Below are 57,671 nucleotides of genomic sequence, written 5' to 3'. Positions count from 1 at the left end.
AGGATTATAATTCCCCTGTTTAATATCTTTTTCAATATCATTAAAAGCATCTAATACGTAAATAAAGCGTCCTAAATTATACCCAAGCCATCTTAAAACTCTTATCGTCTTATCATTATTTATAAATGGAAAAGCTGCTATCTCTTCCATTAGCTTACCAAAAACGTCAGCACTCTCGTCAATAATATCACACTTTTCTTTTTCTAATTTTGCTAACTTATCCAAATTATTTTTAACAGCAAAATATTTATCTTTAAAAACGCATTTTGCTTTATTTTTGGGAAAAATAAAAGGTATCATACCCATTAAAGAAAGTAATTTTCTTTCATCTTTCCAATCATCTAACAATTTATAATAAACCAAAATAACACTAATATAAGCACTATAACTAAGATATTTATTTTTCACTACAATAGGCTTTTTCTTAAATGGATTGGCAATACAGCCTTCATATTTTATCTTGTCTTTCTTTTCGTCTAAAGATGATAATAAAAGACCTAAAAAAGTAAAATCATAATTTAGCCCAAATCTAACCACTTGATTAAATTCACTTCCAAGAGTCTTACATAATCCACAATAATATGCTTTAAATATGTTGTATTCTCTAACTTTTAATTCGTCTTTATATGGTGTTATATAGCCAAACAATTTATCCACTCTCTCTGTTTTTTTATCGCTTAATTAATATTTTAAAGTATGAAATAAGAAATAACAATATCTTGTCGAAAAATCTCCAATTATTTAAGAAATTGATTATAGTTTACTATTAGATGGCAATAATAGAATTGAAATTAAAATCGGAGGTAAGTTTATGAGAATACCAAAACATATTGGAATAATTCCTGATGGAAATAGAAGATGGGCCGTAAAAAAAGGCCTTTCAAAGGAAATGGGCTATGAAAAAGGTCTTGACCCCGGTATTAGAGTATTTGAATTATGTTCAAAAATTGGAGTTGGAGAACTTACATTTTATGGTTTTACTATGGATAATACCAAAAGACCTTCAATACAAACTAAAGCATTTACTAAAGCATGTATAAGAGCTGTAAAATTACTTGCAAATAAAGATGCTTCTTTATTAGTAGTTGGTAATACTGATTCTCCTATGTTCCCTAAAGAATTGCTGCCTTATACTAATAATAGAAAAACATTTGGCAAGGGAGGTATAAAAGTTAATTTCTTAGTTAACTATGGTTGGCAATGGGATATAAGAAATTTAATAAATCAGAAAAACATCTCCAATAATGTAATAGATTTATTACATTCAAAAGATATTTCAAGAATAGACCTTGTCATACGCTGGGGATGTAGAAAAAGATTAAGTGGTTTTTTACCTTTGCAAACAGTTTATTCAGACTTCTATTTCATTGATGATTACTGGCCCGATTTTAAAGAAGAGCACTTTTACCAAGCTCTTGAATGGTACGATAAACAGGACATAACATTAGGAGGATAAAATATAAGGCTTAACGAGATGTTAAGCCTATATTTTAACTTATTTATGGTTAATATCATTTACAGGAGTTAATGGTTTTTCATTGTTTAATACAGCTATTATGTTTTTTGCAGCTATTTTCGCCATATTATCTCTTGTATTAATAGTTGCACTACCTATATGTGGTACTAAAACGACGTTATCCATTTTCTTTAAATCTTCCTCTACTTCTGGTTCTTTTTCATAAACATCCAATCCCGCTCCCCAAATTTCTTTTTCTTTTAAAGCCTTCACTAGTGCTTTTTCGTCTACCACAGGCCCTCTAGCTGTATTTATTAGAATTGCTGTTTCTTTCATTAATTTAAATTCACGTTCTCCAATCATATGATAAGTTTCTTTTGTAAGTGGAACATGAAGAGAAATAAAGTCCGATTCTTTTAACAAAGTATCTTTATCAACCCACTTAGCATTAAACATTTTTTCCATTTCCTCATCTCTTTTTCTATTATGATACAAAATCTTCATCTCAAATCCAATACTCCTCTTAGCTAGCGTCTTGCCTATTCTACCAGCGCCAATTATACCTAAAGTCTTTCCAACCAAATCTTGCCCTAAAAAAAGAGTTGGAGACCAACATTTAAACTTTCCAGCTCTCGTATATTTATCAGCTTCAACTATTCTTCTTGCAACACTTAATAAAAGAGTCCAAGCTAAGTCAGCAGTCACATCTGATAGCACACCAGGAGTATTTGTAATAATAATACCTCTCTTTGTAGCCTCATCAACATCTATATTATTAAATCCTACTGCATAATTTGCAAATATTTTGACTCTTTTAGCTCTATCATATACTTCCTTATCAATCAAATCTGTCAATTGACATAATACAGCATCTTTATCTTCAATATTGGTTATTAATTCTTCTTTAGTTAAAGGTCTATCTTCCATATTGATTTCAACTTCAAAATACTGCTTTAGAAGATTAATTCCTATATCAGGTATTTTTCGTGTTATATAAACTTTTTTTCTTTCCACAAAACTTCCCCCTCTTACTTTTAATAGTTATAATTGCTTTACTTGATGTTCTTTTAATAACAAACTAAATATCTATTGCACTTTACTTAAATTATATTTCTCTATCTTCTTATATAATCCAACTCTACTAATCCCTAGAATTTTAGCAACTTTATTTTTATTCCAGTTATTCTCTTCTAAACATTCGAGAATAATTTCTTTCTCTATTTCTTCTATTATATTTTTTAAGCTCTTTTCTTCATAAAAATATTTCTTTGATCTATTTTTAGTTATTTTTTCTGGCAAATGTTCAGGCTTTATAATCAAATCTGAATCTAATAAATTTACTGCTCTTTCAATAACATTTTCTAACTCTCTAATATTTCCAGGCCAATCATAACTTTCAAGACATTTTATTGCATCATTTGAAATACCTTCTACATACTTTCCAAGTCTACTAGATACTTTTGCAAGAAGTTTTCTCGCAAGAATACCGATATCTTCTTTTCTTTCTCTTAAAGAAGGTATTTTAATAGACATCACATTAAGTCTAAAATAAAGGTCTTCTCTAAATAATCCCTGTTTTACAAGCATCTCCAAATCCTTATTTGTAGACGCTATTATTCTAACATCTATATTTCTTACAATATTTCCTCCTAATCTTTCAATCTCCTTTTCTTGAAGTACTCTTAAAAGTTTAGCCTGCATTTTGATAGACATATCGCCTATCTCATCAAGTAGAATTGTCCCCCCATTAGCTAATTCAAATTTCCCTTTCTTTCCACCTTTTTTAGCACCAGTAAACGCACCTTCTTCATATCCAAATAGTTCAGATTCAAGTAGTTCCTCTGGTATTGCAGCACAATTTATTCTAATAAACGGACCTAAATATCTTTTGCTAGCATTATGGATAGCGTGTGCAAAAAGCTCTTTTCCTGTGCCACTTTCTCCCGTAATCAAAACATTCGAATCTGTTTTTGCTACTTTCATAGCTAATTCTTTTACTGCTTGAATACTAGCACTACTGCCTATTATGTCTTTAAATGAATATTTTGCAGTTCTTTCTTTGTTTAATTCACTTTTATAATATTCTAATTCTTGTTCTAATCTGTTGACTTTATTACTCAAAGCAACTAAATCACTCACATCTTTAAACATAACTTTCCCAACAGCACCAATTACTTTCCCATTCTTTTTTATCGGAATACGCATAGCTACCATTTTATTACCTTGTACTTCTTGAATCTCGCCAATTTCCATTACTCCTGTTTTTAAAATAATATGCATTCTTGTATTTTCTATAACTTCAGTAACATGCTTACCTTCAGGGTTAGGATTACCAATAAATTCTTTATATGCTTTACTCATCATAGTAATTATTCCTTTTTCATCTACTACAACAACTCTTTCATTTAGTACATCTAAAATTGTATTAAGTATTTCTAAATGTACTTTATCTTCTTCAATTATTTTTATTAATTTACTATAATCTGTTACTTCACTAAATAAAGCTATTGCCCCTTCAATTTTTTTATCTTTAAACACAGGTATTTTGCTTAAAACAAATTTTCTTTCATTATATGTAAAATCATTCTCTAATTCTTTCTTTCCAGTTTCTAATACCCTATTGAGTTTAATACTTGATATAAAATCTTCTACTTCTTTCTTTTTTATAGTTTCAAACCCGAATATCCTTTTTGCAGCTTCATTAATTATAACAACATTGCCTAATTTATCTATTCCTATTACCGCATCAGTCATATTTTGAAAAATTTCTTTAATATAACTGTTTGCAAATTCCATTTTATCCTCACCTTTTTTATATGAATATAAAGCTTTGTTAAATTATATCATACTAGGCAATGTTATAACAAAACATTAGTATAACTTTATACTAAATTCACTACAGTAATTTTGCATTCTAAGGAACATTTATTACTGCTGACATTGGTAACATTTTATTTTCCCCTTCCTTTTCAACGTATAGAGTATTATTATTGTTAGTAAAGAAATAAAACTAATTAACATGCCAAAACATATAATACTTAATTTTAAAGATACTTTGCTGTTCATATAAGAAAACAGATATAAGCATAATGATACTAGCAATGTAGATAATAAATTAGAATAAGATAAATAAGTAACTCTTTTTTTTGAATTTATAGGAATGTAGTAATTTTTTTGAATTAAAAAAAATGGACCGTGCAACCCTCTTACTATCTGTTGTAAAGCTATAAAAAGCAAAACTAAAAATACACTATTTGATATGAAAATTCCTATAAAAGAAATTGTAATAAAAGTAGTTAATACTAACAAAGTAGTTAACTCATTTGAAGTCATTTTTAAAAATTTAGGGGCTGCATATGATGATAAAGAACATGTGATGTTAAAGAAAGCAAAAATCATGCCGAAATATTGAATATCAATATTTAGATTTTTAAATAAAGGTTGATAAGCAGTATATGAAACTCTTAAAGCTGCAAAAAATAAAGCACTTAATAAAAAAATTGGTGTTACATTAATTAATCCTTTTATGTTATTATGATTATATACAAACTTACCAATTTTATCTTTAGCAGCACTCATTTCTTGATTTGATAAATAAGTTTTATCATCATGTAATAGGAAAAATGTCGCTATAGAAATAACTATAAGTAATATTATATCAATTAAAACTGGTAAAGCTAAGTTTATTTTTGCTATAAAACCTGAAATTATTGAAGTAATAGTTAACATAACAAATGATATTGAATTTGATTTTGAATATATTTTTTGTAGTTTTTTTTCTTCATTTAGCTTTTTAAAACTTTCAAAGTATATTGCTTTTTCATTACCAGAACCTAATGGTATAAATACTCCAGAGATAATAATGCTAATTAATGCACCGATATATGAAGGAAAAAGTATTAATATAATCATTGATAATATTGTAAATACACGAGAAATTAATAAGGTTCTTTTTCTTCCAAATCTATCAGATAAATATCCACTTGGAACTTCAAATATTGCAACTAATAAAAATAAAATACTATCCAAAAATATAAATTGACTAAAAGACACACCAACATATTTTAAATAAAATATTACTAAAATTGGACTCATAAAATATTGAAAGCCTAATAAAGCTGATAAAAATATTAATTTAGAATGATCTTGTATTATTTTATTCATATCTATTCTCTCCTTAAAATAAAACTCCCTATCTTTTCATATTGCTTCAAAAGCTCATAAATTTTTATCAAATGATGCTCTTTAAACTCTATTATATATCTTTTACACATATTACTAAAATTCCTTTTTAATATATGAAAAAAGCCAATAGTTATAAAATTTAACTATTGGCTTTCCTTACACTACTATTCTTTTGATTTTTTTACAGCCTCTATTTCTTCAATTAATGCTGGAATTACCTTATTTACATCTCCAACAATACCAATATCAGCAACTTCAAATATAGGAGCTTCAGGATCTTTATTTATAGCAATAATAAAGTCTGATTCTTCCATTCCAGCTAAATGTTGAATAGCTCCTGAAATACCACATGCTATATATAAATCAGGTCTAACTGTCTTTCCAGTTTGTCCTACTTGATGCTCTCTATCAATCCATCCAGCATCAACTACTGCACGTGAAGCTGCAACTAATCCACCAAGCTTATCAGCAAGTTTTTTAAGTAATTCAAACTTCTCTGGGTTTCCAATACCTCTTCCACCTGCAACTAATACATTTGCTTCTTCAATTTTTATTTTCTGCTTTTTCTCTTTTACTATTTCCAATATTTCAACATTTACATCCTCTTTAGAAAAATTAACTTTAAATTCTTCAATCTTTCCAACTCTATTTTCATCTTTTTCAAACAATGGCATTACTCCAGGTCTTACTGTAGACATTTGAGGTCTATGGTCTGGGCAAACAATTGTAGCCATTAAATTCCCACCAAAAGCTGGTCTTGTCATTAAAAGATTTCTAGTTCCTTCTTCTATATCTAAAGAAGTACAGTCTGCTGTAAGTCCTGTATGTATTCTAGCTGAAACTCTAGGTGCTAAATCTCTACCTATTGCCGTAGCACCAATTAAAAATATTTCTGGCTTCCTTGATTTTATTACTTCTGTTAAAGCTTTAGTATAAGGTTCAGTCATATAAACATCTAATATTTCATCATCTATATAAATAACCTCATCAGCTCCATAATGAATTAAAGTATCTACTTTGTCTTTTATATTGTATCCAAGTATAACAGCCGTAACAGACTCACCTATTTTTTCTGCAAGCTCTCTACCCTTTCCAATCAACTCCAATGAAACTCTCTGAATTTCACCCTCTCTCTGCTCAACAAAAACATACACACCTCTAAATTCTTTAATATTCAAGGTACTCCCTCCTTAATCTATACCAAATTTAGATAAAAAACTTCTCCTTTAACTTTTCCACTATTATTTGTGCAGCCTCTTTTGGATCTACATCATATACTTTACCAGCTGTTTTTGCTCCCTTCGTAAAAGATTTCTTAACCTTTGTCGGAGAACCTTTTAAACCAATATTTGAAGGATCAACATCTATATCTTTTAAAGTCCATTTTATTATTTCTTTTTCTCTAAAAGCATCAAATACTCCACCTACAGACATATATCTAGGAGTATTCATCTCACTTAAAGTAGTTATTAAACAAGGCATTTTTACTCTAATTAAATGGTATCCATCTTCAAACATTCTCTTTAAAATTAATCTATCATTATCATTATCCAATTTTAAATCTGCTACATAACTGACTTGAGGAAGCCCTAGATGTTCTGCTATTTGAGGGCCAACTTGGGCAGTATCGCCGTCTATAGCCTGTCTTCCAGTAATTATCAAGTCATAATCCAACTTTCTTATAGCTGCTGCAAGTGTCGAGGATGTAGCCCAAGTATCTGCACCTGCAAACGCTCTATCACTTAATAATATTGCTCTATCTGCTCCCATTGCTAAAGCTTCCCTCAATGCTTTTTCTGCTTGTGGTGGCCCCATAGTCAATACTGTTACCTCGGCACCGATTTCATCTTTTAACCTCAAAGCTGCTTCTAATCCACTTTTATCATCTGGATTTATTATACTAGGTATACCTTCCCTTATTAATGTTCCTGTTATTGGGTCTAGTCTTACTTCAGTAGTATCAGGAACCTGTTTAATACAAACTATTATTTTCACCTTGAAACCCTCCTATCTTAACATACTAGCAGCAATAACCATTCTTTGAACTTCTGAAGTACCTTCATATATCTCAGTTATCTTTGCATCTCTCATCATTCTCTCAACTGGATATTCTCTTGTATATCCATAACCTCCATGCAACTGAACAGCTTTTGTCGTAACTTCCATTGCTGTTTCCGCTGCAAAGAGCTTAGCCATAGCTGCATATACACTATAGCTTTCATTATTGTCTTTAGCTTTCGCTGCTCTGTATACAAGTAATCTTGCTGCATCAGTTTTAGTCTGCATATCAGCCAAACTAAACTGTGTATTTTGAAATTTTGCCAAAGCTCTACCAAATTGTTTCCTTTCTTTTACATATTTAATAGTTTCATCAATCGCTCCCTGAGCAATACCCAAAGCTTGTGCTGCTATACCAATACGTCCACCGTCAAGTGTTTTCATAGCAATCTTAAATCCTTGTCCTTCTTTGCCAAGCAAATTTTCCTTAGGCACTCTACAATTTTCAAATATAAGCTCGCATGTAGAAGAACCTCTTATACCCATTTTCGCCTCTTTTTTTCCAACACTAAATCCTTCAAAACCTTTCTCTACAATAAAAGCTGATATTCCCTTAACCCCTTTATTCTTATCTGTCATTGCCATAACTATATATACATCTGCAAATCCAGCATTTGTTATGAAAATTTTTGAACCATTTAATATATAATAATCACCATCCAATACAGCTTTGGTCTGTTGTGCAGCTGCATCAGTACCTGCATTTGGCTCGGTTAATGCAAATGCCCCTAACTTTTCACCTTTAGCAAGTGGAACTAGATATTTTTGTTTCTGCTCCTCTGTCCCAAACTCAAATATAGGTGCTGCACATAAAGATGTATGTGCTGATATAATAACTCCAGTTGTAGCACATACTTTCGATATTTCTTCAACAGCCATAATGTAAGCTAAATTATCTCCACCTTGTCCACCATACTCTTTAGGAAATGGTATACCTAAAAAACCATACCTTGCTAATTTTTTTACTGTCTCTACTGGAAACATCTCTTTTTCGTCAACTTCTTCTGCAAGAGGTTTCACTTCTTTCTCAGCAAACTCTCTATACATTTCTCGTAACATTTCATGCTCTCTTGGAATACGAAAATCCATTCTTTACCCTCCTTTATATAATCGGACTAAATTTTGTTCTATTGTTAATATTTTAACTTAGTTAACTAAAAAAATTATCCGTTATTTGGAATAGCAATTTCTATGCCAATTTTCAAAAAAAATTTTAACACCTTAAAATCGAATATAAATTCCCTTATCTGCTAATAAACTAATATTTTAAAAGTTATTCTTTGAAAAAAATTTTTACACTTTATTCCCTTAATCTTATCAAACATAGATACTAAAACATTTTTCAAAAGTGTATATAAAGTTTACATGTAAACTTTATATACTGTTTTTCTATTCCCTTAGAAAAAAATAACCGTCTACCTCTAGTTAAAACTTAAGAGGTAGACGGCCAATTTTAAACTTTCAACCACATAAATTGATAAGGTTTAAGTGTAATTTCTATTATTCCATTAACTACATTAACATTTTCATTAGATATAAGGTCTCTTAAAACATTTACTTTCTCTAATCCATATTCTTTTAGCTCTATTTTAACTTTCTGCTCTTTATTTGATACGTTATTTAATACTATTATAGCTTCTTCATTATCTAAAGAAGTACGTACAAATGAAAATACAGATTCATTTGCAAAAATTACTTTTTGTTTTGCATTCGGATGGAATGCTTTCTCTGCTTTTCTTATTTTGATTAACTCCACATATTTGTTAAAAATCTTATTTCTTAACGTATTTTTGTCATTTAGTTCTTTTTCTAGATTTTCTAATAATAATTTCTCTCTATTGATTCTTCTATATATACCACTTTCTTTTACACCTTCATTGTAATTTCTTGAGCCTAATAAACTGTGTATATAAATTGCTGGTACTCCCATTAGCGATAGAAGTATAGCTTGTGAACCCATGAATCTTTTTATTTTAATGTCTTCTTCATCATCTGGATGTGAAAGTGCATCAAAATAATTTATATTGAGCTCATACGGACTCTTTGTTCCGTCTCCATTATCTTTATATGAAACATAACCACCATACTCTTTTGCTCTCTCTACCATTTCGTTTATTTCTTCTTCAGTTAAAATTCCTTTAGCTGGCATTACTCCTATGCCGTCATGTGATGCTAAGAAATTAAAAAATGTAGTTCTGTCAGATATTTGTTCTAACGAATCAGCCCATTTTAATAAATGGCTAGCATTACCTGTTTGATATGCATTTAATACTAATGGTGGCAGTGGAAACTGATAAACCATTTGAGCTTCATTATATCCATCACCAAAATAGCTTATATTATCTTTATGAGGTACATTTGTTTCTGTTATTAATATGGTTTCTGGTGCTACTATATCAAGTATGTCTCTAAATAATTGTATTACTTTATGAGTCTGCTCCAGATGAATGCAGTTTGTACCAATTTCCTTCCATAGGTATCCTATAGCATCCAATCTAAGCGTTTTAGCTCCTTTAGATACATAAAATAATATTAACTCAATTATTTTTAATAATACTTTTTCATTTTTAAAGTTTAAATCTATTTGGTCTTCACTAAAGGTTGTCCAGATATATTTCTCGCCTTCTGAAGTTTCAAACTTAGTAAGTAAAGGTAAGGCTCTTGGTCTAGTAACTTTTGAAAGTTCTGGACAAGGCTCTGTTTCTATAAAAAAGTTTTTGTATTCTTCTTCTCCTTTTAAATATCCTTGGAACCATTCACTTTTTGCTGAAATATGATTTATAACCGCATCAAACATTAAGTTAAAATCTTTAGACATACTTTCTATATCATCCCAATTGCCTAACTCAGGATTTACTTTAAAATAGTCAATAACTGAAAATCCGTCATCTGATGAATATGGATAAAAAGGAAGTATATGCACATTTGTTATTATTCCTTTTAAATACTTATTTAAAAACTCATGTAATGTTTTAAGAGCAACTTTTCCTTCTTCTTTTATGTTATCTCCGTAGGTAATTAAGAAAACATCTTTCTCATCAACCCACTCTTTATCTGAATCATTGCAGATATTATTTTGATATCTTTCAATTAACTCCATTATATTTTCAAAAATCTTGTTGCTTTTCTCTTTGCCGTATAAAAATATAAGTTTATCCAATGTACTCTTCTTTTTTTCTTCTATAATATTATTTTTCATATAATTTCACCTCATTTTACTGGATTAAGTGTTATATCTTGCTTGCTTAAACAATCAAAAAAGTCTTGAAAGTATTTTTTCTAAACTCTTATATGAAAAATATTCCTTACCTAGTTCAAAATTTTCTTCACCAAACTTACTTCTATACTCACCATTTGTAAGTAATTCTATACATTCCTTAGCTGCTTTTTTAATGATATTTTCATCAATACTTACAAGTCCATTATCTTCTACAACATGTGTATCGCCTAGAGATACAATATTAAACCCTTTTTCTTTTATATCTGTTTTGTAAACTGGATATTCATATACAAGCATAGGTACTTTTGCAAATAACCCTTCTAAAAATTGGTTGCCCCAGCCTTCTAAAATACTTGGATAAGTTATAAGATCTGCAAATACATATGCATCCCACAACGAATAACATTTCTTTCCGTCTATTTCGCATCTTGAATGCTCTATAACATCATTAATAAATAGAAGTTCTACATTTTTCTTATATGCTCTTTCCTTAAGCAATTCAACATATTTACCTTCTGATTCAGGAAGCCCTGCTAGCACAAGTACGATTCTGTTTTCTTCATCAAATTTTCTTCCATCAAACAAACCTTTCTTAAATAATTCCTTTAAATTTTCTTCCTTCTTAAGCTCACTAACAACATCTATCGCAAGTTCTATAGCCTTTCTTTCAGTTATTCGTGTAGCCTGTAAAACTAATATATCATTATCTTTCAAACCAATACTCTTTCTAAAATCTTTATTATACTCATCAACTTTCCAAGAAGGAACATCAAAATCGAATACATTTGGTACTATTGTTACATCTAATCCCTTTCTCTTTTTAATCTCTTCTTTTGCAATTTCATTAATGACAACATGTTTTATTAAATTATGCTTAGGAGGAAAATATTCCTCTAAAATTTCCTCTACAAATTTGCAAGTAGGTTTAGAATATCTCTCTCTTTCCCAATAAAAATCATGATGGTGCGCTACACATTTTACACCCATTTCTTTTACAACATTATTTATCGCAATTGCTGCTGGTATACCCCAGCCTAGTGACCAAATATTATTAGGAACTAAAACATCTATTTTATATTCTTCAATAAATTTCTTTAAACCATCCTCAATTTTTTTAGCGAATTCCATAATCTCTTTTTTTAAATCTTCCTCATCTTTATAGTCCACAAGACTATCGTAAGCATTTCTTACAAATTTATCATTTAATTCGTGTTTATAATGCAGTTCTGGGATTACATAACCTTCAGTTGTTCCTAGACTTCCAGCTAATAAATAAACATTATGACCCATTTTTTCTAAAACTTTTTTCCACTTCTCCATCTCTAATGAAACTCCATCTGTTTCCCCAACCCTGAAATGACATAATGCTATATTCAAAGTAATACCTCCTCAAAAATTAACCTTTTACTGAACCTGACATAATACCTTTAACAAAATACTTCTGCAACAATAAGAAAATTATAACTACTGGTAATATAGTTAAAACATTAGCTGCCATTATTTGAGACCAAGGTATTGCAACAGTTTCTTTTGACAGCATACCAAGTCTCAACGGTAATGTATATTTTTCTGGACTCTTTAACAAAACTAATGGCATTGTAAATGAGTTCCAGTTGTTAACAAACTCAATTATTGCTAATGAAGTTATAGCAGGTTTTAATAAAGGCAAAATTATTGTAAAGAAAATTTTAAATTCACCACAACCATCTATCCTTGCGGCTTCAATTAGTGCATCCGGTATATCTTCAATATATTGTTTCATAAAGAAAATTCCAAACACCGTTACTCCAAATGGAAATATCAAGCTAATAAGTTTGTCATACATTCCTAACTTAGTTATTATAAAAAATAATGGTAATAGTAAAACTGTAGCTGGTATAGTCATTGTTCCAATTAGTACTGTCATAAGGAACTTTCTACCTATAAACTTCTTCTTTGCAAATGCATAACCAGCCATAGTTGAAAAAATAACTATTAATACAGTAGTTGATATTGAAACTATTATCGAATTTAAGAATGTCCTTGTAAAATGCAGATACTTCCACACATAAGGAAAGTTTTTTAAATTTATTTGATGCGGCCAAAATGTCGGTGGAAACATTGTAATCTCCGCATCTGTTTTTAAGCTTGATACAATAAGCCAATATAGAGGTACTAAAAATATTATTGTTAATATATAAAGAGAAACTTTAGCATAAAATTCCTTTTTCCTTTTCATAGTAACACCTCTAATAATCTAGTTTTTTTGAATTAATTTTATTTTGAGTTAAGCTTATAATTACTACTACAACAAACAATATATATGACATAGCTGAAGCCTTACCTATATGAAAATATTTAAATGCTTCGTTGTATATTAAAAAAGGTATCGTAATTGTTGAATCTGCAGGACCTCCACCTGTCATTACAAATATCTCTTGGAACACATTGAAACAGTTTATTAAAAGTAAAATAAATACAACCATTGTTATTCTTCTTAACAGTGGCCAAGTAATAGTACGAAATTGCTGAAAAGTCGATGCTCCGTCAATATCTGCTGCTTCATATAAGCTTTTAGGTATATTCTGAAGTCCTGCAAGGTATATAAGCATAAAATAACCTATTCTTCTCCAAGATGACATAATAGCAATTATTGGCATAGCTAATTTTGTATCTGATAACCAATTAGGACCTTTTATATTTAATAAATTTAATACACCATTCACTAAGCCTTTGTCCCCGTTAAACAACATCATAAAAATTAAACTGGCACTTATTATTGAAATAACATATGGTATAAAAAATACTGTTCTTATAAAATTAATTCCCTTAATTTTTCTATCAAGTAAAACTGCTAAAGCTACTGAACAAAACATAGTTAATGGAATAAAAATAATACTAAAATATAATGTATTGACAACACTCTTTAAGAAAAGATGATCTTTAAATGTTAGCAAATAATTTTTAAATCCTATCCATTTCCCCGGTACTTCAAACAGCCCACTATTTCTTAGCATCAATGGCTTTACATCTTTAAAACTTGAAACTAGCGACCAAATAGCAGGATATAAAATAAACATTGTAACTATTATCATTGCAGGAAGAATAAAAAGATAAGCTGACCAATCATTTTTCTTCAATTTCCATTTTAAAGTTTCTAATTTAAATGCTTTCTTCATAATCTCACCTTCCTTATTTGAAAAACCAATAAGCAAATCAAAAGAGACACATATGTGTCTCTTTTATTGATTTTTAAGAATTTCATTACCTAATTTTTCGATATTTTTCAATGCTTCTTCAACGCTAACTTCTCCAATTACAGCTTTGTTTAACTGGCTTCTATATACTTCTTCTTCAACTTTTACCCACTCTTTTATAGGTGTGGAAATACTTGGATATTTCAACCCTTCAATAAATACTAAAAATTCAGGATGTTTCTTGAAGTAGTCTGTATCTTCCATATCTTTTCTAACTGGTACTCTAAATGGATAGTAATTTCCATCATCTGCTTTTTCACCTTTCATTAACATTTCTTGACCTTTTTTACTTCCTAAAAACTCTATCAACTTCTTACTAGCTTCTAATTTTTCACCTTCAACTCCAACAGGTATTGTTAACATATAAGGTCCTATATCAGCTGCTCTTCCAGCTGGCCCAGCAGGTACTGGTGCTGCTGACACTTCAAATGGCTTTCCATTTTTCCAAATATCTGTTATTCCCCAAGGGCCTTGGAATTCCATAGCAATTACTTGATTTCTAAAGTCAGCCATAACATCTCCACCTGCTTTATTACCTGTATCTGGTGGAGCACATTCTTTTATAAGTTTAATATAATATTCTAGCGCTTTCTTGCCCTCTGGTGAATTAATAGCTACCTTATACTCGCCATTTTCTTCTTTAACTAATTTCGCTCCAGCTTGATGAGCAAACATATTAAACAACCATGTAATATCATGATGTTGTTTACCTACTAGACCTATACCATATTGGTCAATTTTACCATCACCATCTTTGTCAATTGTTAATTTCTTCGCGTATTCATAAAGTTCTTCCCAAGTTTCAGGTGCTTTTGTTAATCCAGCTTTTTCAAATAATGTTTTGTTATAAACTAATTGAATAGTATGACCCATCCAAGGATAACCAAATAATTTACCATCAACTTCAGCTAAATTCCATAATTGTTCATAAAAGTTATCTTTATTCTTTGAAAAATCTTCTGTTAAATCAACAAAGGCACCTTGACTACCTAAAGCCTGCACATATCTGTATGGCACTTGAATTACTTCTGGAGCCTCTCCACTTAAAATCATAGTTAAAAGTTTTTGTTCCTCTTGGCTTCCTCCAAGAAGTTTTACTTTTATTCCAGGATTTTCTTTTTCAAATTCATCTAGTATTTCTCTTATTGCCATACCTCTTCCTGAATCTTCAGCCCAAACTATCTGCATTTTAATCTCTACAGGCTCATTAGCTTTAACATCTTGATTTTTAACATCATCAGCTGTCTTTTGACCTGAACATGCAGTTAAAGTGAAAATCATAGTTAAAACTAATAATAATGATAGTATTCTTTTCATAACCTTTCTCCTCTCTTTTTATTTTATAGCCAATTATAATTGGCTTAATTAACTTTGTCTATCGTTGTCATGATTAAAAAAAAGAACTAAGTCGAATTTCTAAGCACTAACCTCGGTTCTATAAGTACTCTTTTTGTGATCTTACACTTCTTATTTATTAACTCAAGCAAAATATTAATAGCTTGACTACCAAATTCTTCTTTCGGTTGATCTATTGATGATAGAGCTGGATAAACATATTCACATAACTGAATATTATCAATCCCTAATACTGCAATTTCATCTGGAATTGACAACCCACTCTCCTTTATTGCCTTATAAACTCCTAATGCTCGTTCATCCCCTGATACGAAGAATGCATCAGGTTTATTTTTTCTTAATATCTTGACTGTTTCTTTATATGCAATATCTAAACTACTTATATTAAATAATACAGACTGCTTAATATTAGTATTCCCTTTACAAGCATCTAAAAAACCTTTACTTCTTTCTTTATTAACGATAAAGTTTTCATCTCCTAGAAAAAAAACTATATTTTTATATCCTTTATCTATTAAATACTTTCCACCTATATATCCAGCTTTGTAATTATTTAAATCAACATAACAAGTATCTGAATAAGTAATATCTTTACCAATAATTACAAATGGGATTTCATTCTCTCTCAAATAATCAATTCTAATATCGTTTTTAATATTATCAAAAATAATCGCCCCATCTGCCATTCTGCTTTTCAATAGATAAAAACCATCTGTGTCATCGTCTAAACATCCTTCTGCAGAAGAAGGCGAAATAACTATTTTATATCCTCTCTGTTTTGACTGTTTAATTAACTCTTGTACAATCTCATTATGCCATATACTCCAATACCCACCACTATGCTTGTCTATAAAAACTATTATAGTTTTAGTTTCTTTCTGTCTAAGTCCTCTTGCAAGGATATTTACCTGATATCCTTGTTCTTTTATTACCTTTAATACTTTTTGTCTAGTTTCTTCTTTAACATTTTTACTGTTGTTTATCACTCTAGATACTGTCTTTACTGATACACCTGCAAGTTTTGCTATATCAGACATAGTAACATTTCTCATGTTTATTCCTCCAAATGACAACGTTGTCATTGTTAATTATAATACAGTCAATTAAATTTTGCAATAGTTTTTTAATTACTACAGATAAAAATGAGGGATAGACATCCCTCATTATAGCTTGTTGACAAAGTTAACCTTTTAAAAAATACATGAAAATAAAAGCTAATGCTTGAAAGAATTTAGTTTAAAAAACTTGGTGAAAATTTTTGAGAAAATCCGTAGGCTTAGCAGGACGCTAAGCCAGCATCCTACAAGACAGGACGTCTTGATTAGGTGCGTTAGGATTTTCTAAAAATTTAAGCCTTTAGTTTTTTCTAAATTCTTTCGCATGAGCGTTATTTTCATAAATATTTTATTTTGCCTACAGTCTAAAATGAGGGATAGACATCCCTCATCATAAGAATTGCTATCATTTCAATTTAATAACTATGTTAGACTTACTTGTTTCAATTTTGATAGCTCCACCTTACTTCCTTTATGCCATATTACTATATCATCACCGTAAAGTAATTTGTAAGTAATCAAATTTTCTTCAACCTTAACACTTATCTGTCTGTTCTTGTATTTTATCTTAAACTCATAGCTTTCCCATTTATCAGGTAAATATGGATTAAAATGTAACACACCATCGTATACCCTCATTCCAGCAAATCCATTTACAACACTTGCCCATGTTCCAGCCATACAAGCAGTGTGAATTCCTTCATGAGCATTATTATTATAATCATCTAAATCCATTCTAGCTGTTTGCATAAAATAATTATATGCTTGTTCTTTATATCCAATCTCTGAAGCAATAATACTAAATACACATGCTGAAAGTGATGAGTCATGTGTAGTTTTTGGTTCATAAAAATCATAATTTCTCCTTTTTAACTCAATATCAAATTCGTTTCCAAGCAAGAACATTAATAAAATAACGTCAGCCTGTTTACATATTTGATATCTCATAATATTTAGTTGATGCCAGTTTGTAACAAGCGGCGTTTCCTCAACAGGAATTGAATCTACATCATATGGTTCTTTATAAAGAAAACTATCATCTTGAGGATTTATTCCTAATCTTTCATCATAAGGTAAGTACATATTATCTGCCGCCTTCTTCCACTCTACAAGTTCTTCTTCTTTGAGATTAATCTTTTCCTTTAATTCCTCATATTTTTGTGGATATTTAGCCTTCAACAGTTCAGCTACATATACCCCATAATTCAAATTAAAACGTGCCATATAGTTAGTATAGCAATTATTATTAACACAAGGCTTATATTCATCTGGTCCTGTAACTTCATTAATACAGAATTTATTATCCCTAAGAGGTATATATCCTCCCCTATCAGCCCACATTCTTGCTGTTTCAAACACGATTTCTGCTCCATAATTTATTAGAAAGTCAATATCATCAGTTGCTTCAACATATTTATAGATAGCATAGGTTATATCAGCATCAATATGATATTGTGCAGTAGATGCTGGGAAGTATGAAGAAGCTTCTTCACCATTAATTGTTCTCCAAGGGAATAATGCCCCTTTACTTCTCATCTCTCTTGCTCTTTCACGTGCCTTATCTAATGTATTATATCTATACATTAGTAATGCTTTAGAAATTTCCGGTTTGCTGTATAAGAAAAATGGTAGTATATATATCTCTGAATCCCAGAAATAGTGACCTTCATATCCTTCACCCGTTAGACCTTTTGCCCCTATATTAGTAATACCATCTCTTCCAACAGATTGTAATAATTGAAAACTGTTAAATCTTATCCCTTGTTGTAAGGCTATATCTCCCTTTATCTTAATGTCAGCATCTTCCCAGAATCTAAGCAGATATTCTCTATGTTCATTATATAGATTGTCATACCCTATAGCCTTAGCCTTTAGAACCCCTTCTTTAGCATAATTCATGATTTCATTTTCAACTACATCTCTAGAAGTGTAGAAGTTTACATATTTGTCTAGAACATATGTCTGATTTCTTTTAGCTTTAAAAACTATTTTATTTCCAATCTTTTTGTCTTCCTCTATTTTTTCTAACGAATATTCTATATCTTCGCCTTTACAATAAAAATCATTATACATTGAACATCCTATAGTAAATTTTGTTCTATTAGTTTTCTGCTGAATGTATCCTAGTTTTCCATCTATCCACTTATCTATAACTATTAATGCTTGTTCTCTCAAGTTTTTATTTCTCACATCTCCATCTAATTCGGAAACAAAGGTAATCTCACCATCAAAATTTAATGGTTTTATCATAAATCTTATTGCAGCTAGATGTTTATTTGTAAGTGACACAAATCTTTCAATATTTACATATACTTCCTTACCTTTAGGACTTCTCCAAATAAGCTCCCTTGTAAGTTTTCCATTCCTCATATCAAGAGTACGACTGTAATCCTTAATTGAACCCTTTAACATATCGAATTTTTCATCATCAATCCAAAAGCTGATAAGTCTCCAATCAGTAACATTTATCATTGTTTGTCCCCAAAGAGGATACCCATAGTGGTACTCTCCATACATAATTGGCTCTGATTCATAAATTCCATTAATATAAGTACCCACTAGACTAGTTTTAGGGTCACCAGAATAACCTTCTTCTAAATTACCTCTTATACCTAAATAACCATTTCCTAATGAAAAAATAGTTTCACTTCTTTGATTTGTTTTCTCACTAAATTCTTTTTCTATGATTTTCCATTCATCGTATTCGTATATTGCTATTTTATTTTTATGAAACTCCCTCATAATTTGCCTCCTCTCCTAGATATTGAAGCTAATTCAATATTAATAATGCAACTTTGTCAACGTGTAATCGTTTACATATATTGGCAATAAAATAGAGCTATGGGCATATCTCAAGATATGCCCTCTTGTTACTTCTTAGCATCGGCTATAACTTTAGCATATTTATCAAGTGTTGCTTTTACATCTTTACCTTCAATTACAATTTCTCTAAACGCATCATTTAAAGCTTTATCAACTGTATCCCAATATGTTACATTTGGTCTAGGCTGTGAAACCTTAAGAGCTTCTTTAACTGCTTCAAAATAAGGTTTTTGCCACTCTTCAACTTTACCATACGCATCAGTTCTACATGAAGGCCAACCCATTTCTGTAACCAATATCTCTTGAGTTTCTTTACTCATTAAGAACTGCATAAATTTAACAGCTAATTCTTTATTAGGTGATCCTACTGGTATACCTATTACTTCCCCACCAAGAACTTTTGATTTCTTAACAGGTCCTGCAAACCCATCATGCGCTTTTATTTCCTTCTTGCCACCATCTCTTACAATTACATTAACTCCAAATGGCCAGTTAGCACCATAATATACAGACTCTGTTGCTAAGTATTTGTTCATAGTATTCCAATCTGCCTTTTTGCTGTCTGGCGACAAGTATGGCCATAATTCTTTTAAGAAAGTATATGCCTTAATTGAACCTTCATCGTTTAATACTAGTGGATCTCCACCAGCTTGTCTTATGAATTCAAACAATTGTACAGTTGTATTTCCATCTAATGTTCCTTTTATAGCCACTCTACCAATGCCTTCTTTTTCTTTTAAAGTTTTTGCAACCTCTAATAGTTCATCCCAATTAGTTGGTGGCTTAATTCCATATTCATTAAATTTCTTTTCATTGTAGAAGTTAATTTCTACATTTGGTCTATATGGCATGAAATATAACTTTCCATTAAATTCTCCAACTGGTATTAACGCTTTAATAACATTTTCAGGTATCATGTTTCTGTATTCACTTAAATCTTCTACTAATCCTTTCTCTACAAGTTGTGCTAATTGCATATTGTCTTGAGTAATAATATCAATTTCCATCTTACCAGCTTTGTGCATAGCTTCTAGCTTAGTAATAAGGTCTGCAGCTTCAATTTGTACAGCTTCAATTTTAACATTGTTTTCTTTTTCAAATATTGGGAATACCTTATTTTTCATTACTTCCCACTCTGACTCTCCTAGAGCCATACTTACTCTAAGTACTTTCTGTTCTTCATTCGCTTTCTCTGTGCCTGCACATCCAGCTAATGTTATAAAAGCAAGCACAGTAATAATGAGTAATGCTAACATTTTTCTAGCCTTCATAAAAAATCCTCCCCTTACTTTATTTTTATTTGATTGCTCCTCCAAGGTAATCTGATCTTAGATACCTTTGAAGAGCATAAGTGATAACAGCTACAGGAATGGTTAGTATTGTTGCATATGTTGCAGTTTGAAAGAAACCACCTCTATTAACATAATAGTAAACTTGTAAAGGTAAAGTATTTTCAGACAGCGATAAATATAATGCATAAGTAAATTCATTCCATGAATTTAGCCATACAAATAAAGTCGCTACTGCAATTCCAGGAGCTGCGTTTGGTATTACTATACTCATAAGAGCTCTCAATCTTGAGGCTCCATCTATCATTGCACTTTTTTCTAAATCGACAGGTATAACCTCAAAGGTACCTACAAGTATCCATGTAATAAAGGGTAATTGTTCAATCAAGTGAGCCAACACAAGACCAATATAGGTATCCATAAGATTCCATTTTAAGAACTTTACAGCTATCGGTAAAGCTATACCCACATTTGGAAACATCCTAGTGAAAAAAAGCCCTAATATTACAATGTACTTAACTTTTTTAGGCAATCTTGAAATTACATATGAAGCAGGTGTTGCTATGATTATTGCAAATATCGCAGTTATTGTTGCTACCGTAAAACTTTTTCTAAAAGCTGGCCATAATTTACCAGAGGTTAGCACCTTTATCCAATGATCCCAAGTAAAATTCCTAATTAAAAATGTTGGATGTTGTGTAAGTACATCTACTGGCTCACTAATTGATACTTTGACCAAGATATATACAGGTATTAACATTATCAATGAAAAAAATATAAGAAGGGGGAAAAAAGATATATCAATAAATTTTCCAAATCTATCTTTTTTAACTGAACTCATCATGCTAATCCCTCACCTTTATCGACAAATTTTAGATATAATAATACAAATATCAATATAATAACAAGTAAAATAGTAGAAACAGCTCCAGACACATTAGGATTATTATAAACTCTATATTCTTCAAACGCATATGTTGCTAATACAGGAACTGTTTTTCCTGCTAATATCATTGGAAGCTCAAAAATTCTAAACAAGTCAACGGACCTTAGGATTACAGCCATTGTAATAGATGGTTTAAGTAAAGGTAGTGTTATATTTTTAAATGTTTGCCATTTGGAAGCTCCATCTATTTGCGCTGCCTCATATACATTTAAAGGTATCGATTCTAATCCAGCCAGTAATAATAAAGTTACTATAGGGGTTACCTTCCACATATCGCCAAATGCTATCATGAGTATTGTTCTTATACCACCACTTGCCCAATCAATAGGTACAAACCTGTACGTCTCAGCAATTAATCCAATATATTTCAAGCCTTCAGTAATCCTGTATAATAACTCATTAAAATAACCTTGAGTATCAAATATATATAGTAAAGCTACACCCGAAACTAAAGTAGGTACCCCCATAGGTGTCAAGATTATTGCTCTAAATATTCCTTTGGTTTTGAACTCTTTTTTAAGCATAAGTGCAAGTATTAAACCAGCTGTAAGCTGCATTATAAGCCCCAAAATAGATATCACAAAAGTGTTAACAAAAGCCTTCCTAAAGTCTTCTCTCTCAAATAAATATTTGTAATTTTCTAAACTTAAGCTGCCAGTTATTGGATTTGTAAAACCCATCTTAATAGTTTGTAATACTGGTATTAACGTGAAATAAAAGATATATAAAGCAAGAGGTAGAATTAACAGTATTTCTAGATGATATTTTTTAATGAACCTTTTCACCACATAACCTCCTTTATGTAATCGTTTACATACGCTTTAAAAAAATTTCAGCAGCTTTCTCTAACTATAAGTTTATGTTCCAAAATTATTTTATAAGAATCAATCTTCTCCTTATTTAAAATCTTAGTTAAAAGTCTCATCCCTATTGCACCCATATCATATAAAGGCTGTGCAATAGTAGTAAGTGAAGGAAATGTCATTTCTGATATATTTATATCATCAAAACCTACTACACCTAAATCTTCTGGTACTCTTATTTTCATCTCAAATGCAGCTCTTATAACACCTAAAGCCATTTCATCACTAGCCGCAAAAATCGCATCAGGTCTATCAGGCAATTTTAATAATTTTTTTGCTTCCTTGTAGCCTGATTTGAATCTATAATCGCCTTCACATACATACTCTCTATTAAGGGATAATCCTCCTTCTGTAAGAGCTTTTACAAACCCATTAAATCTTGGCAGACCAGCATTTGGGTCGTCCATCGGTCCACCTATGAAGGCTATTTTTTTATATCCCTTTTTAATAATATATTTGACAGCATCTTCTGAAGCTTTCATATTATTTATAGTTACTGATGGCATGTCCTCATAATCAGTAGAAATTAAAACAACATCTATTCCCGTTTTTTTGATTTTTTCAGCTAAAGTATCAGTAATTGTATTACTCATAAATATTATTCCATCAGTCTGTTTCTCTGCTAGTACATCTAGATATTTTTCTTCTTTATCTCTATCTAAATCGGTATTGCAAAGTATTATGTTGTAGTTATAAAGATTTGCAATATCCTCTATCCCTCTTACAACTTCAGGAAAAAAATGACTTGATATATCTGGTATCATTATTCCTATAGTCCTAGTATTTTTAACTTTTAAGCTCCTTGCAATTGCATTTGGTTTATAACCTGTCCTCTCTATTGCTTCCATGACCTTTTTTTTAGTTTCTTCACTCACATATCCACTTTTATTTAAAACTCTTGAAACAGTTGCCACAGAAACACCTGATAATTTCGCTACATCTTTTATACTCACACTCATTTCCATCACCTTATGTAATCGTTTACAGTTTTACATAAGTTATTTTATCAACAAATCTATTTGGTGTCAATATTATTCTGAAAATTTCTTATTACATTATAAAACTCTAGTCACAATGAACACGACTAGAGTTAATTTAGCTTTTCATCCCTATTGTTGAAATACCTTTTAGAACAAAATCTTCGATTTAAATAAATTAAGGAAGATTTTGCCCATATCAATAAACGGAAATTATATTTAAAATTATCCATAATTTAATAAGGTATATAATTTCCTATGGATTATAAAAAAATATACATATTATCTTCTATATATCAACTCCTTATTTTTGTTAACTTTCAATTTCTCATCATAAATTCTAATAACAAAATCTTTTGTACTTGTCACTCTAACTTCAGTTTGCGTAACAACAACTTTCACTTTAGATTCATGCCAAACAATGTTAAAAGTTAATTTATCCCAATGTTCTGGTATCCATGGGTTCAAGCAAAGGCACTGTTCTTTGTCTACATGTAATCCTCCAAATCCAAACACCACACTTTGCCATGAACCACCAGTAGATGCAGCATGTAGTCCAAATCCTGCATTACCTTGATTATCTTCTAAATCTGTTAATATAGTTTTCATAAAATATTTATAGGCATTGTGTGTATCCCCAACTGTAAGTCCCATTATTGAGTACATTGATGGACTTAATGAAGACTTATGCATTGTTCTTTTTTCGTAGTATTCATAGTTGATTCTTTTTGTTTCTTTATCAAATTCGTTCCCCAACAACAACATCAACATAACAACATCAGGCTGCTTAATTAATTGGGTTTGTCCTAGTTTATACCCTTGTAAATCAGGCCATAAAGGCATGCCATTTTCATCATATTGTGTAATTTCAATATCTTTTAAGTCAAAATACCCTTCAAACTGCTCAATTAGTTTGCCATCTTCTGAATATGGTATATAAATCTTATCCTTTACTACTTTCCATTCTTTAAAATCTTCTTCCTTAATATCTAATTTATTAAGTAAATCTTCATAGACCTTAATATCTTCTCTTTTTAACCATTCAACAAGTTCTAGTGTTTTTTCAATATTCCATTTAGCTAAGTAATTTGTGTAAAAATTATTATTTACGTGTTCATGAAATTCGTCTGGACCTATTACTCTATTTATTTCATATCGGTCCATATCCACGTTATATTCTACTCTACTTATCCAGAACTTTGCTGTTTCAAGAAGAATTTCCATACCATAATTAATTAAAAAGTCTTTGTCTTTTGTAGCTCTATAGTATTCCCAAATACCAAACGCGATATCTGAGTTAATATGGAACTCCTCATCACCAGTCCAAATTCTTACAGGGTTCCCATCATAATCTACTCCCCACTTAGGAGTTACTTCTAAACCATCATCAGCTGACTCCCATGGAAATTGAGCACCTTCGTAACCGTTAAGTTTTGCATTTTTTCTAGCTCCATCTAAAGTATTATATCTATACATTAATAAGTTTCTTGCAATTTCTGGTTGAGTATATATGAAGAATGGAAGCATGAAAATCTCAGTATCCCAGAAAATATGACCTTTATAACCCTCACCATGCAGTGCCTTAGCCGCAATACTTACTCTATCATCTTGGTCATATGCTGATGAAGATAACTGAAATATGTTAAATCTAATCCCTAATTGAGCTTGGTCATCTCCTTTTATTTCAATATCGATCTTATCCCAAATCTCTTGCCAAGCTTTAACATGAGCTTTTATTTCATTTTCCAACCCCTGCTCATAAAAGTTTTTTATTTCATTTGTCAAAATATTTATCAAATTATCATCTGTATCTCTTGATGTATAAGTTGTACCAAATTTTTGTAGTGTATATTCTTTCCCTTTTTCTACTCTTAACTCCAAAAGTTCTCTTACTTTTTCACCAAAAACTCCATACTTTCTATTCTTTAAAATTGTATCATCTAGTACCTTAATAACTGTTCCCTCTATTATTTCTATACCTTGGTCCATTGTACGTGTTTCTAATGCTATACCAGGATTAAGATCATATCTTTCTTTAACCATAATGTGTTTAACTTTATCAACTGGATGATAATTACCATTAGTTACAGTACCATCAATTACATTTTCAACGTAAATTTTACCTGAATAATTAATAGGTGTTATTTTATATTCAACACCCCATCTGTGAACATTTTTTTTGCTTACAAATCTTTTTGCACATATTTTTGTAATTTTTCCTTTCGAAGTCTTTATTTCAACATCAGTATAAAGAATACCATCCTTCATATCTAAATATCTTTTAAAATTTAGAATTTCGCATCTGCCAATATCCAGCAACTCATCGTCAACATATAAATTAAAGACTAGAGGATTCTGGCTGTTAACAATTTCAATAACCTGAGCATCAGATTTATCAAAAACTCCTGCAATAAAATTACCACAAAAACCATAGTTAGAAAACTCTAACCAACCTCTAAGCCCTCTGTACCCATTAGCTAATGTAAATATAGTTTCGTACTTTGGGCTATCTTTTACATCATAATCATTCTGTTCGATGAACCACAGTTTTTTCTCCATACCATACCTCCGGAAATAATTTTCGTAAACGTTTTTGGTTGTTTTATTATATAACAAACATTCCTGTTTGACAACAACAAAAATAATTTTCTTATAAACTAGATCTGTACCTAAATTTCACAAAAGTACACATAACTCTTTAATATCAAAATCGTTTCTGATATAATAAGATAAGATTTTATAAAAAGGAGGAATTTTTATGGTTAAAATTAAGGCTTGTATATTCGATTTAGATGGTGTAATTGTTGATACTGCAAAATATCACTACTTAGCTTGGAAAAGACTTGCTAACGAGCTTGGCTTTGATTTCACTGAAAAAGATAATGAGAAATTAAAAGGCGTTAGCAGGATGGAATCGCTTGAGATACTTCTTAATATAGGTAATATCAAAGTTGATGATGAAATGAAATTAAAGTTGGCTGAAAAGAAAAATAACTGGTACAGAGAATTAATATCAAAAATGGATGAATCAGAAATACTACCAGGAGTTAAAGAGTTTATTAATGAACTAAAAAATTCAAATATCAAGGTTGCAATAGGATCTTCAAGTAAAAATACTATGACTATCTTAAATAGTATCAAAATGGTTGATTACTTTGATGCTATCATCGATGGTAATAAAATAACTAAAGCAAAACCAGACCCTGAAGTATTCCTTTTAGGTGCAGAAGCTTTAGATGTTAAGCCTAATGAATGTGTTGTATTCGAAGATGCAAAAGCAGGTATTGAAGCAGCTAAAAAAGCAGGAATGTATGCTATAGGAATTGGTTCTGAGGAAGTTCTAAAAGAAGCAGATAAAGTTATACCTGACACTAATAGTTTAACAATCGATATTATCAATTTTTAAAGAACTAAAGCCCTTTGAGACTCATCATATGTCAAAGGGCTTTAAACATTCTTATTTCTAGTAGATTCCCTTAAAACTAGTTCTGGTTCTATCACTATCTGGTTTATTTGCTGTCCATTTATTATATTAATTAGAAGTGTAGCAGCTGAAGCTCCTAGCTTATAAGTATCTTGCCTTATTGTTGAAAGCTTAGGACTTATATAAGAACTTAGTTCAATATCATCAAAACCAATAACTTCAACTTCTTCTGGTATTTTTTTACCCATCTCTTTCAATTCAGAAATTGCACCTATTGCCATAAGGTCACTAGCAGCAAAAACAGCTGTTATATCATCATGTTCATTAAACAGCTTTCTAATCCCTTCTCTACCACTTTTTTCAGTAAAATCACCAAAATAAATCAATGTCTTATCTATAGGAATTTCATTCTTCATTAAAGATAAATAATATCCATCCAATCTTTGAAGACTTACATATGCGTTTTCATGACCATTAATAAACGCAATTTTTCTATGTCCATTACGAATAAAATAACCCATTGCTAAGCTTGTTCCTTTAATATTGTCAGTTCCTACAAAACCTACTTTACCTTTGTTTATAGGAATATCAAATAAAACGCATGGTATATCACCTTTAAGAACTTGTTTATAAAATTCATCACTTAATTTAAGTCCCATCAGAAATATCCCATCTAAATGATTGTCTTTAACTATTTTAGGCAATTTATTTTTATTATTCTTTGTTAAATTAGGAAGAAAAACAACTTCATAACCTTGTTTAGAAGCATATTCCTTAAAACCCATAATTATTTTGTAAAGGAAAGAATAATTTGGTTTTTCTACATCATAATCTTCTATGCCAATAGCTATTCTTCTACTATTAGAAGTTCTTATTCCTCTAGCCAAAAGACTTGGACTATATCCTATCTCGTCAGCTATCTTCAATATCTTCTTTCTTGTTTCAGGTTTAATATCACTATAATCATTAAAGGCTCTAGATACTGTACTAATTGATACGCCTGCTTTTTTTGCAACATCTTTTATTGTTACATTTCTTACTTTTCCCATATAACCACATCCTTCTATCTTTAAAATAGATATAACTAATCTAAATCGATTTTGTATAATTTTACTATAATTTTTTCATCAATGCAAATTCATGCAAAAAAAGAGAGTTTTCACTCTCTTTCTTTCGGTTTACTTCCTGTAGCTCCTGCACTTATTAAATTTTTAGTTCCTGGTATAGTTTGCGATTTAATTTTTTCACTTCTAGACTCTTTAAGTTTAAATTTTAGCTCTGGAATATCTTCTACTGCACCTAGATCTGCAAATTTCCACTCAATTTGCTGTATATTATCCTTCCTTATCATATAACCACCTCATTGTTAGTATTTGATGCTGGAAAAATAATATACAGCGTAAGTATTAAATTAAAATTTGTTTGTAAGTAAATACATTTTTAATTTTATGAAATCTTTTTCATCTTATTTGAAAAATAATTGATCGCTCCAGCTGTAATTATAAGAAAAGCACCTATCAAACTAAAAATATCAGGTATTTCAAACCAAATTACAATTCCCAACAACATAGAAAAAACAATATTCATATAAGTATAAATTGAAAGCTCACCTGCAGGAGCAAATCTGTATGCATTAGTCATTAGAAATTGTGCAGTTGTAGCAAATACTCCTAATAAAATCAGTTTTATCATATCATTTAAAGTCGGTAAAACAAAATACCCTGAAGCCATAATAGGTATCATAGTTAATGTTGAAAATAATGTAAAATAAAAAACTATAATTTCCGGTGAATCTGTATGCCTCAAGTGCCTTATCGTTGTATAAGCAGCACCTGCAAAAAATGCAGATAAAAGCCCTATAAAAGCTGGTATAATAGTATAACTAAATTGTGGTTTAATAACAAAAGCAGCTCCAATTAAAGCAACTATCAAAGATATCATTTGCATTTTATTAAACTTTTCTTTTAGAAAAATCGCTGATAATATGATTACAAAAAAAGGTGACAATTTATTGAGTATTACTGCATCTGCTAAAGGAATTTTTGATAAAGCAAAAAAATAACAAGCTACACCTAATAATCCAAATATACTTCTTAAAAATAACAATTTCTTGTTATTTCCTGATACTTTCTTACCTTTCTTTAAAATAATATATGTTGAAACAATAATACCAAGTAAATTTCTAAAGAAAATTTTTTCTGCCACCGGAATATTATCTAATGATTTTACTGTAGCTGCCATTAATGCAAAAAATAATGATGATAATAGAATTAATATTATACCTATCTTTCTGCGTTCCATAAAAAACCTCCTTACTTAAACTAATCATATTTTATAATCTATTCATATATATTTCAACCAACCTATATAATTTATGAACAAAATCTTCAATTTAAATAAATTAAAAGGAAGATATTTCAGGCTCCTTGGCAACTACCTAGACTTTCACTAGTAAGCAAATTACAGCTTTGCTGGACACGCTCCTATAAATTAATGCAGTTTATAATTTCCTATGGATTATAAAAAATTAAATTTACTATGGCGTTTTGTGGATTTATATAATAAAATAGTATATATAACCAATTTAAGGGGGATTTCAATGTACGATAATTTTCTTGGCTACAGTAAAAAAAGTTTTAAACAAATTTTTTCAAAACCTATCCTATTTATTCCAATAATTATACAAATTACAATTACTATTTTTTTAGCTTTGTGGATTTTATCAATAAAAAATGTAATTATTAGTAACTCTAATTACATAATGGCAAAAACCACCATAGTAATAATATTGTTTGCTTTAATTAACTTATTTTTAGAAACAGGTAAAATGTACATGATTAAACAGTCACTAGTAAAAGGAGATACATCTATTAATGATATTTTAATTGGTGCAAGAAAATTCTTTGTAAGAGCATTTTTAGGCTCCTTAGCGATTTTCGCCTTAATCTTTGCCTTAGGTTTAATATTGATTATACCAATGATTATATTGATTACAACTGGATTAAAAATAATATCTGTTATAATAGCATCCATAGCAATAATTGTTTTTTTAATTTTCATAAGTATGTGGGAAGTTATTATGATATATGAAGATTGTAATATTTTTGATGCTCTAAACAAAAGTATGCATTTTGCAAAAAAACATTTTGGTATAATTTTACTCATTGAAATTTTGAAAAATATTTTTACTAGTAATAATAAAAACTTAAAATTTAGAAGCTCTGACAGATTTTCATTTAAAAATACTAAAACAATCAATCTTCCATACTTTTTCAACAGCACAAATATTAAACCTGCTATACTAATTTTAGGTATATTAATAACTACTATATTCGAATTATTTTTTGATGTACTTATGTTTGAATTATATATTGATCGCAGAGATAGTATCGAACAAATATAAAGAGTAGACGAATCGTCTACTCTTTTTAAAAAACTATCTATTTTTATCTCTCAGCCCATAATCTTTCAGCAGTTTTAGCCCATTTTTCTGCAATATCTTCACATTTTTTTGTTAATTCATCAACAGGTTCTTTATCTATAGGTTGTGTAGAATGTGCTTTAGAATTATGAACCATTTGTCTTAACTTTTCAGGATTATCAAGCAAAGGACATGGTCTTAGATGATTCTTATTAAAAGGTTGATTCTTCTTATATTCCATAAATATTGGTGATTTCAATGCTTCTAATAATGAAACATCTTTTATATTAACATTTGAATAATGTATAAAAGCACAAGGTTCAACATCTCCATTAGCATTTATGTGGAAGTAATTTCTTCCTCCAGCTATACATCCATTTACAAACTCTCCATCATTCCAGAAATCAAGTATAAATATCGGTTTTTTCTCTCGCATCTTACGTACAAATTGATACATATATTCTCTTTGATCTGGTCTAGCAACTAAATCTAATGCAGCATCTTTTCCAAGAGGCATATATGTAAAATACCATCCAAATGTACATCCTTTCTCAATCATTAAATCTAAATATTTTTCTGAACCAACAACATCTACATTTTTACTATGATAACAAGTTGAAAAGCCAAAAACTATTCCTTCTTCTTTTAATAAATCCATTGCTTTCATAACTTTTTTAAACGTACCTTTACCTCTTCTCATATCAGTTTCATCTTCAAAACCCTCAACGCTTATAGCCAAAGCAAAATTTCCTACTCTTGATAATTCTTTTACAAATTTTTCATCAACTAATGTTGCATTTGTAAAAGCTAAGAACATACAATCATTATGCTTTTCTGCTATTTCAATTAAATCATCTTTTCTGACTAATGGCTCTCCTCCAGAATATATATACATATATATACCTAATTCTTTGCCTTCTGTTATAATTCTATCTAGTAACTCATTTGATAATGAATCTTTTTTATTATAGTTAGAAGCCCAGCATCCTATACAATTTAAGTTACATTTCGCTGTTGGGTCCATTAAAATAGCCCAAGGAATATTAATATCTAGCTCCTTTCTAAAATTGTCTGCTATAGGTATACCTACTAATCCAGAATTAATAAAAAAGTTAATCAACGTCTTCTTTCTTACTTCAGGATTAATTTCGGTAAAAACTCTCCTTATTAGCATATTCCAGTTATTATCTGGATCCTCACATATTTTTCTTAAAGATTTTATACTTTGTTTATGATTTTCTTTTTTTGCTATTTTATCTGCCCAATCTAATATTTTTGATAAATTCTCCATAGGATTTTTTTCAATATAGTTCAATCCTTCTTTTAATACTACTGTGCTTAATAATTTTTTAGCCATCTTCACAAAGACCTCCCCCTTTTATTAATAGATTTTAAATATTTTTTAATTTAATACTAATCTATTATATTTTATATAAACATATGTGTTTATTTCGTCATATATGTCAATAATAGAGTAAAAAAAAATTATACCTTTAAGCCATCAATTAATATGTTTATAGAATTAAGATGGCTCTTTGGATTATAATCTTTTTCAAAAGCAATATGAAATAACGAAGATTCAACTAACCCATATAGTACTTTCGACATAGTATCCTTATCTACATTCTTTATCTCTTTTGATTCAATAGCTTCATGTAATATATTTCTAAATGTATTTCTTAGTTCTAGTGCATGTTCACGCACCTTTTCTAATATTTCACTATTTTCCCTTTCAAGAATAAGCCAAAAATCAACAAGTAGATACATATTTTTAGTATTGCTATGATATAACACAAGTTTTTCTATAATCTCTTTAAGCTTATCTATAAAACTAGAATCTTTTTTCTCCAAAGTTTTTCTTATATCACTCTTTATTGTATCAACAATACTCTTAATCACATAATGGAATATTTCTTCTTTATTGCTAAAATACTGATATAATGTAGTTCTACCCATTCCACATCGACTAGCTATCTCTGAAAGATTAGTATTGTAGTATCCTTTCATAATAAAAACACTTATAGCCTTTTCAACAATTTCTTTTTTCTTTTTCTCATAATCAACTATTTTTGGCACGTTTCCCCCTCCACTATTACTCTTTACTATAATTATATCACTCTCGACACTAGTGTCAATAAAAAATATAAACTAACTTAGAACAAAATCTTCGATTTAAATAAATTAAGGAAGATTTTGCCCTAATCCATTACGAAAATTATATTTAAAATTATTCACAATTCAATGTAGTTTATAACGACTCTGGCATGTAAACATGCCAAACGAAGTTTCAATAAAATCAACATTAAATTTTTAAAATATAAGATTTTATTATAATTTCCTATGGATTATAAAAAAATGCAGAGAATATTTACTCTGCATTTTCATGAGAACTTATCTCAATTATTTCCATTTTTTCAATAGCATCTTCAACTAAACTTTCAATATCAAGAGATGCTTCTGATTTTTCAATATCTTCTAAATTCGGTCTAGTTACTGGATGTTTTGGTAAAAACACAGTACAGCAATCCTCATATGGTAAAATAGATGTTTCATAAGTTCCTATATCCATAGCAATTTCAGTAATTTCTACCTTATCCATACCAATCAAAGGTCTGAATACAGGTCTTTTTACTACCGAATTGGTTACATTAAGACTTTTTATCGTCTGACTTGCAACTTGCCCTAAACTTTCACCTGTAATAAGCGCATCTATTCCCTCTTTTTCAGCAATTCTTTCTGCTATTCGCATCATAAATCTTCTTGATATAATAGTCATTTCATCTTCTGGGCATTTTTCATTTATTTCTCTTTGTATAGGCAATATGTTTACACTATAGAGCTTCATATTACCACAGTATTCAGCTAGTAGACTAGCTAATTTTTTAACTTTTTCTTCTGCTCGCTCGCTTGTAAATGGATAACTATGAAAATGAACCGCATCTATTGAAACTCCTCTTTTTGCTATCATAAATCCTGCAACTGGACTGTCTATTCCTCCAGATAACAATAAAAGTGCTTTACCATTAGTACCTACTGGCAATCCTCCATAACCTCTTATCTTATCTGTATATATATAACAATAATCTCTAATATCTACCTTTACTAATAAATCAGGATTATTAACATCTACTTTTAATACTTTCAATTCTCTTAATATTGCAGCTCCAATTTTTCTGGCAACATCCATCGATTTTATTGGAAATTTTTTATCTGCTCTTTTCACTTGAACTTTAAATGTTTTAACTTCTTTATATGCAACAGTCTGCTTAACAGCCTCTATAGCTTTTTTAATCATTTTTTCCATGTCTTTTTCAACTCTATATCCTGGACTTATATAAACTATACCAAAAACTTTTTTAAGTTTTTCAACTATCTCATCTATATTTTCATCATCTGTAATAACATATATTTTCCCTTGATCTCTATAGACCTTAGGTTCACCCAATCCTTTTATAGAATACTTAATTTGATTCAATAATTTCTTTTCAAAATATGACCTATTTAAGCCTTTTAAGGCAATCTCTCCAAAACTTATACTCACTATTCTTTGCAAATTTCATCACCTCATTGTAATTTTTCTTATGTCTCTAACTGACTTTTCAAGCTTATCAATCACATACTCAATTTCTTCCTTTGTATTATAAAAAGCAAAACTAAATCTTATAGCTCCATCAATTTCTTTTTCTTTTAAACCTATACTTTTAAGCACATGACTCCTTCCCTTTTTATGCGAAGAACATGCAGAACCTGTAGATACAAATATACCATCTTCTTCTAAATAATGCAATAATACTTCACCTTTAACTCCAATAAACGATATATTTACTATATGCGGAGCACATCTATCATCAGTATAGCTATTTATCTTGATATTATCAATTCTTTCTATAACTTTATCAATAAAATATTTTTTAATCTCTAATATATGATTTTTTTCATTTTCAAAATTATTTTTTATAATTTCGACAGCCTTACCCAGTCCTACAATCCCTGGTGTATTTTCTGTTCCTGACCTTAAACCTTTTTCTTGATTGCCACCAAAAATAATCGGTTCTAAAATAGTACCATTTTTAATATACAGCCCACCTACACCTTTTGGTCCGTGAATTTTGTGCCCACTAAAAGAAAAAGTATCTACTCCTAAATTTTTAAGCTGTACATCTATTTTACCAAAAGCCTGTACTCCATCTACATGCAGTTTTACATTCTTATTTTTCTTTTTAATTATTTCAATTACTTCTTTAATAGGCTGTATTGTTCCTATCTCATTATTAACCATCATAATAGATACTAAAATTGTTTTATCATTTATACTGTTTTCAAGCTGCTTTAAATCGACAATACCCTTTTCATTAACATCTAAGTATGTAACTTCAAATCCTTTATCTTCATAGTGTTTAAATATGTTTAATACCGATGGATGTTCAATTTTAGTAGTTACAATATGATTTCCTCGCTTTGCATGTTTTTTTATCAATCCATGTATAGCTATGTTATTGCTTTCTGTTCCACCTGAAGTAAAAAAGATTTCTTTGCTGTCTACTCCTAAAAATTTACTAATTATCTTTCTTGATTTTTCTATTTCCTTTTCTGCTTCTAACCCTTTTCTATGCAAAGATGATGGATTTCCATATACACTTTTTAACATATATATCATAGCATCAATAACTTCATCTCTTGGTTTTGTCGTAGCACTATTGTCTAAGTAAACTTCCATTTAAATCACCTCATTTATCATAAGTTATCACTAACATATACTATATCCATATTATATATAAATATATTTTAATTTAAAAGGAAAAAGAGTTATTTGAAAAAAATCTGCTAAAAAATACAAGTTTGTCAACAATATGTTTATCATATACTAATTTTTTAAAAAATTTTTTAAAAAATATTGCGCATTTTGTCGGATTTTGTTACAATTTAGATAGTTATCCCCCTGGTAACCTCAATTACCTCTATTCCCATTTATTATTTTGTGCTAAAAGGCTCTAATTATAGAGCCTTTTTGCTTTATCTTTCATTGTCTTAAGCAATGTTTTTTTCTTGTAATAAATACATTTTTCATATATACCTAGGATCCTTTCATAATCTTTTTCCTCTTTTTTATTTTTTCTTTTTTTCCTGTCAACAGTATAATTCAATCTAAAAACCATAATAACCAATCCTTTTCTGTTTTTTCTATAAATATGAGTTAAGAACAAAATCTTCGTTTTAAATAAATTATAAGGTAGATTTTGCCCATATCCATTACGGAAATTACATTTGAAATTATCCACAATTCAATGTAGTTTATAACGACTCTGGCATGTAAACATGCCAGACGAAGTTTCAATAAAATCAACATTAAATTTTTAAAATATAAGATTTTATTATAATTTCCTATGGATTATAAAAAACTTTATATAAATACTATTATTAAAATTTGATTTTATGCTTTATTTTTCAATAATGTAAAATTATTAATGTTCTATAATCTTATTAAATAAACAACTTTTTATGATTTGTAGAACTACTATATGGTAAAATAATAATGTCATTATATTTTTGAGGGGGACTGTAAAATGAAAAAAAAAGTTGCAGTTATTTTTACTGGCGGTACTATTTCAATGAAAATTGATCCTCGTATTGATGCTGCAATCCCTGCATTATCAAGCGAAGAAATTTTAGCCATGGTTACAAATATTGAAAAATTTGCTGAAATTGAAATTATAAACTTTGCTAAACTTCCTGGACCACATATGACTCCAGATAAAATGATTGAATTAGCAAAGCTAGTTAAAGAAACAATAAAAAGAGATGATATAACAGGTGTTGTAATTACTCATGGAACGGATACTTTAGAAGAAACTGCATATTTACTGGATTTAACAATAAAATCTGAAAAACCAATCATAGTTGTTGGAGCTATGAGAAATGGTTCTGAATTAGGTTACGATGGCCCAAGTAATTTGTCAGCTTCAATATGTACGGCTATATCTGAAAAAGCTAAAGGTAGAGGCGTTCTTGTAGTCATGAATAATGAAGTTAATGCTGCAAGTGAAGTAACAAAAACAAACACACTTTCATTGAACACTTTTAAATCACCAGAATTTGGACCTTTAGGAATTGTAGACAATGATGAAGTAATATTCTATAGAGATATAGTAAATCATGAACATATTGAAACCGATTCAATTGAACCTAAAGTAGCTCTAATAAAATGTGCTGCTGGTATGGATGATGACATTATTAATTTTTGTATTGAAACGGGATATAAAGGGATAGTCATTGAAGCTTTAGGTAGAGGAAATGTTCCACCAGGCATGGTAAATGGTATTAAGAAAGCCATAGAAAACGATATCCCAGTTGTTATTGTATCAAGATGTCCAACTGGTAGAGTTCTGGATACTTATGGATATCCTGGTGCTGGTAAAACACTTAGACAATTAGGTGCTATATTTGGCGACAACCTTCCAGGTCAAAAAGCTAGAATTAAGCTGATGTTAGCTTTAAGCGTAACTAAGGATATAAATAAGATAAAAGAAATATTTGAAAAAGACATATATAAATAGGGCATTTATATTGCCCTATTTCATTTTTATTATTCTAAGTCTATTTATAGCAGCTGCAACTTCGTAAGGACGAGGTATGGCCAAATTTCCTGCAGGACTTCCTGTATAAGGAGAAATAATATCTAAACCCTTTTCTTCAATGTCTTTATATAATTTTTTAATAATATCTGTTAAAGGAGTTTTATCATTTATGTACTTATCCTTAATAAATTTAATAATATTTGCTATTGCCTCAGTCTGACTTGAATCTACAAGCTGTTCTACAAAAGATAAATCTATTACAGTTTTCCCATACATAATTTTATCTATGCCTTTTACTTTGATTTTCTCTTTTCCTTTTATTTCTAAACTCTTTTTGATAGGAATTCTATTTTTTATTTTTCCAAATTCCCCACTTACCTCTATCTTCCTTAAACTTCTATACTCTTCACTAATCTTTTTTGCCTTATCTGTTACATCTTTAGGTTCATAATTTTCCATCATAATTACACAATCTGCAACATCAAAATAATCTCCTGAGCCTCCAACTACTAGTATTGTAGAAATGTTCATCTTCTCGTATAATTGTCTGACCCTATCAATAAAAGGAGTTATAGGTTCTTTTTCCTTTGAAACTAAGCTTTGCATTCTTCCATCTCTTATCATAAAATTAGTTGCACTAGTATCTTCATCTAATAATAGCAAACTAGTTCCTACTTCTAATGCTTCCATTATATTAGCAGCTTGAGAAGTACTTCCACTAGCGTTTTCAGTCGTAAAATCTTCTGTTGTTAAACCAAAAGGTAAATTGCTGATAAATGGTGATATATCTACATTTTCAATTTTTCTTCCGTCTTCAGCTCTAATTTTAACAGCATCTTCTATTGTAAGTACGAATTCTCTTCCATCCCCTGGTATATGATTATATACTCCTCTTTCAATAGCTTTTAATAGAGTAGATTTTCCGTGATAACCTCCTCCTACAATTAATGTTACACCACGTTTTATTCCCATCCCCTTAATATGACCCCTATTGGGCAAATTAAACTCTACTTCTAAAGACTTTGGTGATTTGAAAGGAATAACTTTTCTACCCTTCATAGGTCTATCACTTATACCACTTTCTCTTGGTAGGATTGAATCATTAGCTACAAAAGCTATCAGTCCTCTCTTTCTCATTTCTTCTCTCAAAAATACTTGGTCTTCTATAAGATTCACATAATCAACCATCAAAGTCTTATTAAAATTATCATATATTAAAGAGTTTTCAACTATTTTAGGTATCTCATTAAATAACATTTCTATTGCAATTTTTGCAAGTATTTTTCTTCCTCTTGCAGGAAGTCCAACAAAAAACCTTATTTCTATATAATTTTCATTTACCTTAGCTGCCGTTCTTTCTAATATTTCCTGTCCTCCAACATCTATATGTATGAGGCCACTTTTTCCAGTTCCTCTAATCCCCTTTGAATTGCTTTTAATTTCTTTATGAAAACTCCTTATCAAAAAATCTTCTAAAGCTATTTTTTTATACTTAGTATCGAAATATTTCTTAGGTATCTTAGCTTTTTCAATAGAAATTCTTACTCTCATTCTACTAGGTGAAGCAAATGGATCACCTTGCACATAATCTATATAAAGTATAAAATCATTAAAATCATATTCACCTTGTATTTCTTTATATAATTTATAGCCTTTATTATCTAACTGATTTAACTTTTTTCTTAAAAACTCCTTACTCCTCATGTAAACGCCTCCTGTTTAATTTTGCTAAAAAAAAGAGGACTTAAGCCTCTATTCTATGATGTCAATTATTTCTATATCTTTCGCTTTCATTAAATCAATAAAATCATCCTCTACCTTTACAACTGGTCTAGTAGGAATATTTTTGTTTACATATACAATTTCACCTATAGATCCATTACTTAACTTAACTAAATTACCTATATAAAACTTCGAAATATTATCCAAAAAAACAGTAGAAATTCTTGCATCTAAAACTCCAAATCTATTTTCAGCTATAAGTTCAGCTACCTTAAACGGTGATTTTTTATCTTTATATATCCTTTTTGAAGTCATTGCATCAAAAATATCACAAACTGCAATTATTTTACCAAACTCATGTATCTTATCTGACTTAAGTCTTAAAGGATATCCACTACCGTCCTCTCTTTCATGATGTTGCAAAACTCCAAAAGCTATATTTTGACTGATCCCTACAGTTTCTCTAAGAATATTATATCCAAATACAGTATGTTTTTTTACAATATTAAATTCCATTTCATTTAATCTACTAGGTTTTTCAATTATATCTTTTGATACTTTCAACTTACCAATATCATGAAATATTCCCGAAAGTGCCAATTGTTTCAATTCTCTCCATGTATATCCTAACCATTTACCTAACATAATTGATAGCATACAAACATTTAAAGAATGTTGAAAAGTATAATCGTCACTTTGTTCAATCTGTCTCAATCTACCTAATATGTTGTTACTACTAGTTATTTCATCTATAATATCATTTACTTCATCACTTATTTCTGAAATTATAATTTTTTTTCCTAGCTTTATATCTTTTAAAACCTTTTTTGTTTTTTTAGCTAATTTATCATATTTATTAATAAATGATTTCTGTTTATTTTTATTTACTTCTTTTATTTCACCTGTTATCTCAAGAACATTCAGATAACTTACATTCATATTTTTTAAATGTAGTATATTTTTTTTATTTAAAACAGTTCCACTTTTAAGTAATATATTACCAGTATTTAAATCTTCAACATCCTCAATTAAAACCATTCCCGGCATAACTTCATCAATCTTTATAATACCCATACTAATCCCGTTGACTTATATCTGAAAAAACTATTTTTATTAAGCCAACGGTCTATACCCCCCTTTCTAGAACTCATATTTATATTTTCGATAATACTACTATAAATCCTTCAACTTTTCATTGTGCCATCTTGAGCTTTGACCAACTTATCAAGAATTCTAGCTACAACTATAGTCAAAATTATAGCTGTAATTAGTCTAAAGCTTAAAAGTAACCATCCATTAGCACCAATCGCTACAAATAGTAAGGTATCTTCAAAAATTGAATGACAAGAAACTAAAAAAATCATAAGCAAATACAAATCCTTTTTCTGTAACTCGCCTTCTTTCGCAGATTGAATTATTACACCTGCACCATATGCTAAACCAAAAATTAAACCTATTAACAAAGGAAAAATAGAATTTTTTGATAATCCTAAAAATCTTGCTACTGGTTTCAATAAATTAGATAACTTATCAAGAAATTTAAAATTTTTAAGTATCTCCATGAGTATCATTAAAGGTATTATCACCTTAGCAATAGTTAATATTGAATTAATACTACCATTAACTGCTTCTTTAAATATCAAAACTAAATCCAGTTTAACCCCCTCCTAAATTACCAGGTTTAATATAATTCCAGATAATATAGCTAAAGTCAATCTTAATAAAATAACACCTAAAACACTAATTCCAATTTTTTTGGCTACAACAGTTTCCATAAACAGACTGTGAGAAAAAGAAAGCATTACAGCTATTATTGTATATTGTTTAACTGTTAATGTTAAAGTAGATACAGCACCTAAAGCTGCATATAAATTTAATACATTTCCCAGAACTAATACTATAGATGCTTCTCCAGGCAATCCGAAAATATTCATAAAAGGTGAAAAAAGATTAGAAATCCAATCTATAAAAGGTGTATATTTAAGAAATGTTATAATAAAATAAACAGTTATAATGATTTTTGAAAGAAAAAATGTTGTTTGTAAACCACTTTTCAAACCATTAAACATAGCATTTCCTATAGTACCTGTAACTCTTTTTTGCATAATAACTCCCTTCCATTAATTTTATAATTTACTGATTTTTATTATATCATAACTAAAAGTTTTATAAATCAAATAGGAGGTAAATGAATCAATTCATCTACCTCCTACTTGATTTTTTATACAACATATCTATACTCACCATTTTCCTTTATATTAAAAAAATCTGAATAATTTATTTCAAATATATCTTTATTAATATGGGATATCTTTACTTTATTTTTAATTAAATAAGTAAATACTCCACAATAGGATATATCTCCTTGAATTATTGCACCGTATATTATTCCATCTTTATGAATTATTTTCTTGTATGTATCCCTATACTCCTCTATATCCACATTATAACTTTCATCTGGAGCTTCTATTAAGCCTAAAGAAACTGTTTGAAGTCCTAAAAAGTTCATAGAGTTCCTCAATTCAAAGTAATCCTCTAGCTCCCTATCTATTCCAGCCATATTGTAGCCTGCTACTATACCCTGTTTTACAGCCAAGGGCCATATAGGGCTTGTTCCACATACATCTCCTGCTGCATAGATATCTTCAACATTAGTTTCACATCTATTATTTATAACTATTCCCTTATTTATTTTTATAATATTTTCTTCTATAAAATCTATATTTGGTCTAACTCCTGTAGCAACTACTATCATTTCACAATCTATAACTTCTCCAGTATTTAATTTTACTCCTTTTACTCTACTATTTTCATCTAATAATACTTCTTCTGCTCTAACTCCTTTTTTAATTTTAACTCCCTTAGCTTCAAATAGTTTTTCATATCGTAAAGAAGCTCTTTCATCAAGCTGCATAGGAAGAATTTTTTTTACCATTTCGACTAACGTAATATTTATATTTTGTTCTAAAAGCCCAACAACAGTATCTATTCCTACTAAACCCGCTCCTAATACTAATACATTTTTTGTATTTTTTGCTTCTTCCTTTATTTTAATAGCATCTTCAATATTTCTTAAACCATAAATACCTTTACCTTCCCTCAAATTTTTAACTGGAGGCATAAATGAAGAAGAGCCTGTAGCTATTAAGAGCTTATCATATTCTAAACTTTCACCATTATCTAAAATAACCTTCTTTTTATCTATATCAAGTCTTTCTACTTTAGTATTTTTTATCCAATTGATTTTATAATTTTCTGAAAATCTTTTATCTACAAAATTAAGTTCTTCAATATTCTTTTTATCAGCTATTATATGATGGAGCATACACCTTGAATATATATATTTATCCTTTGAAACCATTGTTATATTTGCATCTTCATCCAATTCTCTAATAGTCTTAGCACAATTAACCCCAGCAGCACTTGCTCCTAAAATAACATATCTCATGCTATTCATCCTCCCCTATACTTAAACATCCGGTAGTACAACTTTCAACACATCTAGGTATTTCTCTATCTCCACACATATCACATTTTAATACTACCCTTTTCTCTACTTCATCAGCCTTTAAAACTCCATAGGGACATGCCATAATACACATGAAGCATGATGAACATTTTTCTTCATCATATAATACTAGTCCACTTTTTTTATCCTTTGTCATAGCACCACTCATGCAAGTATATACACATTCTGGTTCTTCACAATGTCTACAAATAATTGGTGTTGGACATTTATTTTTATCAAGCTCTATATGATTTCTACTTCCATTAGATACGTCTTCTAAATCTAAATCATAAATGCTCTTTCCTTTTTCATTATGCTCAGCCATACATGCAAGCACACAATTAAGACAGGCCATACACAAGTCTCTATCGACTTTAATTCTTTTTAGCACTGCAATCTCTCCTTTCGCCCTATTGCTAATTGGTTGTAAAGGGAAAATAGATTATGCTATTTTCCCTTCATCTTCTACAACTAGTCCTAGTGACTTTCTTCTTTCAATGACTATTTGTTCTAATTTATCTGCTGCTTTTTTTACATCATCTTCAAGGATTAACTGCCCTCCTGTCATATTAGTCAAAGTATTTGTTAAAACTTCAGTAACTAATTTACTACCTGTTATAAATGGAGGTATAGCTAAATGTAATGGAAGTCCCAATGCTAGCCCGAAGGCTCCATCGGCTAACGCTTGCTCTTCTAGCCATTGTGGAGCTGATAAAACTAATGGCAGTTCAGGTATATCTATACCTAATGCTTCTGCAAGCTCAGTAGCTACTATTTCAAGTCTACCTATAGCTAAGCATGGCCCAAAATTAAGTACTGGAGGAATACCTAGACTTTCACATACTGATTTCAAGTTGTCTCCAGCTAGACTTGCTGCCTTAGGTGACATTAAGCCTACATTTTCTAATCCACCACTTGAACAACCAGCTGATAATACGATAATATCTCTTTTGATTAGTTCTTTAGTAAGCTCAACAGTAAATACGTCATGTCCCATAGCTGTTAAGTTTGAACAACCTACTATTCCAGCAACCCCTTTGATTTTACCTTCAGCTATTAAGGCTATAAGTGGTTTCCATGTATTCCCTAAAAATTTTTTCAATGACTTTTCACTTACGCCCGTAATTACGTCATCATGTCCATGGTCCTTTGGAATATCTATTTTTACTTTACCCCTTCGATTTTTATAGCTTTCTAAAGCTTTATTTATGATGTATTCAGAAATCTCTTCTTCTTTATTCATGTTGAAGTTTACATATTCTGCATTTGCCTTTTTAGCAACATCATCAAGACAAATCATTCCTACCATATATTCATCTGCTATTGGCTCTATACCTGGTAATGTACAGTTAAACTCTGATACTATATAGTCAATAGCGCCTGTTGCTATAAGACCTTCGCTTGTAAAATTATTACCTACATGTCCTGAAAATACTTCCTGATAATGCTGACCTCTAAGCTGTAAATCTTGACCTACACATGTACATCCAACTAATTTGAAGCCCTTTGCCCCTACGCTTTCTGCTAATCTCTTGATATCTTCATCGATTAATCTATCTTGTAAATGGGATATAACTGAATGTTGATGTCCAGTAATCATAATATTTATATAATCTTCATCTACAACCTTAAATCCTACTGATGCAGTTCTTATTACTGGCTCTCCAAGCATTACATCATTTAATAAATTTGTAAGAGTCAATCCATAAAGACCTGTACAAATGCCAAGATTTAATGAATGTAATAACATATCAACTGGATCACTATTTAAATTAGTTGATGTCTTTACTATGGCATCAAATACTTCTGATTTTGCACCACCCGGAAGTATATTTAATTCTTCCCATTTTTTATATCTTGGTTTATAAGCCATTTTTTCAACTAATTCCATTTTTTCATGTCTTGCTTTATATAAATCATTTAAAACTTTGTCTGCTACTTTAATCGCCTTTTTATGAATATCATCTTCTTGAATACCAAATAGCTCAGCCAATTCATTTAAAGTATTTATCCCTTTAATTTTTCCTTTCTTTTCTCCAACAGCTTTTAAGTTTCTAGCTGTATTTTCAACAACATGTAAGTAACATGCAGCACCTGAAGCAACTGCTCTTAAAAAGTTTCTAGCTACTATTGTATCTGCAGTAGCACCACATACTCCCCTAGGTGATTTTGGAGTTATTCTACATGGCCCATTCGAACATAGTCTACAACATACACCTTGCTGCCCAAATCCACATTTAATACTTTGAGTCTGGACCCTATTAAATGAAGTTTCAACCTCCTTAGATAAAAGGAATTTTTCTAATTTTTTGTCAGAAGATCTACACATTTTCATAAGTTATTCCTCCTTTTATACTATACTAATTTTGTATACTTTTTATTGAATGTATACTAATTTAGTATAATTTTGCCCATAATAATATTTACTTATTCTTGTTAATTTTAATTTAATCATTTATAATCTATTGCTTCATTAAATCTCTAAAATTTACACTCTCAAGTTCCTCTATTAACTTCTTCCTCACTTTAAAAAGGGCTTTATGGATATCACAGGTATTGGTTCTATGAAGATTACAATGCTTATCATCGTATTGGCACCTATTTACATAGATAGGTCCATCTATTGCCTCAATAACATCCTTTAATGTAATATCTTCTGGATTTCTATTTAATGAATATCCTCCATTTACCCCTCTAAAAGATTTTGTCAGCCCAGCCTTAGTTAACTTTCTAAGTATTTTTAAAGTAAATCTAGTTGGTATATTTTCACTTTCGGATATATTTTTTGCATCTACTGTGGTATCCATACCAGCCTTCGAAAGAAATAAAATTATTCTTAAAGCATAATCTGCTTCCTGTGTTATTTTCATTTGTTCACTCCATCTCCAACAAAAGTATACTTGTTTAGTATATTTTTATAATAATATATCGTTATAAGTATGTCAATATTTTTTTCAAATTATATTATCATAAAACTATTGTAGGAAGTTTTAAGAAATGTATTAGTTATACTTAAACAAAAAACCTGAGTTTTTTACTCAGGCTCAGATTATGCTAATCTCTGTAAATTAATATCTGATAGATTCGTCCATTTTCCACATTTATCTCCCCATCTAGCTATAACTTTATCTTCAGCTAATATTTGAATAACTTCACACATATTTGCACAGTCATTACATTCAAAACCTTTAACTTTATAATCAATATCAGCAACTTCAAATCCCTTAAACTTTGATGCTTCTTTTGACTTGACTTCTTTCCTAGCCAATATTGCTGACCCAATTGCCCCCATTACATCATAATGCTTTGGTACATATATTTCCATATCAAGAGCTTTTTCAAAAGCTCTTTTTATTCCTACATTTGCTGCAACTCCCCCTTGAAATACAACTGGAGCAAGAATTTCCTTACCTTTTCCTACATTGCTTAGATAATTTCTTACTAAAGCTTCACATAAACCGTTTATGATATCCTCTTGATTATGTCCTAATTGCTGCTTATGAATCATATCTGATTCCGCAAATACTGCACATCTTCCAGCAATTCTAATAGGGTTGTTTGATTTTAAGGCTAATTCACCAAATTCTTTTATATCTATTCCCAACCTAGCAGCCTGCCTATCTAAAAATGAACCAGTACCAGCTGCACATACTGTATTCATAGCAAAATCAGTTACTATACCATCCCTCAAAATAATAATCTTAGAATCCTGTCCTCCTATCTCTAATATTGTTTTAACATTAGGTACATAATTTAATGCTGCTACAGCATGTGCCGTAATTTCATTTTTGACAATATCAGCACCTATTAATATACTTGCTAAATATCTTCCACTACCCGTTGTTCCTACACCCTTTACTTCTATTTCACCAATTTCTTCTTTTATTTCCTTTAAACCAAACTGAATAGCTTTTATTGGTTTCCCTTTAGTCCTTATATATTTTTTTACTATAACATCATTATTTTCATCTATAATAACAATATTTGTACTTACAGAACCTACATCAACTCCTAGATAACACTCTTTCAAATTTCTTTTCCTCCCTTCTTCTCTCTAACAGATCAACAAACGCTTCTAATCTTGTAACATAACCTGTTTCCCCAGTTAACTCATCTACTATCAAAGTTAATATTGGAATATCATAATCTTTTCTAACAGTCTTAAGTATTGTCTCAGCTACTATTTCTGGCATACAGGTAAATGGCAAAAGTTGTATAACACCATCATATCCTTTTTCTGCATACATAATTGCACTTCCAACAGTCTCTCTTCCATGTCCACCAACTAAAGTGCTTATGTATGGTTTTGCTGCCTTCCAAGCCTTCCTCTCTTCACTTAATCCTAAATGGCCAAGTGTAAGATTATGTTCTACCCATCTAGATGTAGTTAAAAACTTATCTACCCAAACTCCCATATGTCCAAGTTTTCTCTCGATATCTAAATTAACATATGGCTCGATAACAGTATATATCTCACCTACAATTCCAACTTTTAATGGACGTTTTGTATTATCAACCTCTACTTTTTCAAGCTCTTTAAAAGCTCTTTTTATCAGTTTTTTAGTTTCCATAACACCTTTAGCTTTTAAAACATCTTCACTAAACTTTTGCATAATTCTATCTACTTCATAACTATTTACAGCATAGGCACGTTTTTTATTTGAAAATTCAAATAATCCATCCACTTCTTTCAGTATAATTCTTCCCCTATTAAAACTCTTTAATATCTTAATCGGATTCTTTGTATTTACTGCTTTTGTTATATTATTTATCAATTCTTTATAATTACCATCTGGAGGATCAAATACTATAATATCCACATCATATCCCAAATCCTTTAAAATCTCTCTTTCTATTACTGGATAAAAGCCAAATCTACAAGGTCCACAACTACCAGTTATTAGTATTGTATCTGCTCCTCTTTCTATACTTTCAATATAATTGCCTATATTGATTTTTAAAGGTAGACAAATCGATTCTGGTGAATATTTGGTACCTAATTCAAGTGTACGCTTACTACATTTTGGTGGTACTATCACTTCTAGCCCTAAATCTTCAAGCATTGCTTTCACTGCAATGTAAGTATTACCCATGTGTGGAAATGTAATTTTCATTACTGTCCCTCCATATAATCATATCTATAAATGCCTCTAGTCTTGTATTAACTCCAGCCTCCCCTGAATGTTCATCAATAGTTACTAATGTAAATGGAACTTTAAATTTTTTTGCCTTTCTGCAGACCAAATCGATTAAAACAGAATCTAAACCACAGCCAAATGAAGAGATATAAATTATCCCATCAATTGCATTTTCCTCGATTAAATAAAAAGAAGCACCTACAATCTTTCTTCCAAAACTCCAAAACATTCTTTTAGGTAATTTTGATGCATAATAATTTATTTTATCTATACTTACAATATCTGGAGTTATTACTCTCATATTCTCTTTCTGCAGTTTTTCAATAAGTTTCATACTTAAAAATTCATCATATAAATTGTAAGAATGTCCTAAAACAAGAATTTTATATTTGCTATTTTTTAATGTTGTAATGCTATTAATATATTTGTTGTAAACTTTAATTGCTTCAATAGGTATTACCCCATTAGCTAACAACTTTCTATATTCATTAAATCTATCAATAGCTTTATTAAAAACCAAGTCTATCTTCTTATTATTAGATGTGAAAAATTTACCAATTTCTATTACTGACTTACGTAAATTAGTATTCGATTTTAACAGATTAATCTCTACATCTATTACTGGTGGCAAATTACCAATTGAATTTTTTACCATTTCAGGTAATCCTAATAATTTAGGACATAAATATTCTTTTTTACAAACGCTAATAAACTTAGGTATAAACAAATAATCAACTTTATTTTTAAGTTCCTCTACATGACCATGAAATACTTTTACAGGTAAACACGCTTCATCAACGCAACTAGACACTCCAGCATTTAATATAGATTTATTTGTATTTGAAGATAATACTATTTCTGCTCCTAACTCAGTAAAAAACTCTTTCCATAAAGGATAATATTCATAATAGAGTAATGCCTGTGGTATACCGACTCTATAAGCCATAAAACACCTCCTATCCAACTATTATTATGGTCAAATAATTTTATAAATAAACATTAAATAGATTGAAAAAAAGACTCCTTAATCGGAGTCTTTTTTAAAGCTAGTATTTTGTTCATAACTTAATATTAACTCTGCAATATTATATAAAGCCAATTGTAAATCTTTTTTAGAGGTATTTAATTCAAGTGAATTCTCCAGATATTCAAAAAACTCTTCCATACTACTGAACTGTTCATTTAAGATACTTAACAGTCTTCTCATTCTAACTTTTCTATAAACATTTGTCATATCTTTTATATTTCGGTCTATATATTGAATAAAATTATCAACTGCCTGTTCCAAATAATCATCAGATACAATTTTAAAATCATCTACATTTAATGATTTAACTTCCTTATAACCTGAATCCTTTAAGTAAGAAAAAACTTCTATCATTTCAAAATAAAAACTATTCAAATAGTCTTCATAATCCTCATCCATCATTTTTTTACTAACTTTTTCCATTAATTTGACTGATTCATTTAAAGAAGTAATTATATAGTCAATTTTTTCTTCACAAATCAATAATAATTCTTGGCCCTTTTCTAAATTTTTTTCACTCATTACTTCTTTAAGTTGTTTTATTGTTTTCTTAATATTTTCTCTATCTAAACCTTTAATTAAATATTTTTTAGTCTTTTCAATAACTATAAATTTATTTATTATTATCCCAAGTCTACTTAACATCGTCGTTAAATCATATATTTCTAAAAGCAATCTTGAAATTTCGTCTTTTAATTCTTCCACTTCCTTCAAATCAGCAGATTTAAAATCAAATTTTTTATAACCTTGTGTCTTTGTAAAATAATAATCAAAACTTTTTCCATATTGTAAGTTTAATGAACCATTAAACATACTCTTTAGTTCTTCTATATAATCATTGACACTACTTTCGTTAAAATCCTTTAAATAATTTAGTAAAGCATTTCTTACAATATCATAAAATTTGTGTTTAGACATTCTAAATGGCACTAATCGTATGATTTCGGAAATTTTTTCCTGTAATGTGTTTTTATCTGATACTAAGAATTTAAATATATCATTATAAAAACTTTCAAAATTTACTGTCATATTCGCATAGTCATTATTTTCTTCTATCAATTTTTTATTTAATAATTCGTTAGCAATTTCTAAAGAATATGACATCTCAGTAGCATAACTATTTAAACATTTAATTAAATCAACAATTTTATTTTTAAAATTTCTAAAATACTCTTCTCCTAAGTTATCTTCTATATCACTTAAACCTAATATTATTTCCATATTTAATACTTTATCATTAATTTTTTCAAAATAATCTAAAACATTTTCACCTTCTTTCTCAAGTTTTTCAAATAATTCTCGTTTTTCATCTATATCTCTATTAATCAATATTATGTCCCTAACTATATCATAGAAAGCTATAATCCCAGCATTTTTTAAAAATTCATTATATAAATTTTGTAAATCATTTTCTACCTGAATACTACTATTTATATCTTTCACATTCTTTCTCCTTTCATTCTATACTATGATTATAGTTTAACTGTATATCAAATCTATTTCAAGAAAAAAAGCAGCACAAATGCTGCTTATAAATCATAATATAACCTATACTCCATAGGATGAGGAATGATATTTATTTTCCTTGCATCTTCTCTAATTCTTCTTATATGATCAGTTATAAGCTCTTTAGTAAAAACACCACCTGCTAATAAAAACTCATAATCTTTTTCTAATGCATCAGCCGCTTCATCTAATGATTTTGGTAAGCTCTTAATTTTCTTTCTTTCTTTTTCAGGTAAATCAAAAATGTTTACATCATAAGGACCATAACCTTCTTTAACCGGATCTATTTTATTTAATATTCCATCGATACCCGCCAGTAAAAGAGCAGAAAAAGCTAGATATGGATTAGCTGTTGCATCTGAAGGCCTAAACTCAAATCTCTTCTTCTCTGGTTTTTTAGCATAACCAGGTATTCTTATTACTGAACTTCTATTCGCAGTAGCAAAACATATACTGACAGGTGCTTCATATCCAGGAACTAACCTTTTATAAGAATTTGTACTAGGATTTGTAAATGCAAGTAAAGCTGGAGCATGTTTTAAAATACCACCAATATAATATAAAGCTGTTTCACTTAATCCAGAATATCCTTTTTCATCATAGAAAACTGGTTTGCCATCTTTAAAAAGTTGCATATGCACATGCATTCCGCTACCAGCTTCTCCATACAAAGGTTTTGGCATAAAAGTAACAGTCTTGCCTTCTTGCATAGCTAAATTCTTAACAACATATTTTAAAATCAAAGTTTTATCTGCCATTTCTCTTAGCCTACCAAACTGAGTCTCTATTTCTACCTGCCCTGATCCTCCAACTTCGTGATGATGATACTTAACAGGTATACCCAAGTCTTCTAATTGTCTAGTAATTTTAGACCTTAAATCGTTAGTAACGTCCTTAGGTAAATCTACATGATAACCTTTTTGAAATTCTACTTTATATCCTAGATTTTGATAATCTTTATTACCATTGTTCCAATATGCTTGTTCAGTATCTATGTACACTTCCTGATGATTATTTTTGTTAATAAACGATATATGATCAAATACATAAAATTCAAATTCCGGACCAATAATATATTCATCTGCAATTTGAGTTTCTTTTAAATATTTTTCTGCCTTTTCGGCAATATATCTAGGGTCTGATTGGAACCTCTCACTCTTATCTGTAATTTGATATATATCGGCAATCATACTCAATGTTGGTACTTTACAAAATGGATCTACAAAGGCTGTCTTAATATCAGGTTTAAAAATCATATCTGATCTTTCAACACTTAAAAAACCATAGCTTGACCCATCAAAACCTATACCATCTTCTAGTATCTTTTCGTTAAATCTCTCTACTGGTATCGATAAATGATGCCACCTTCCTGCTAAATCTACTACTTTAAAATCAATTATTTCTATCCCTTCTTTTTCACAAAAATTAATTACCTGACTAACATCTTCAAACATAAAAATCACCTCTTGTTAAGTTTTCTGTAATTTTATAATATTTCAAAGTTTCTGTAATGTCAAATAAGATTTACCAGAAAACAATGTGCAGTAGGAATAGTTATTAGTTTTCATCATTCGCCTTTTTATTTAACTTTTTTACAAAAAAGAAAAAGTGGCCAATGGCCACATCAGTTAGCTAAAAGCTCATTAATTGCTTCATCTACATAATAAACCTTTTCAAAATCATCTATTTTATTTATATTAACCCACTTATATTCACTATGTTCATCATTTAATTTAATATCTCCACCTTGATAATCACATAAAAACACTATAGTAATATACTGTTTAGTTCTTATTTCATTAATGCCAGAACTAATACTTAATGGTCTTATAACTTTAACCTTTAACGAGGTTTCTTCAGAAATTTCCCTTTCTAAACTTTCTTTAGGAAACTCTCCAAATTCTAATTTACCTCCAGGAATATCCCATAATCCACTCCCGAATGAACTATCTTTTCGTTTCAATAATAAAACTTCTTCTCCTTTTCTGATAAGTGCTTTAGTAAGTACTCTAAACATAAAATCTTCCTTTCAAATATTTATATATTCCTATTGCTGAATTATTTTTAAATAGTATTCAGACTGAACCATAAGAACTTTTTTAATTGCTCCAATAAACTCCTTATCATACATACTCTTATATGAAAGATAATGCCTATTTGTCTTCACAACTTCCCAACCGTCTCTTAAAATAGATTCTGCATTTTCAAATTCATTTATTTTATATTGTAAATAAGCTTTATTCATTATAAAACATTTTAAAATCTCTATATCATCGGTTGGTAAATCTTGTTCGTATATTTCCATTGCCTTTTCATAATCATTGTTATTAGCATATACTTTCGATTTTATAAATTGTATATTTAATTTAGTCATATTTTCCTCTGCAACAGCATACCACTTATCTAAACCACTTATTAATTTATCAATTTCGATATTATAATCCAAACACTCTTTAAAAATTAATAAAGATTCAATATCGTCAATATCATCCCTCAATTGATAGTTATCCAAAAGCTCAATAAGTAACTTTTCTTTCTCTTCTTTGCTTATAGTATCGAATTTCACTAAATAGTAGTTAACTCCTACAACATTGTAATAACCAGCTTCTTTAAGCTCTTTAAGTGCTTTAATTGGGTCTTTAAGATACAAATGCTGCTCTTCAAAAGGAATATAACCCATCAAACTAATATATTCTAATGTTGAAACAGCTTTTTTATACAATATATCTTTGTCATCTAATTTTCTATCAGAATAATCTCCAAATAGCCTAAAATTATCTCCTAAAGTATAATCAATAAACTCTATATCATTTAAATACTTTCCATTTAAATAATCCATATCATAATATATTCTTTTAATCAAAGTTGCTGACTCAGCTCTTGTTATATTCCTATAAGGTCTAAATGTACTATCTTCATAACCTTCAATTATTCCATTATTTACTAAATTCTTAATTATATCAAAATAATTATAGCTTTGGTCAATATCCACAAATTCTTTAGTTTTTTCATCTATTGGTGGGGTAGTAAAAAAACTAGACAAAATTGTAGCCTCTTCTCTAGTAATATATTTATTAGGCTCAAATTTATTTCCAGGGAAAATATCTTTAAATTTCAGACTAATACTATATTTATCAATAAACTCTGCTATTGATAAAATTTCTTTATAAGCCCAAAAATTACTGTCTAAATCATCATAATGTAAAGTATATTCATTATTTTGTTCAACAATATTATTGGTACTATCAACATTATCGTTTGCTATAACAGATTCACTTTCATCAACTTCTTTATTAATGTCTGTATTACCAGCACTTTCATTTGCTACTTCATAACTACTTTCCTCTTCATTTATAGCATTATTACTAAGTATTTTCTTTTCCATTGCTGCTCTATATAGTATTGTAATATATTCAGCTCTAGTAATATTATCATCTGGTCTGAAGGTACCATCAGGATAACCATTAAAAAGGTTGGCTTCATTGGTAGCCCATAATATCGTATATTCTGCCCAGTGGCCAAAAATATCTAAATAGAAAGTCCCAGCCATCACAATACTATAATTTACAAAAAATAAAGCTATGACCAGTATAAATAAAACTGCTTTGATTTTCTTCATAGTAACCCCCCTTTTGCAGCCAACCTGTATCTACTTTATTCCCATATCTTTTATCATATTTATTATAACATATAATTAACTATTACATCTTTGATACTCATCAATTATACCCATAATTAACAAATCTACACTAAACTTCTTAAGAAAACTAAGAAATACATTTTTAAGATCCTCCTCATCTAATATACTAGGATGAAAACCTACTTCCATTCTGCTCATTATATCTTCAATATGCCTGCTTAGATATAAAGTAAAATATCTATATGAAATATCATCTATTAGCAATTTATAATTTTTTTGATCAGTTAAATAAACTATCAACTTTTCTTTTAGTTCTACTTCATCAATTTTAAAAATCCTACCTATAACTGACTCTTCCTTTTGGATTATTTTCCCTTTTCTATACATACTCCAAGCTAATCCTAAATTCATTATACAGTAAAGATTGATTAACCTTGAATCAAAAATAACTCCTTTTTCTTCTAATTTTATTATGCTATCTTTAATCAATTGGATGGTCGATTTTATATCATGTTCACTAAAATTGTTTAATACAAGCATTAAATCATTCTCAAATCTATCAATACATATTTTTTCAGCTATTTCGGCTTTATACTCGGTTAATTTTAAAATACACACTTTATACGCCCCCTATTGGGTTACATTAAAAAATTATTTTAAATATTACATTAGATTTTATTCTTAACTATTTCAATTTCATTAGGTTCTAATTTATATAGTGTAAAAAAATATTCATCAATTTTCTCTATCTCTTCAAATATTTTAGTTTGCAACTCATCAATTCTTTCAGCATTTAATTTGTTTTTTAATAATTGATTAATATCATTATAGTAACTTATTATTTTCTTAACTTTTTCAGAAATAAAACTAATATTTTCTCCTATCTTTATCTTTAATCCCATCAGTTTATTAGGATAAAAATCATACATATTATTTCCTACTTTTTTTGCAACCGTCTTAAAATAAAATTCAAAAACTGATGAGTTTAAAAAACCTGTCAAATACTCCATTGTAACTTCGTTTAAGAATATATCTTTTATTTTTATAATATAGACATCAGCGCTACAAAATAAATTATCATAATCTATCATGAACCTGCTTGATTCAGATTTGAATGGAAAAATTATTTTAGGTGATTTGAAAACTTCTAAATTTCTACCCCATTGAAGCTCATACCATTTTCTAATACCTTTCATACATTCTCTACGTTTTTCTAATCTCTCTTTATATGGCAATATATGTTCTAATGTGTTAGGATAATCGTCTATATTCTTAATTGAATCTGTATATAATATATATTTATTTACTGCAGTTCTTGTGTATTTCTGTATATAACTATTTTTTATCCATGGTTTCAAAATATCACGCTCTAAATTACCTTTATTAACTTCTTCTGCATCTACAATAAATGCATCATCACAACCAGTTATTATACCTTGATAACTTTCACAAATATCCTCTAATTTATAATCTCCTTGAGAATCTATTTTCTCAAAAACTAATTTTTCTAAAGGATTTATAAATATCCACCCTTTATCATCTAACTCAATAAATTTTACTTTAAAGTTTTCATAAGTACTTTTATCTACTATATCAAAATCATCACTTGAATCTAACTTTTTCTTCAATTTGTAGACATCAAACTCTGTATTGTTCATCTTTCTTTTTATACATTTTATTATTAGTGGACTTATTCCAATTCCTTTAAATACTTTATACCCATTAAAATCAATTAATGACTCTATAGTAAAGCTATCCTTAATAAATTTCCTTAAAAACTTTCCTGATGGAGATTCAATAAAATACCTAGATGTAATCAAAATTAGTCTTCCATTTTCCTTTAATAAATCATATCCTTTTTTTATAAAACAAAATGAAATATCTGCTTTATCAGAAAATACATCATAATAATAATGTATTAATTTCTGCCTATAAATTTTACTAATTTTTTTATGCCCTATATAGGGAGGATTGCCTACTACTAAATCAAACTTAATACCATTTAAAGAATTTTTATCTGGAAGTAAATTCAACAAGTTCTCTTCCTCATCTAATAAAATATCTTTCTTATATATATTCAAATTAAAACTATTACCTGTTGTATCTTTCAATAAAAGTGAAATGGTTGTCATATATACTGCAAATTCATCTACATCTGTCCCCCAAATGTTATTTTTTAATATAAATTCATGTATACTCTTATCTAACTGCATTTTAACTTCTGGATTTTTGCAAATTATTTTTTCATAATTATTTTTTATTATAAATTTAATCTTTTCATAAGCCTCTATTAAAAAATAACCACCGCCACAAGCTGGATCTATCACCTTAAAATAAGGATTCTCAATAATATATTCTTCTTTTATCCCTTCTTCTATCATATATTTTATAATACTCTTTGGGGTATATACCTGTCCTAATTGTTTTCTTTCTTTACCTGTTATAAGCCCTTCATAAAGTTTGCCTAATGAAAATTCACACAATTCTTCGTTCCCAAATTTATTTAACAAAGATACTATTTCAGATTTCTCATTACTAGTAAGCATTACTTTTTCGCCAAAAGATATTTCAAATTCCTTAAACTTTTCAGGAAGCTTTTCTATAGAGTTATTGTTTAATATGTCATTTAGCTCTTTCTCTGTTATTTTTTCTGATCTATAATACGAAATTGATAAAATTACTTTACCTATATAATAAAGAATACCCTTTAAATTATTTATATAACTATCTATCCCTTGATTCTTGTATTTATATAGGTACTCTTTGGTGATTTTTATTAATTCTTTTTCATAAGCTTTATTTTTCATCATTCTACCTCCACTTGAAAAAATGAGGCAAAAAGCCTCATTATTACTTTTCCCTTTCAAGTTCATATATCAAAATTTATTATATCTATATTATAATATAAAAGTATAGTTATATCATTGTTATATTTTGTTCTTTAATATACTTAACTATTGATTCTTAAGGAGGTTTATATGGAAATTATCACGAACTCTTTTCAAGAACAATTGAAAATACCTGATTATTTAAAAACAATTACATACAATAAAAACTTTTGTTTCTTGGATATTGAAACAACAGGATTTAATCGTAAAAAAGATAAAATTATTTTGATAGGAATAATGTATTTCAAAAATAATGAAATTAAAATTACTCAGTTTTTTGCTAATTCATTAGAAGAAGAAAAAGAAATTCTAAATGAATTTATAAAATTCATCACTCAATTTGATTTATTTTTCACCTTTAATGGCAATATATTTGATATACCATTCATCAATGGTAAATTAAAACAACATGGACTAGAATACTTTATTGACATAGATAAGAGTATCGATTTACTCAAAGTAGTAAGAAAACACAAAAGTATTCTAGGTTTAAACAACTGCAAACTTAAAACTGTAGAAAAATATCTTGGGATTAATAGAGAAGACAAAATTTCAGGCAAAGAAAGTGTTAAAATGTATTTTGAATACTTAAAAACAAAAGATGAAAGTGTAAAAAAAATAATTCTTAAGCACAATTACGAAGATATTTACTATCTTCATAAGTTACTTAAGATATACGAAATAATAGATAATTTAAGTAATTTAAACTTAACTATTAATTTTAATAATTATAATATTAACTTTAGTTTTGATTTAAACAATATATCCATTAAAGAAAATAGTCTCACTCTTACAGGTATAACAACTAAATGTACTCTACCTAATTATATATACTATGAAGATGGTTTTAAACTTGAATGGATTACAAATGAAGGAAATATAAATATATCTTTTATTGTTAATGTGGGAATGTTAACAGACAATAAAAAGTGTTTTTATTTGAATAAAGATGATTATTCTTTCAATATTACATCTATCGATAAAACTGACTATAATATCCCTGAAAACTATATTTTACTAAAAATAGAAGATAAAATAATCAGACAAAACTTGAAAAATGTTGTTTGCGAAATACTAACAAATATATTAAAATAAAAACTCCTATCGCAATATTTACGATAGGAGTTTTTTTGGTGCCCAGAGGCGGAATCGAACCACCGACACGGGGATTTTCAGTCCCCTGCTCTACCGACTGAGCTATCTGGGCATATTCTATTTTGGTGGGCCCTCAGGGACTCGAACCCCGGACCTGCCGGTTATGAGCCGGACGCTCTAGCCAGCTGAGCTAAGGGCCCTTAAATCTTGGCGGAGAAGGAGGGATTTGAACCCTCGCGCCCCGATTAGGGACCTACTCCCTT

General features: G+C 29.2%; 49 protein-coding genes and 2 tRNA genes (1 of these 51 running past the window's edge). 5 read left to right on the top strand and 46 right to left on the bottom strand.

Translation table 11 applies throughout. The features are described 5' to 3' along the window. Positions 1-657: the 5' portion of a DUF5685 family protein gene (locus AB4Y15_RS10590; protein ID WP_427340323.1), read on the bottom strand. 225 nt of this gene lie to the left of the window's left edge; only the first 657 of its 882 coding nucleotides appear in the window; its start codon is at positions 655-657; its stop codon lies off the left edge, out of view. Between the two features lie 154 nt (positions 658-811). On the opposite strand from AB4Y15_RS10590, the gene uppS reads away from it, so the two are divergent. Next, a complete protein-coding gene (uppS, locus tag AB4Y15_RS10585; protein WP_427340322.1) occupies positions 812-1,456 on the top strand; it encodes a polyprenyl diphosphate synthase in 645 nt (214 codons plus the stop codon). A gap of 39 nt (positions 1,457-1,495) precedes the next feature. Here the strand turns inward: uppS and AB4Y15_RS10580 are convergent, their stop codons facing one another. From AB4Y15_RS10580 to AB4Y15_RS10495, 18 genes are all read right to left on the bottom strand, one after another. Further along, complete coding sequence (locus AB4Y15_RS10580) at positions 1,496-2,470, bottom strand: 2-hydroxyacid dehydrogenase (RefSeq protein ID WP_427340321.1); 975 nt, start codon at positions 2,468-2,470, stop codon at positions 1,496-1,498. Between the two features lie 72 nt (positions 2,471-2,542). After that, on the bottom strand, positions 2,543-4,252 hold the full coding sequence (locus AB4Y15_RS10575) for a sigma-54 interaction domain-containing protein (RefSeq protein ID WP_427340320.1): 1,710 nt from the start codon (positions 4,250-4,252) through the stop codon (positions 2,543-2,545). 132 nt (positions 4,253-4,384) lie between these two features. Next, the gene (locus AB4Y15_RS10570) at positions 4,385-5,620 is read right to left on the bottom strand and encodes an MFS transporter (RefSeq protein ID WP_427340319.1); all 1,236 of its coding nucleotides are present in this window, start codon (positions 5,618-5,620) and stop codon (positions 4,385-4,387) included. 185 nt (positions 5,621-5,805) lie between these two features. Beyond that, positions 5,806-6,813 (bottom strand): electron transfer flavoprotein subunit alpha/FixB family protein, encoded by a 1,008-nt coding sequence (locus tag AB4Y15_RS10565; protein WP_427340330.1) that lies wholly within the window; start codon positions 6,811-6,813, stop codon positions 5,806-5,808. 34 nt (positions 6,814-6,847) lie between these two features. After that, positions 6,848-7,636 (bottom strand): electron transfer flavoprotein subunit beta, encoded by a 789-nt coding sequence (locus tag AB4Y15_RS10560; RefSeq protein WP_427340318.1) that lies wholly within the window; start codon positions 7,634-7,636, stop codon positions 6,848-6,850. A gap of 12 nt (positions 7,637-7,648) precedes the next feature. Further along, positions 7,649-8,788 (bottom strand): acyl-CoA dehydrogenase, encoded by a 1,140-nt coding sequence (locus AB4Y15_RS10555; RefSeq protein ID WP_427340317.1) that lies wholly within the window; start codon positions 8,786-8,788, stop codon positions 7,649-7,651. Between the two features lie 364 nt (positions 8,789-9,152). Continuing rightward, on the bottom strand, positions 9,153-10,898 hold the full coding sequence (locus AB4Y15_RS10550; protein ID WP_427340316.1) for an alpha-amylase family glycosyl hydrolase: 1,746 nt from the start codon (positions 10,896-10,898) through the stop codon (positions 9,153-9,155). 54 nt (positions 10,899-10,952) lie between these two features. Further along, positions 10,953-12,296, bottom strand: a complete 1,344-nt coding sequence (locus AB4Y15_RS10545) for a glycosyltransferase (protein ID WP_427340315.1) — start codon at positions 12,294-12,296, stop codon at positions 10,953-10,955. Positions 12,297-12,315: 19 nt separating this feature from the next. Then, positions 12,316-13,137 (bottom strand): carbohydrate ABC transporter permease, encoded by an 822-nt coding sequence (locus AB4Y15_RS10540; protein WP_427340314.1) that lies wholly within the window; start codon positions 13,135-13,137, stop codon positions 12,316-12,318. Positions 13,138-13,147: 10 nt separating this feature from the next. Continuing rightward, positions 13,148-14,077: a carbohydrate ABC transporter permease gene (locus AB4Y15_RS10535; RefSeq protein WP_427340313.1), complete on the bottom strand. Its 930-nt coding sequence runs from the start codon at positions 14,075-14,077 to the stop codon at positions 13,148-13,150. Between the two features lie 63 nt (positions 14,078-14,140). Next, the gene (locus AB4Y15_RS10530) at positions 14,141-15,472 is read right to left on the bottom strand and encodes an ABC transporter substrate-binding protein (RefSeq protein WP_427340312.1); all 1,332 of its coding nucleotides are present in this window, start codon (positions 15,470-15,472) and stop codon (positions 14,141-14,143) included. Positions 15,473-15,558: 86 nt separating this feature from the next. Then, positions 15,559-16,563 carry a LacI family DNA-binding transcriptional regulator gene (locus tag AB4Y15_RS10525; protein WP_427340311.1) on the bottom strand — a complete coding sequence of 335 codons (1,005 nt, stop codon included), beginning with the start codon at positions 16,561-16,563 and terminating at the stop codon, positions 15,559-15,561. 426 nt (positions 16,564-16,989) lie between these two features. Beyond that, positions 16,990-19,308 carry a glycoside hydrolase family 65 protein gene (locus AB4Y15_RS10520; protein WP_427340310.1) on the bottom strand — a complete coding sequence of 773 codons (2,319 nt, stop codon included), beginning with the start codon at positions 19,306-19,308 and terminating at the stop codon, positions 16,990-16,992. A gap of 128 nt (positions 19,309-19,436) precedes the next feature. Then, positions 19,437-20,660 carry a sugar ABC transporter substrate-binding protein gene (locus AB4Y15_RS10515; protein WP_427340309.1) on the bottom strand — a complete coding sequence of 408 codons (1,224 nt, stop codon included), beginning with the start codon at positions 20,658-20,660 and terminating at the stop codon, positions 19,437-19,439. A gap of 25 nt (positions 20,661-20,685) precedes the next feature. Continuing rightward, the gene (locus tag AB4Y15_RS10510; RefSeq protein ID WP_427340308.1) at positions 20,686-21,522 is read right to left on the bottom strand and encodes a carbohydrate ABC transporter permease; all 837 of its coding nucleotides are present in this window, start codon (positions 21,520-21,522) and stop codon (positions 20,686-20,688) included. Further along, positions 21,519-22,409 (bottom strand): carbohydrate ABC transporter permease, encoded by an 891-nt coding sequence (locus AB4Y15_RS10505; RefSeq protein WP_427340307.1) that lies wholly within the window; start codon positions 22,407-22,409, stop codon positions 21,519-21,521. The genes AB4Y15_RS10510 and AB4Y15_RS10505 overlap by 4 nt, the downstream gene beginning before the upstream one ends. Before the next feature lie 47 nt (positions 22,410-22,456). Next, on the bottom strand, positions 22,457-23,446 hold the full coding sequence (locus AB4Y15_RS10500; RefSeq protein ID WP_427340306.1) for a LacI family DNA-binding transcriptional regulator: 990 nt from the start codon (positions 23,444-23,446) through the stop codon (positions 22,457-22,459). Between the two features lie 300 nt (positions 23,447-23,746). Then, positions 23,747-26,023, bottom strand: a complete 2,277-nt coding sequence (locus tag AB4Y15_RS10495; protein ID WP_427340305.1) for a glycoside hydrolase family 65 protein — start codon at positions 26,021-26,023, stop codon at positions 23,747-23,749. 199 nt (positions 26,024-26,222) lie between these two features. Between AB4Y15_RS10495 and pgmB the strand changes: the two genes are divergently transcribed. Continuing rightward, on the top strand, positions 26,223-26,870 hold the full coding sequence (gene pgmB / locus AB4Y15_RS10490) for a beta-phosphoglucomutase (protein WP_427340304.1): 648 nt from the start codon (positions 26,223-26,225) through the stop codon (positions 26,868-26,870). A 41-nt stretch (positions 26,871-26,911) separates the two neighbouring features. Here the strand turns inward: pgmB and AB4Y15_RS10485 are convergent, their stop codons facing one another. From AB4Y15_RS10485 to AB4Y15_RS10475, 3 genes are all read right to left on the bottom strand, one after another. Continuing rightward, positions 26,912-27,937 (bottom strand): LacI family DNA-binding transcriptional regulator, encoded by a 1,026-nt coding sequence (locus AB4Y15_RS10485; protein WP_427340303.1) that lies wholly within the window; start codon positions 27,935-27,937, stop codon positions 26,912-26,914. Between the two features lie 110 nt (positions 27,938-28,047). Beyond that, positions 28,048-28,239 (bottom strand): hypothetical protein, encoded by a 192-nt coding sequence (locus AB4Y15_RS10480; protein ID WP_427340302.1) that lies wholly within the window; start codon positions 28,237-28,239, stop codon positions 28,048-28,050. A 95-nt stretch (positions 28,240-28,334) separates the two neighbouring features. Next, the gene (locus AB4Y15_RS10475; protein WP_427340301.1) at positions 28,335-29,189 is read right to left on the bottom strand and encodes a DMT family transporter; all 855 of its coding nucleotides are present in this window, start codon (positions 29,187-29,189) and stop codon (positions 28,335-28,337) included. 298 nt (positions 29,190-29,487) lie between these two features. Between AB4Y15_RS10475 and AB4Y15_RS10470 the strand changes: the two genes are divergently transcribed. Continuing rightward, positions 29,488-30,291, top strand: a complete 804-nt coding sequence (locus tag AB4Y15_RS10470; protein WP_427340300.1) for a hypothetical protein — start codon at positions 29,488-29,490, stop codon at positions 30,289-30,291. A gap of 43 nt (positions 30,292-30,334) precedes the next feature. On the opposite strand, the gene AB4Y15_RS10465 is transcribed toward AB4Y15_RS10470, so the two are convergent. From AB4Y15_RS10465 to AB4Y15_RS10445, 5 genes are all read right to left on the bottom strand, one after another. Continuing rightward, positions 30,335-31,666: a radical SAM/SPASM domain-containing protein gene (locus AB4Y15_RS10465; RefSeq protein WP_427340329.1), complete on the bottom strand. Its 1,332-nt coding sequence runs from the start codon at positions 31,664-31,666 to the stop codon at positions 30,335-30,337. A gap of 128 nt (positions 31,667-31,794) precedes the next feature. Beyond that, positions 31,795-32,385: a TetR/AcrR family transcriptional regulator gene (locus AB4Y15_RS10460; protein ID WP_427340299.1), complete on the bottom strand. Its 591-nt coding sequence runs from the start codon at positions 32,383-32,385 to the stop codon at positions 31,795-31,797. A 292-nt stretch (positions 32,386-32,677) separates the two neighbouring features. Beyond that, positions 32,678-33,862 carry a tRNA uracil 4-sulfurtransferase ThiI gene (thiI, locus tag AB4Y15_RS10455; protein WP_427340298.1) on the bottom strand — a complete coding sequence of 395 codons (1,185 nt, stop codon included), beginning with the start codon at positions 33,860-33,862 and terminating at the stop codon, positions 32,678-32,680. A 6-nt stretch (positions 33,863-33,868) separates the two neighbouring features. After that, the gene (locus AB4Y15_RS10450; protein ID WP_427340297.1) at positions 33,869-35,026 is read right to left on the bottom strand and encodes a cysteine desulfurase family protein; all 1,158 of its coding nucleotides are present in this window, start codon (positions 35,024-35,026) and stop codon (positions 33,869-33,871) included. Between the two features lie 274 nt (positions 35,027-35,300). Further along, positions 35,301-35,453: a hypothetical protein gene (locus tag AB4Y15_RS10445; protein WP_427340296.1), complete on the bottom strand. Its 153-nt coding sequence runs from the start codon at positions 35,451-35,453 to the stop codon at positions 35,301-35,303. Positions 35,454-35,873: 420 nt separating this feature from the next. On the opposite strand from AB4Y15_RS10445, the gene AB4Y15_RS10440 reads away from it, so the two are divergent. Next, positions 35,874-36,863 carry an asparaginase gene (locus tag AB4Y15_RS10440; RefSeq protein WP_427340295.1) on the top strand — a complete coding sequence of 330 codons (990 nt, stop codon included), beginning with the start codon at positions 35,874-35,876 and terminating at the stop codon, positions 36,861-36,863. Between the two features lie 15 nt (positions 36,864-36,878). Here the strand turns inward: AB4Y15_RS10440 and AB4Y15_RS10435 are convergent, their stop codons facing one another. From AB4Y15_RS10435 to AB4Y15_RS10355, 17 genes are all read right to left on the bottom strand, one after another. After that, a complete protein-coding gene (locus tag AB4Y15_RS10435) occupies positions 36,879-38,588 on the bottom strand; it encodes an ABC-ATPase domain-containing protein (protein ID WP_427340294.1) in 1,710 nt (569 codons plus the stop codon). A 48-nt stretch (positions 38,589-38,636) separates the two neighbouring features. Continuing rightward, positions 38,637-39,680 (bottom strand): HD-GYP domain-containing protein, encoded by a 1,044-nt coding sequence (locus AB4Y15_RS10430; protein WP_427340293.1) that lies wholly within the window; start codon positions 39,678-39,680, stop codon positions 38,637-38,639. A 110-nt stretch (positions 39,681-39,790) separates the two neighbouring features. Then, the gene (locus AB4Y15_RS10425) at positions 39,791-40,249 is read right to left on the bottom strand and encodes a nucleoside recognition domain-containing protein (protein ID WP_427340292.1); all 459 of its coding nucleotides are present in this window, start codon (positions 40,247-40,249) and stop codon (positions 39,791-39,793) included. A 24-nt stretch (positions 40,250-40,273) separates the two neighbouring features. After that, the gene (locus tag AB4Y15_RS10420; RefSeq protein ID WP_427340291.1) at positions 40,274-40,711 is read right to left on the bottom strand and encodes a nucleoside recognition domain-containing protein; all 438 of its coding nucleotides are present in this window, start codon (positions 40,709-40,711) and stop codon (positions 40,274-40,276) included. A gap of 116 nt (positions 40,712-40,827) precedes the next feature. Next, complete coding sequence (locus tag AB4Y15_RS10415) at positions 40,828-42,054, bottom strand: NAD(P)/FAD-dependent oxidoreductase (RefSeq protein ID WP_427340290.1); 1,227 nt, start codon at positions 42,052-42,054, stop codon at positions 40,828-40,830. Position 42,055: 1 nt separating this feature from the next. Further along, complete coding sequence (locus tag AB4Y15_RS10410) at positions 42,056-42,505, bottom strand: 4Fe-4S dicluster domain-containing protein (RefSeq protein ID WP_427340289.1); 450 nt, start codon at positions 42,503-42,505, stop codon at positions 42,056-42,058. Between the two features lie 51 nt (positions 42,506-42,556). Next, positions 42,557-44,449: an anaerobic carbon-monoxide dehydrogenase catalytic subunit gene (gene cooS, locus AB4Y15_RS10405; RefSeq protein WP_427340288.1), complete on the bottom strand. Its 1,893-nt coding sequence runs from the start codon at positions 44,447-44,449 to the stop codon at positions 42,557-42,559. A 127-nt stretch (positions 44,450-44,576) separates the two neighbouring features. Then, positions 44,577-44,984 (bottom strand): RrF2 family transcriptional regulator, encoded by a 408-nt coding sequence (locus AB4Y15_RS10400; RefSeq protein WP_427340287.1) that lies wholly within the window; start codon positions 44,982-44,984, stop codon positions 44,577-44,579. Between the two features lie 179 nt (positions 44,985-45,163). Next, a complete protein-coding gene (locus tag AB4Y15_RS10395) occupies positions 45,164-46,144 on the bottom strand; it encodes an acyl-CoA dehydratase activase (RefSeq protein ID WP_427340286.1) in 981 nt (326 codons plus the stop codon). After that, on the bottom strand, positions 46,119-47,228 hold the full coding sequence (locus AB4Y15_RS10390; protein WP_427340285.1) for an acyl-CoA dehydratase activase-related protein: 1,110 nt from the start codon (positions 47,226-47,228) through the stop codon (positions 46,119-46,121). Before AB4Y15_RS10390 ends, AB4Y15_RS10395 begins: the two co-directional genes overlap by 26 nt. Beyond that, entirely contained in the window at positions 47,200-48,198 is a 999-nt protein-coding gene (locus tag AB4Y15_RS10385) for an acyl-CoA dehydratase activase-related protein (RefSeq protein WP_427340284.1), read from the bottom strand. The genes AB4Y15_RS10390 and AB4Y15_RS10385 overlap by 29 nt, the downstream gene beginning before the upstream one ends. 78 nt (positions 48,199-48,276) lie before the next feature. Then, positions 48,277-49,722, bottom strand: a complete 1,446-nt coding sequence (locus AB4Y15_RS10380) for a hypothetical protein (RefSeq protein WP_427340283.1) — start codon at positions 49,720-49,722, stop codon at positions 48,277-48,279. Positions 49,723-49,808: 86 nt separating this feature from the next. Next, positions 49,809-51,239 carry a type I glutamate--ammonia ligase gene (gene glnA / locus AB4Y15_RS10375; RefSeq protein ID WP_427340282.1) on the bottom strand — a complete coding sequence of 477 codons (1,431 nt, stop codon included), beginning with the start codon at positions 51,237-51,239 and terminating at the stop codon, positions 49,809-49,811. Positions 51,240-51,409: 170 nt separating this feature from the next. After that, complete coding sequence (locus AB4Y15_RS10370) at positions 51,410-51,802, bottom strand: NUDIX domain-containing protein (protein ID WP_427340281.1); 393 nt, start codon at positions 51,800-51,802, stop codon at positions 51,410-51,412. A 30-nt stretch (positions 51,803-51,832) separates the two neighbouring features. Further along, positions 51,833-53,404, bottom strand: a complete 1,572-nt coding sequence (locus tag AB4Y15_RS10365; RefSeq protein WP_427340280.1) for an S-layer homology domain-containing protein — start codon at positions 53,402-53,404, stop codon at positions 51,833-51,835. Between the two features lie 75 nt (positions 53,405-53,479). Beyond that, the gene (locus AB4Y15_RS10360; RefSeq protein ID WP_427340279.1) at positions 53,480-54,043 is read right to left on the bottom strand and encodes a hypothetical protein; all 564 of its coding nucleotides are present in this window, start codon (positions 54,041-54,043) and stop codon (positions 53,480-53,482) included. 50 nt (positions 54,044-54,093) lie between these two features. Continuing rightward, positions 54,094-56,232 (bottom strand): Eco57I restriction-modification methylase domain-containing protein, encoded by a 2,139-nt coding sequence (locus AB4Y15_RS10355; RefSeq protein WP_427340278.1) that lies wholly within the window; start codon positions 56,230-56,232, stop codon positions 54,094-54,096. A 171-nt stretch (positions 56,233-56,403) separates the two neighbouring features. Between AB4Y15_RS10355 and AB4Y15_RS10350 the strand changes: the two genes are divergently transcribed. Continuing rightward, positions 56,404-57,408, top strand: coding sequence for a ribonuclease H-like domain-containing protein (locus AB4Y15_RS10350; protein ID WP_427340277.1), 1,005 nt, complete (start codon positions 56,404-56,406; stop codon positions 57,406-57,408). A gap of 36 nt (positions 57,409-57,444) precedes the next feature. On the opposite strand, the gene AB4Y15_RS10345 is transcribed toward AB4Y15_RS10350, so the two are convergent. Then, positions 57,445-57,520: transfer RNA gene (locus tag AB4Y15_RS10345), tRNA-Phe, on the bottom strand. Between the two features lie 11 nt (positions 57,521-57,531). Beyond that, positions 57,532-57,608, bottom strand: a tRNA-Ile gene (locus AB4Y15_RS10340). Between the last annotated feature and the right edge of the window lie 63 nt (positions 57,609-57,671).

Origin of the sequence: Caloranaerobacter longqiensis, from assembly GCF_050286925.1 — a bacterium.
GTDB lineage: Bacteria > Bacillota > Clostridia > Tissierellales > Thermohalobacteraceae > Caloranaerobacter.
The sequence above is the reverse complement of the archived record's forward strand: the minus strand, read 5'-3'. Positions and strand labels throughout refer to the sequence as shown.

Coding starts and splice junctions, on each gene's coding strand:
- uppS (WP_427340322.1), top strand. CDS start 812: ATGAGAATACCAAAACATATTGGAATAATTCCTGATGGAAATAGAAGA.
- AB4Y15_RS10575 (WP_427340320.1), bottom strand. CDS start 4,252: ATGGAATTTGCAAACAGTTATATTAAAGAAATTTTTCAAAATATGACT.
- AB4Y15_RS10570 (WP_427340319.1), bottom strand. CDS start 5,620: ATGAATAAAATAATACAAGATCATTCTAAATTAATATTTTTATCAGCT.
- AB4Y15_RS10555 (WP_427340317.1), bottom strand. CDS start 8,788: ATGGATTTTCGTATTCCAAGAGAGCATGAAATGTTACGAGAAATGTAT.
- AB4Y15_RS10550 (WP_427340316.1), bottom strand. CDS start 10,898: ATGAAAAATAATATTATAGAAGAAAAAAAGAAGAGTACATTGGATAAA.
- AB4Y15_RS10540 (WP_427340314.1), bottom strand. CDS start 13,137: ATGAAAAGGAAAAAGGAATTTTATGCTAAAGTTTCTCTTTATATATTA.
- AB4Y15_RS10535 (WP_427340313.1), bottom strand. CDS start 14,077: ATGAAGAAAGCATTTAAATTAGAAACTTTAAAATGGAAATTGAAGAAA.
- AB4Y15_RS10530 (WP_427340312.1), bottom strand. CDS start 15,472: ATGAAAAGAATACTATCATTATTATTAGTTTTAACTATGATTTTCACT.
- AB4Y15_RS10525 (WP_427340311.1), bottom strand. CDS start 16,563: ATGAGAAATGTTACTATGTCTGATATAGCAAAACTTGCAGGTGTATCA.
- AB4Y15_RS10520 (WP_427340310.1), bottom strand. CDS start 19,308: ATGAGGGAGTTTCATAAAAATAAAATAGCAATATACGAATACGATGAA.
- AB4Y15_RS10515 (WP_427340309.1), bottom strand. CDS start 20,660: ATGAAGGCTAGAAAAATGTTAGCATTACTCATTATTACTGTGCTTGCT.
- AB4Y15_RS10510 (WP_427340308.1), bottom strand. CDS start 21,522: ATGATGAGTTCAGTTAAAAAAGATAGATTTGGAAAATTTATTGATATA.
- AB4Y15_RS10500 (WP_427340306.1), bottom strand. CDS start 23,446: ATGAGTGTGAGTATAAAAGATGTAGCGAAATTATCAGGTGTTTCTGTG.
- AB4Y15_RS10495 (WP_427340305.1), bottom strand. CDS start 26,023: ATGGAGAAAAAACTGTGGTTCATCGAACAGAATGATTATGATGTAAAA.
- pgmB (WP_427340304.1), top strand. CDS start 26,223: ATGGTTAAAATTAAGGCTTGTATATTCGATTTAGATGGTGTAATTGTT.
- AB4Y15_RS10485 (WP_427340303.1), bottom strand. CDS start 27,937: ATGGGAAAAGTAAGAAATGTAACAATAAAAGATGTTGCAAAAAAAGCA.
- AB4Y15_RS10480 (WP_427340302.1), bottom strand. CDS start 28,239: ATGATAAGGAAGGATAATATACAGCAAATTGAGTGGAAATTTGCAGAT.
- AB4Y15_RS10475 (WP_427340301.1), bottom strand. CDS start 29,189: ATGGAACGCAGAAAGATAGGTATAATATTAATTCTATTATCATCATTA.
- AB4Y15_RS10470 (WP_427340300.1), top strand. CDS start 29,488: ATGTACGATAATTTTCTTGGCTACAGTAAAAAAAGTTTTAAACAAATT.
- AB4Y15_RS10465 (WP_427340329.1), bottom strand. CDS start 31,666: ATGGCTAAAAAATTATTAAGCACAGTAGTATTAAAAGAAGGATTGAAC.
- AB4Y15_RS10450 (WP_427340297.1), bottom strand. CDS start 35,026: ATGGAAGTTTACTTAGACAATAGTGCTACGACAAAACCAAGAGATGAA.
- AB4Y15_RS10440 (WP_427340295.1), top strand. CDS start 35,874: ATGAAAAAAAAAGTTGCAGTTATTTTTACTGGCGGTACTATTTCAATG.
- AB4Y15_RS10435 (WP_427340294.1), bottom strand. CDS start 38,588: ATGAGGAGTAAGGAGTTTTTAAGAAAAAAGTTAAATCAGTTAGATAAT.
- AB4Y15_RS10430 (WP_427340293.1), bottom strand. CDS start 39,680: ATGGGTATTATAAAGATTGATGAAGTTATGCCGGGAATGGTTTTAATT.
- AB4Y15_RS10420 (WP_427340291.1), bottom strand. CDS start 40,711: ATGCAAAAAAGAGTTACAGGTACTATAGGAAATGCTATGTTTAATGGT.
- AB4Y15_RS10415 (WP_427340290.1), bottom strand. CDS start 42,054: ATGAGATATGTTATTTTAGGAGCAAGTGCTGCTGGGGTTAATTGTGCT.
- cooS (WP_427340288.1), bottom strand. CDS start 44,449: ATGAAAATGTGTAGATCTTCTGACAAAAAATTAGAAAAATTCCTTTTA.
- AB4Y15_RS10400 (WP_427340287.1), bottom strand. CDS start 44,984: ATGAAAATAACACAGGAAGCAGATTATGCTTTAAGAATAATTTTATTT.
- AB4Y15_RS10390 (WP_427340285.1), bottom strand. CDS start 47,228: ATGAAAATTACATTTCCACACATGGGTAATACTTACATTGCAGTGAAA.
- AB4Y15_RS10385 (WP_427340284.1), bottom strand. CDS start 48,198: ATGGCTTATAGAGTCGGTATACCACAGGCATTACTCTATTATGAATAT.
- glnA (WP_427340282.1), bottom strand. CDS start 51,239: ATGTTTGAAGATGTTAGTCAGGTAATTAATTTTTGTGAAAAAGAAGGG.
- AB4Y15_RS10370 (WP_427340281.1), bottom strand. CDS start 51,802: ATGTTTAGAGTACTTACTAAAGCACTTATCAGAAAAGGAGAAGAAGTT.
- AB4Y15_RS10365 (WP_427340280.1), bottom strand. CDS start 53,404: ATGAAGAAAATCAAAGCAGTTTTATTTATACTGGTCATAGCTTTATTT.
- AB4Y15_RS10355 (WP_427340278.1), bottom strand. CDS start 56,232: ATGAAAAATAAAGCTTATGAAAAAGAATTAATAAAAATCACCAAAGAG.
- AB4Y15_RS10350 (WP_427340277.1), top strand. CDS start 56,404: ATGGAAATTATCACGAACTCTTTTCAAGAACAATTGAAAATACCTGAT.